The sequence below is a fragment of the Candidatus Nebulibacter yamunensis genome (genome assembly GCF_024208055.1).
GTDB classification, from domain to species: Bacteria; Pseudomonadota; Gammaproteobacteria; order Francisellales; family Francisellaceae; genus Caedibacter; species Caedibacter lacustris.
In genome coordinates this window covers 1-57,671 of the sequence record NZ_JAMBMW010000009.1, presented here as the reverse complement: position 1 = coordinate 57,671, position 57,671 = coordinate 1, and the positions used below count along the sequence as shown (strand labels likewise).

49 protein-coding genes and 2 pseudogenes (1 of these 51 running past the window's edge) are annotated in these 57,671 nt (G+C 36.1%); 36 read left to right on the top strand and 15 right to left on the bottom strand.

Going from position 1 to position 57,671, the window contains the following annotated elements; translation table 11 throughout:
• Positions 1–1,681 carry the 3' portion of a leucine-rich repeat domain-containing protein gene (locus tag M1V25_RS05440; RefSeq protein ID WP_498842666.1) on the top strand. It extends 302 nt beyond the left edge of the window, so only the last 1,681 of its 1,983 coding nucleotides appear in the window; the start codon falls outside the window, past its left edge; the stop codon is at positions 1,679–1,681.
• A 133-nt stretch (positions 1,682–1,814) separates the two neighbouring features.
• A complete protein-coding gene (glyS, locus tag M1V25_RS05435) occupies positions 1,815–3,884 on the top strand; it encodes a glycine--tRNA ligase subunit beta (protein ID WP_116964481.1) in 2,070 nt (689 codons plus the stop codon).
• Here glyS and M1V25_RS05430 read toward each other — a convergent pair.
• Positions 3,881–5,572, bottom strand: a complete 1,692-nt coding sequence (locus tag M1V25_RS05430; RefSeq protein WP_116964480.1) for a long-chain-fatty-acid--CoA ligase — start codon at positions 5,570–5,572, stop codon at positions 3,881–3,883. The genes glyS and M1V25_RS05430 overlap by 4 nt on opposite strands.
• Positions 5,573–5,899: 327 nt before the next feature.
• Here M1V25_RS05430 and M1V25_RS05425 point away from each other — a divergent pair, with 327 nt between their 5' ends.
• The 12 genes from M1V25_RS05425 to M1V25_RS05370 all read left to right on the top strand — a co-directional run bounded on the left by M1V25_RS05425 (position 5,900) and on the right by M1V25_RS05370 (position 20,121).
• On the top strand, positions 5,900–8,206 hold the full coding sequence (locus M1V25_RS05425) for an acyl-CoA dehydrogenase (RefSeq protein ID WP_116964479.1): 2,307 nt from the start codon (positions 5,900–5,902) through the stop codon (positions 8,204–8,206).
• A gap of 16 nt (positions 8,207–8,222) precedes the next feature.
• A complete protein-coding gene (locus M1V25_RS05420) occupies positions 8,223–10,916 on the top strand; it encodes an acyl-CoA-binding protein (RefSeq protein WP_498842665.1) in 2,694 nt (897 codons plus the stop codon).
• 133 nt (positions 10,917–11,049) lie between these two features.
• Positions 11,050–12,240: an acetyl-CoA C-acyltransferase gene (locus tag M1V25_RS05415; RefSeq protein ID WP_498842664.1), complete on the top strand. Its 1,191-nt coding sequence runs from the start codon at positions 11,050–11,052 to the stop codon at positions 12,238–12,240.
• 490 nt (positions 12,241–12,730) lie between these two features.
• Positions 12,731–13,255, top strand: a complete 525-nt coding sequence (locus tag M1V25_RS05410; protein ID WP_498842663.1) for a HugZ family pyridoxamine 5'-phosphate oxidase — start codon at positions 12,731–12,733, stop codon at positions 13,253–13,255.
• Entirely contained in the window at positions 13,252–13,539 is a 288-nt protein-coding gene (locus M1V25_RS05405; RefSeq protein WP_498842662.1) for a DUF2470 domain-containing protein, read from the top strand. The genes M1V25_RS05410 and M1V25_RS05405 overlap by 4 nt, the downstream gene beginning before the upstream one ends.
• Positions 13,540–13,544: 5 nt before the next feature.
• Positions 13,545–14,204, top strand: a complete 660-nt coding sequence (locus tag M1V25_RS05400; protein ID WP_116964476.1) for a MotA/TolQ/ExbB proton channel family protein — start codon at positions 13,545–13,547, stop codon at positions 14,202–14,204.
• Positions 14,201–14,617, top strand: coding sequence for an ExbD/TolR family protein (locus M1V25_RS05395; RefSeq protein ID WP_116964475.1), 417 nt, complete (start codon positions 14,201–14,203; stop codon positions 14,615–14,617). Before M1V25_RS05400 ends, M1V25_RS05395 begins: the two co-directional genes overlap by 4 nt.
• A gap of 62 nt (positions 14,618–14,679) precedes the next feature.
• On the top strand, positions 14,680–16,758 hold the full coding sequence (locus tag M1V25_RS05390; protein ID WP_498842661.1) for a TonB-dependent receptor domain-containing protein: 2,079 nt from the start codon (positions 14,680–14,682) through the stop codon (positions 16,756–16,758).
• 8 nt (positions 16,759–16,766) lie between these two features.
• On the top strand, positions 16,767–17,447 hold the full coding sequence (locus M1V25_RS05385) for an energy transducer TonB (protein WP_498842660.1): 681 nt from the start codon (positions 16,767–16,769) through the stop codon (positions 17,445–17,447).
• The gene (locus M1V25_RS05380) at positions 17,440–18,285 is read left to right on the top strand and encodes a heme/hemin ABC transporter substrate-binding protein (RefSeq protein ID WP_498842659.1); all 846 of its coding nucleotides are present in this window, start codon (positions 17,440–17,442) and stop codon (positions 18,283–18,285) included. The genes M1V25_RS05385 and M1V25_RS05380 overlap by 8 nt, the downstream gene beginning before the upstream one ends.
• Positions 18,282–19,337: a FecCD family ABC transporter permease gene (locus M1V25_RS05375; RefSeq protein WP_116964471.1), complete on the top strand. Its 1,056-nt coding sequence runs from the start codon at positions 18,282–18,284 to the stop codon at positions 19,335–19,337. Before M1V25_RS05380 ends, M1V25_RS05375 begins: the two co-directional genes overlap by 4 nt.
• 1 nt (position 19,338) lies before the next feature.
• Positions 19,339–20,121 carry an ABC transporter ATP-binding protein gene (locus M1V25_RS05370; RefSeq protein ID WP_116964470.1) on the top strand — a complete coding sequence of 261 codons (783 nt, stop codon included), beginning with the start codon at positions 19,339–19,341 and terminating at the stop codon, positions 20,119–20,121.
• Between the two features lie 78 nt (positions 20,122–20,199).
• Here M1V25_RS05370 and M1V25_RS05365 read toward each other — a convergent pair whose 3' ends face one another.
• Both M1V25_RS05365 and M1V25_RS05360 read right to left on the bottom strand, forming a co-directional pair.
• Entirely contained in the window at positions 20,200–21,414 is a 1,215-nt protein-coding gene (locus M1V25_RS05365; protein ID WP_498842658.1) for an MFS transporter, read from the bottom strand.
• On the bottom strand, positions 21,415–21,717 hold the full coding sequence (locus M1V25_RS05360; RefSeq protein WP_498842657.1) for a hypothetical protein: 303 nt from the start codon (positions 21,715–21,717) through the stop codon (positions 21,415–21,417).
• A gap of 272 nt (positions 21,718–21,989) precedes the next feature.
• On the opposite strand from M1V25_RS05360, the gene M1V25_RS05355 reads away from it, so the two are divergent.
• Positions 21,990–23,000 (top strand): agmatine deiminase family protein, encoded by a 1,011-nt coding sequence (locus M1V25_RS05355; protein WP_498842656.1) that lies wholly within the window; start codon positions 21,990–21,992, stop codon positions 22,998–23,000.
• On the opposite strand, the gene tilS is transcribed toward M1V25_RS05355, so the two are convergent.
• From tilS to M1V25_RS05325, 6 genes are all read right to left on the bottom strand, one after another.
• Entirely contained in the window at positions 22,954–24,189 is a 1,236-nt protein-coding gene (gene tilS, locus M1V25_RS05350; RefSeq protein WP_498842655.1) for a tRNA lysidine(34) synthetase TilS, read from the bottom strand. The two genes, M1V25_RS05355 and tilS, sit on opposite strands and share 47 nt — an antisense overlap.
• A gap of 3 nt (positions 24,190–24,192) precedes the next feature.
• On the bottom strand, positions 24,193–25,434 hold the full coding sequence (gene serA, locus M1V25_RS05345; RefSeq protein ID WP_498842654.1) for a phosphoglycerate dehydrogenase: 1,242 nt from the start codon (positions 25,432–25,434) through the stop codon (positions 24,193–24,195).
• Positions 25,434–26,267: a thymidylate synthase gene (locus M1V25_RS05340; RefSeq protein ID WP_116964464.1), complete on the bottom strand. Its 834-nt coding sequence runs from the start codon at positions 26,265–26,267 to the stop codon at positions 25,434–25,436. The genes serA and M1V25_RS05340 overlap by 1 nt, the downstream gene beginning before the upstream one ends.
• Positions 26,268–26,269: 2 nt before the next feature.
• Positions 26,270–27,076 (bottom strand): prolipoprotein diacylglyceryl transferase, encoded by an 807-nt coding sequence (gene lgt, locus M1V25_RS05335; protein WP_116964463.1) that lies wholly within the window; start codon positions 27,074–27,076, stop codon positions 26,270–26,272.
• 107 nt (positions 27,077–27,183) lie between these two features.
• A complete protein-coding gene (locus M1V25_RS05330; protein ID WP_498842653.1) occupies positions 27,184–28,245 on the bottom strand; it encodes a DNA repair protein RecN in 1,062 nt (353 codons plus the stop codon).
• Between the two features lie 30 nt (positions 28,246–28,275).
• The gene (locus M1V25_RS05325; protein WP_498842652.1) at positions 28,276–28,866 is read right to left on the bottom strand and encodes an AAA family ATPase; all 591 of its coding nucleotides are present in this window, start codon (positions 28,864–28,866) and stop codon (positions 28,276–28,278) included.
• Between the two features lie 191 nt (positions 28,867–29,057).
• Between M1V25_RS05325 and M1V25_RS05320 the strand changes: the two genes are divergently transcribed.
• A complete protein-coding gene (locus M1V25_RS05320; RefSeq protein ID WP_498842651.1) occupies positions 29,058–29,348 on the top strand; it encodes a hypothetical protein in 291 nt (96 codons plus the stop codon).
• 51 nt (positions 29,349–29,399) lie between these two features.
• On the opposite strand, the gene M1V25_RS05315 is transcribed toward M1V25_RS05320, so the two are convergent.
• Both M1V25_RS05315 and M1V25_RS05310 read right to left on the bottom strand, forming a co-directional pair.
• Positions 29,400–30,137: an RES family NAD+ phosphorylase gene (locus M1V25_RS05315; protein WP_498842650.1), complete on the bottom strand. Its 738-nt coding sequence runs from the start codon at positions 30,135–30,137 to the stop codon at positions 29,400–29,402.
• Positions 30,124–30,498, bottom strand: a complete 375-nt coding sequence (locus M1V25_RS05310; protein WP_498842649.1) for an antitoxin Xre/MbcA/ParS toxin-binding domain-containing protein — start codon at positions 30,496–30,498, stop codon at positions 30,124–30,126. The genes M1V25_RS05315 and M1V25_RS05310 overlap by 14 nt, the downstream gene beginning before the upstream one ends.
• A gap of 157 nt (positions 30,499–30,655) precedes the next feature.
• Between M1V25_RS05310 and M1V25_RS05305 the strand changes: the two genes are divergently transcribed.
• The 6 genes from M1V25_RS05305 (at position 30,656) to lipA (ending at position 35,653) form a co-directional block, all read left to right on the top strand.
• A complete protein-coding gene (locus tag M1V25_RS05305; protein WP_498842648.1) occupies positions 30,656–30,895 on the top strand; it encodes a hypothetical protein in 240 nt (79 codons plus the stop codon).
• Positions 30,896–30,958: 63 nt separating this feature from the next.
• The gene (locus M1V25_RS05300) at positions 30,959–32,212 is read left to right on the top strand and encodes an ATP-grasp domain-containing protein (protein ID WP_498842647.1); all 1,254 of its coding nucleotides are present in this window, start codon (positions 30,959–30,961) and stop codon (positions 32,210–32,212) included.
• On the top strand, positions 32,205–33,044 hold the full coding sequence (locus tag M1V25_RS05295; RefSeq protein WP_498842646.1) for an ATP-grasp domain-containing protein: 840 nt from the start codon (positions 32,205–32,207) through the stop codon (positions 33,042–33,044). The genes M1V25_RS05300 and M1V25_RS05295 overlap by 8 nt, the downstream gene beginning before the upstream one ends.
• Positions 33,045–33,059: 15 nt before the next feature.
• Positions 33,060–33,377 carry a hypothetical protein gene (locus tag M1V25_RS05290; protein ID WP_498842645.1) on the top strand — a complete coding sequence of 106 codons (318 nt, stop codon included), beginning with the start codon at positions 33,060–33,062 and terminating at the stop codon, positions 33,375–33,377.
• Between the two features lie 180 nt (positions 33,378–33,557).
• A complete protein-coding gene (locus tag M1V25_RS05285; RefSeq protein WP_498842644.1) occupies positions 33,558–34,607 on the top strand; it encodes an MFS transporter in 1,050 nt (349 codons plus the stop codon).
• 59 nt (positions 34,608–34,666) lie between these two features.
• Positions 34,667–35,653 carry a lipoyl synthase gene (lipA, locus tag M1V25_RS05280; protein ID WP_498842643.1) on the top strand — a complete coding sequence of 329 codons (987 nt, stop codon included), beginning with the start codon at positions 34,667–34,669 and terminating at the stop codon, positions 35,651–35,653.
• 94 nt (positions 35,654–35,747) lie between these two features.
• On the opposite strand, the gene M1V25_RS05275 is transcribed toward lipA, so the two are convergent.
• Genes M1V25_RS05275 through M1V25_RS05265 form a run of 3 tightly spaced genes read right to left on the bottom strand, consistent with a single transcriptional unit; the run spans position 35,748 to position 38,593 of the window.
• Positions 35,748–36,563 (bottom strand): ABC transporter permease, encoded by an 816-nt coding sequence (locus M1V25_RS05275; RefSeq protein ID WP_116964454.1) that lies wholly within the window; start codon positions 36,561–36,563, stop codon positions 35,748–35,750.
• Positions 36,564–37,448: an ABC transporter permease gene (locus tag M1V25_RS05270; RefSeq protein WP_420810633.1), complete on the bottom strand. Its 885-nt coding sequence runs from the start codon at positions 37,446–37,448 to the stop codon at positions 36,564–36,566.
• A gap of 23 nt (positions 37,449–37,471) precedes the next feature.
• Positions 37,472–38,593 (bottom strand): ABC transporter ATP-binding protein, encoded by a 1,122-nt coding sequence (locus tag M1V25_RS05265; protein WP_498842642.1) that lies wholly within the window; start codon positions 38,591–38,593, stop codon positions 37,472–37,474.
• Positions 38,594–38,851: 258 nt separating this feature from the next.
• Between M1V25_RS05265 and M1V25_RS05260 the strand changes: the two genes are divergently transcribed.
• The 14 genes and pseudogenes from M1V25_RS05260 (at position 38,852) to aguB (ending at position 56,055) form a co-directional block, all read left to right on the top strand.
• Positions 38,852–39,148, top strand: coding sequence for an IS1-like element transposase (locus M1V25_RS05260; RefSeq protein WP_498842641.1), 297 nt, complete (start codon positions 38,852–38,854; stop codon positions 39,146–39,148).
• Positions 39,149–39,399: 251 nt separating this feature from the next.
• Positions 39,400–39,561: pseudogene (locus M1V25_RS05255) on the top strand (IS1 family transposase); the annotation flags it as partial.
• 162 nt (positions 39,562–39,723) lie between these two features.
• Entirely contained in the window at positions 39,724–41,526 is a 1,803-nt protein-coding gene (locus M1V25_RS05250; protein ID WP_116964634.1) for an ABC transporter permease, read from the top strand.
• Between the two features lie 50 nt (positions 41,527–41,576).
• Entirely contained in the window at positions 41,577–42,926 is a 1,350-nt protein-coding gene (locus tag M1V25_RS05245; RefSeq protein ID WP_116964635.1) for an ABC transporter ATP-binding protein, read from the top strand.
• Between the two features lie 326 nt (positions 42,927–43,252).
• Positions 43,253–45,301, top strand: coding sequence for an ATP-dependent DNA helicase DinG (gene dinG / locus M1V25_RS05240; RefSeq protein ID WP_498842640.1), 2,049 nt, complete (start codon positions 43,253–43,255; stop codon positions 45,299–45,301).
• Positions 45,302–45,511: 210 nt separating this feature from the next.
• Positions 45,512–45,876: pseudogene (locus M1V25_RS05235) on the top strand (transposase); the annotation flags it as partial.
• Positions 45,877–46,247: 371 nt separating this feature from the next.
• Positions 46,248–46,682, top strand: a complete 435-nt coding sequence (locus M1V25_RS05230) for an SUF system Fe-S cluster assembly regulator (protein WP_498842639.1) — start codon at positions 46,248–46,250, stop codon at positions 46,680–46,682.
• Entirely contained in the window at positions 46,675–48,117 is a 1,443-nt protein-coding gene (gene sufB / locus M1V25_RS05225; RefSeq protein ID WP_498842638.1) for a Fe-S cluster assembly protein SufB, read from the top strand. Before M1V25_RS05230 ends, sufB begins: the two co-directional genes overlap by 8 nt.
• 70 nt (positions 48,118–48,187) lie before the next feature.
• Positions 48,188–48,940: a Fe-S cluster assembly ATPase SufC gene (sufC, locus tag M1V25_RS05220; RefSeq protein ID WP_498842637.1), complete on the top strand. Its 753-nt coding sequence runs from the start codon at positions 48,188–48,190 to the stop codon at positions 48,938–48,940.
• 2 nt (positions 48,941–48,942) lie between these two features.
• Complete coding sequence (locus M1V25_RS05215) at positions 48,943–50,202, top strand: SufB/SufD family protein (protein WP_498842636.1); 1,260 nt, start codon at positions 48,943–48,945, stop codon at positions 50,200–50,202.
• Between the two features lie 553 nt (positions 50,203–50,755).
• Positions 50,756–52,135, top strand: a complete 1,380-nt coding sequence (locus tag M1V25_RS05210) for an amino acid permease (RefSeq protein ID WP_498842635.1) — start codon at positions 50,756–50,758, stop codon at positions 52,133–52,135.
• 321 nt (positions 52,136–52,456) lie between these two features.
• Positions 52,457–54,142 carry a type III PLP-dependent enzyme domain-containing protein gene (locus tag M1V25_RS05205; protein ID WP_498842634.1) on the top strand — a complete coding sequence of 562 codons (1,686 nt, stop codon included), beginning with the start codon at positions 52,457–52,459 and terminating at the stop codon, positions 54,140–54,142.
• Positions 54,120–55,103 (top strand): agmatine deiminase family protein, encoded by a 984-nt coding sequence (locus M1V25_RS05200; protein WP_498842633.1) that lies wholly within the window; start codon positions 54,120–54,122, stop codon positions 55,101–55,103. Before M1V25_RS05205 ends, M1V25_RS05200 begins: the two co-directional genes overlap by 23 nt.
• Positions 55,104–55,197: 94 nt before the next feature.
• Positions 55,198–56,055: an N-carbamoylputrescine amidase gene (gene aguB, locus M1V25_RS05195; protein ID WP_116964646.1), complete on the top strand. Its 858-nt coding sequence runs from the start codon at positions 55,198–55,200 to the stop codon at positions 56,053–56,055.
• A 63-nt stretch (positions 56,056–56,118) separates the two neighbouring features.
• Here the strand turns inward: aguB and M1V25_RS05190 are convergent, their stop codons facing one another.
• On the bottom strand, positions 56,119–57,381 hold the full coding sequence (locus tag M1V25_RS05190; RefSeq protein WP_498842632.1) for an MFS transporter: 1,263 nt from the start codon (positions 57,379–57,381) through the stop codon (positions 56,119–56,121).
• Positions 57,382–57,671: the final 290 nt, after the last annotated feature.

Here is a 57,671-nt window from a genome sequence, read left to right as displayed (position 1 = left end):
AAACGATCAAGACATAACGATTCCCTATGTTATTTCTGCTACAGCCACAGATAAAGAACTTAAAAGTACGGGTGAATTAAAGCTTCAAGGTTTAAGTTTTGATAACCTTGTATTCAAGCAAGGTTCAGTGCAAAAAGTTTACTTAACCAATACCACTGATCACGATATTGATCTTACTGGATATACAGTTAATGTCGTCGATCAAACCATTGCAGATAATAATACTTTGCCATTTATTGAGGATAATACGTGTGCAAATATTACACTTGCAACAGGTAAAAGTTGTTATGTAACGCTTAACTCAAAAGATGCAACTGTTGGTAATGAAGATATTCAATATAAAGTGACTGATAAAAACGGTAACCAGGTTTTAAAGTTCGATATTAAGATTGATGATCCTATATTACAGAAAGTCAGTGCAGTAGACGAAAGCACAAGTGCAATTGTTATGCACAATAAGATTATTGTGAATAAAGATGACACTAAATCAATCGTATTCAAAAATGTATCAGGACGTGATTTAGAGAACCTTACATTCACAATAGGTGAATCTGAACTTACTGGCGTGAACTGTCAATCATTACTTGATCAAGAGCCATGCAGTATCAGTTTTAAGGATTCTTCAATGCGTTCATTAGCATCAAACAACATTGCTGATTTTACGATTAAGAGTAATGGCGAAGTAGTATACAAAGACGTTGTCTATTATTATGACACAATCGATAATACAAAAGGCAGATCAGTAGATGTAAACAAGCTTGATAAACTAGCAACGATTAAGCTGTATACCCAGTTTTCTGATAATACCGAGATTACAGTAACGGATGAAACTCAAAACGATTCTGATGGGATCACACTTGAGAGTGCTCAAAATCAAAACTATATAACAGTAAAACTTAAACCAACGGCAAATACTAAGCTGGGTGAACATAAAATTAGAATAGACGTTAAAGATAAAAATGGCACAGTAGAGCGCTTCTATACTTCTATCCAAGTTCACAATACAAATGGTATGACTATTAATAATAATAACGTCCTAACAAGTTATACAGGGTCACTAACCGATGTTGTGATTCCCTATGGTGTAACAGAAATTGCTAATTTTACTTTTGATAACTATCCAGTAAGGCCTTCTGGTGGTCTAACCTCTGTTGTGATCCCTGATGGTGTGAGAACAATTGGTATTAGAGCTTTTGCCAGTAACGATAAGCTATCCACAGTAGTGATACCTAATGGGGTGACAACTATTGGACTTCATGCTTTTTCCTATAGTACACAGCTAACTTCAGCTGTCTTACCTGAGGGTATTACAATTATCAGCAGCAATCTATTTTCTAACACAAAACTAACTTCAGTTAAGATTCCTGATAGTGTTATAAGTATTAAATATGGAGCTTTTTGGCAGAGTACATTCACTTCAATTAAAATACCTAAGAATGTTACAACTATTGAGGATAAGGCTTTTGAGCTCGTTCCGTTATCTTCTGTAGTTATTCCCAAAAGTGTTATAAAGATTGGTAGCGAAGCTTTTTATCAGGGTCATCCTACTAAACTTCAGTCTGTGATTATTTGTCGTAATAAGGAACCCTCGTCAGCATATGATTTTGCTCATGATGCCTTTAAGAATTTTGATAATAATAAAATTATATGGGATCCAAATCACCAAGAGTGTCAAAAATAATCTAAGGTGACAGCTATTCTATATTGAAGCGAGCGAGATAAATTTTGGCAGTAAAAGCGCTATAGTTTTTACTGCTTTTAATTGCTATTCTCGCTAGAATAGCGAGCCATTGATGGAATTAAAATAAAAATGTATGTTAAATAAAGCTGATTTATTATTTGAACTTGGCACAGAAGAGTTGCCTCCTAAGTCACTTAAGAGCATGGCGCAAACACTTGTCAACCATGTTGGTCAAGCATTGGATCAACTTGAGATTGGGTATAGTGCAAAAAACTTCTATGCTTCTCCTAGGCGCTTAGCCTTTCTCATCAAAGATTTACAAGCTATACAAAAAGATAAGCTAATCGATAAAGAAGGACCATTTGTCGATAAAGCCTATGATCAAAATGGACAACCCACACAGGCAGCGTTAGGCTTTGCTGATGCTTGTGGCGTTAGATTTGACGAGCTTAGCGTGATTGACCATAAAAAAGGCAAGCGGCTTTTTTATCAAGTCAAACAACTTGGCAGTAAAATACAAGATCTGCTTCCAGGTATCATTGAAGATGCGTTAAAAAAGCTACCTATTCCTAAAACCATGCGTTGGGGGAATGAGAGTCATCAATTTGTGCGTCCTGTTCATTGGGCAGTTTTAATGCTTGGAAATGAAGTGATTCCTGCTCAATTTTATGGTTGTAAAACAGCAAATATAAGTTATGGACATAGGTTTCATAACCCACAAGCATTGGTAATTACACATGCAACAGCATACGTTGAGTTGCTCAAGCAAGCTTATGTCTTAGTCGATTGGCAAAAGCGCAAAGCAAAAATTATTGAGCAAGCACATACAATTGCTAACAGACTCAATGCCAAAGCTGTATTGAATGATGATTTAATTGAGGAAGTGACTGCAATTGTTGAATGGCCACATGCGCTTTGCTGTGATTTTGATATGCACTTTTTACGTGTGCCACAAGAAGCACTGATTTCAGCAATGGAAGAACATCAAAAGTGTTTTGCGATCGTTGATCAAAATGGTAAGTTACTTAATCATTTTATTACAATAAGCAATATCGATAGCAGTCATCCTCAAACAGTTATTAAAGGCAATAATAAAGTTATGGCTGCACGCTTATCTGATGCAGCATTTTTTTATGATACTGACGTTAAAAGACCTCTTGAGTCATATGTTGAAAAGCTTAAAGTCGTGACTTTTCAACAACAGTTAGGTTCGGTTTATGATCGTACGCTACGCATATCAAATTTAGCTTATGAAATAGCCAAGCTTATTGGAGCAGATGCTTTACTTGCTAAGCGTGCAGGTATGTTAAGTAAGGCAGATTTAATGACCGACATGGTTTATGAGTTTACTAATCTACAAGGTGTGATTGGTAAGTATTATGCAAATGCTCATGGTGAACACAATGATGTATGTCAGGCTATAGAGCAACAATACTGGCCAAAATATGCAGGAGACAAACTGCCAGAAAATAAAGTCGCTCAAGCTGTGGCATTGGCCGAAAAACTCGATACTTTAGTGGGCATCTTTGGTATAGGTCAAAAACCGACAGGGGATAAAGATCCGTTTGCATTAAGACGAGCAGCAATTGGAGTACTTCGTATATTAAAGGAACATCAATTATCAATTTCGCTTTTAAGCTTGATTAAACTTTCGATTGCAACGTTCAACCCTAAACTGAATACACAAAATGATTTAGAAAACTTACTGTTGCAGTTTTTTGTTGATCGCTTAAAAGTGATTTATAAAGACGAGGGTGTTACAAGTGAAATCTTTGAGTCTGTCCTTGCTGTTGAGTATAGTAATATTGCGGATTTCGATGCACGTATTCAAGCACTGATAAGTTTCAAAATGCACCCAGTGTGCGAACGGTTGGCACAAAGCAATAAGCGTGTGGTTAACATATTAGAAAAAAACAACATCAAAACTCAGCTGAACATCAATGAAAATTTATTTATCGAGACTCAAGAGAAAGTATTGTTCCAAGGGCTTTTATCGGTGGAAGATAAGCTTAATAAAGCAATTTTCAAGCAAGCTTACTACGATAGCCTGATTGCTTTATCTGCTTTAGATGAGTCACTTGCTTTGTTTTTTGAGCATGTGATGGTAATGGACAAAGATGAGTCGTTAAAAAACAATCGCATTGCGCTATTACAAAGGTTGCATGCGATGTTTAGGAAGGTTGCGGACTTAAGCGTGCTTTAGTTTTTTACATTAAGAATATATTTTTCTTTTAGCTCTTGTTTCATCACTTTTCCAACGGTGTTTTTAGGGAGCTCTGGTAAAAACATAATATCTTTTGGCGTTTTGTAATGTGCTAATTGGGTATAACAAAACTCAGTGATTTCTTTGGCAGTGATAGATTTGCCTGTTTCCAACACGACAAAAGCAAAAGGTTTTTCGCCACTGGAATGTGAAGGGGCTCCAACAACAGCTACTTCTTTAACTTCAGGGATAGTTAGAATGGTGTTTTCAATTTCTTTAGGAAAAACGTTAAAGCCAGAAACAATCAGCATATCTTTAGAACGTCCCGATATTGTTAAGCGTCCCATTTCATCTAAATAGCCAATATCACCTGTTTTAAGCCAACCATCATCTGTAAAATGCTCTTTAGTGATTGCATCTAAATGCCAAAATCCTGGCGATTGTTGAGGACCTTTAACCCATATTTCACCATTTTCATTTGTAGCTAACTCATTACCGTTATCATCTTTAATAGAAACGTCTGTACTAGGTAAAGGGTAACCAACTGTGCCGTTGAATTCATCATCATTGTCAAAAAGGTTAATAGTCACAGCTGGTGACATTTCTGACAAGCCATAGGCTTCTTTTATGGTAACTCCAGTTACTGCTTTCCAATCATCTGCTACCCGCTTAATCGTTGACATGCCGCCACTTAACGTATAGCGAAAATGTGGAAAAGTAGATTGACGGAAGGCATCATTGTGTAAAAGTGCGGCGTATAGTGTATTGATACTATTAAAAATCGTAAAAGGCGTTTTTTGCATAGTTTTAACAAGTGACTTAATATCGCGTGGATTAGGGATAAGTACTTGTTTTGATCCCGCTAGGTAGAAGGTAAATAAGTTGGCTGTAAGTGCAAAAATATGATAAAGCGGTAGTGCACCAATAATTACTTGTTTATCTAATTCGACTGAGCTGCCAATCCAGCTCCATACTTGATCGATATTAGCAACAATATTTTTGTGTAATAAAATAGTACCTTTTGGTTTGCCTGTTGTACCACTTGAGTATTGAAGACAAGCCATATCATCACAAGAGACTTTTACACTTATTTCATCAAATGTTTTAGAGTAATTCAAAGCTGAGCTTAAAGTATGAAATTGCGTTTTATCATAATGACATTTCATGCCTTTAATGTAAGTTGCAATAAAATGAATGATTTGTTTTTTGGGGAAGGAGTAAAGATCGACTAAGTCAGTCACAATCATGTGTTTTAATTGAGGTAAATATTTTTTTGCTTCTTGTGCTAAATGTGCAAATGTACTAAGTACGATAATTCCCTGAGCGCCAGAGTCTTCCATAATTTCCTTGACTTCATGGGCAGTATAAAGTGGGTTAATGTTTACGAAAATGCCACCAATTTTTAAAATACCAAACAATACTACGGGAAATTGGAGTAAGTTTGGCAACATAATCGCAATTTTATCGCCTTTTTTAAATCCAAGTTCATGATATAAGAATGCAGCAAAACGATTGGCATAATCATCGATTTGTTTAAAACTTAAATCATGGTCATGACATGATAAGGCGATGTTTTGAGGATATTTTTGTACGACTTTTTTTAGCATTGAATTTAACGTTTCAGTCGAAGGTGGGATTTCAGTAGGAACGTTATTAGGGTAATTTTTAATCCATGACTTATCTGACATATATTAATTTCTCCTTTCCATTAATAACAAACTAAGAAGTTGATATTTTAGACATAGCATTAGCTGGTTGTAAATAAATTCACTGTGCTTTCGTTTGAATATGCTGCCTTGCAATGTAAATTTATGATTTTTCATAATATTTTAGCTGCTGGTGCTTAATTTTTTACAAAATCGCTGTTATATTGCTTGGGTATTTAAATGGATAATACTCCAGTCAATGTGCGTATAGCTAGTATGGGGTTTTAATTAAGTCTTGTACGAGGAAGTGAAAGGGTTTTGCCAGTGCTTAATTTAAAATTTAAAAACTTAAGATAAGGAAGTATGCTCATGATAAAAAAAATTTATAAATCAAGCAAAAAGTCCATGCCACCGATTTCAGCAACAGAACAAGTTGCACTTGATGCCGGAGATTGTTGGTATGAAAAAGAAGTTTTTCAGGGGAGACCTGATTTTGAAAAATTACATAGTGCAAAAAAGTTTGAGTTAAATGAGGAAGAGCGAGCATTTTTAGACAAAGAAACAAATGCACTTTGTGCCATGCTTGATGATTGGAAGATCACTCATATAGATCGAGACTTACCAGTTGAAGTTTGGGATTACTTGCGAAGGAATGGCTTTTTTGGTCTTGTTATTCGTAAAGAGTATGGAGGAAAAGGGTTCTCAGCAGCAGCGCATTCAGAAATTGTGATGAGGATTGCTACAAAGAGTGTTTCAGCTGCAGTGACAGTGATGGTGCCCAATTCTTTGGGTCCAGGTGAGCTTTTACATCATTATGGGACTGATGAACAAAAACAAATGTTTTTGCCCAAACTTGCTAAAGGAATTGATATTCCTTGTTTTGCATTAACTGGACCCACAGCAGGCTCTGATGCTACTTCACTTCCAGATAAAGGAGTGGTATGTAAAGCTAATTATAATGGTCGTGAAGTATTGGGCATTCAATTAGAAAACATTAATAAACGTTATATTACCTTGGCGCCGATTGCAACAGTAGTGGGGCTTGCATTTCAACTGTATGATCCGGATAAATTATTAGCAGATGTTGGTAGAGAAGGAATTACCTGCGCGCTTTTGCCACATGATCACCCAGGTCTTGAAATTGGTAATCGGGCGTATCCTTTGTCACAGGCATTTATGAATGGCACGATTCGAAGTAAAAATTTATTTATTCCGATTGATTGGATCATTGGTGGGCAGAAAATGGCTGGCGAAGGCTGGCGAATGTTAGTGGAGTGCTTATCCATTGGGCGAGCGATTTCTCTACCTGCTTGTGGCACAGCCAATGCACTTTTATCAACGGTTATGACCTCAGCTTACAGTATGGTACGCGAGCAATTTAAATCACCTATTGGTTACTTTGAAGGTGTAGAAGAGAAACTAGCGCAAATGGGAGGGCTTGCCTATATTGCCAATGCAACAAGGCAATTTACCGTTGCGGCTGTAGATGCGAATGTGAAGCCTTCTGTTGCATCAGCAATCTCTAAATACCACTTAACTGAAATTGGACGTAATGTTTTAAATCATGCTATGGATATCCACGCAGGACGTGCCATTATTATGGGACCCAATAATTATTTAGCACGAGGTTATCAGGCTACACCTGTTGGTATTACCGTTGAAGGTGCAAACATCATGACACGTAACTTAATGATATTTGGACAAGGTGCAATGCGTTGTCACCCTTACGTGCGTGATGAATCTGAGAGTTTAATGAATCAAGATGAAAAAAAGGGCTATGAAACTTTTTCACGATTGATGAAAAAACACATTGGTTATTTGACTAAGAATAAGCTACGAACTTTTTGGTATGGGTTAAGTTGTGGGATAACTGCTAAAGGATACGACTCTAAATTTAATCTTTATTACAAGCGTATTACCAGGTTAAGCTCAGCTTATGCCTTTATTAATGACGTTGCTTTGATCACATTAGGTGGTGAGTTAAAGCGTAAAGAACGTTTATCAGCACGTCTTGGTGATGTGATGAGTTATTTGTATATGGGGTGTGCGGTTTTAAAATATTATAAAGATAATGGGGAGCAGAAAGCTGATGATGTTTTTGTTAGTTGGAGCTTGCAGCATTGTTTATACGAAGCACAAAATGCGCTTATTGAAACCTTGAGCAATTTCCCAAATAAAGCTTTAGGTAGTGCGTTACGTTTTATTGCATTTCCATATGGTAAGCCTTATAAAAAGCCAAATGATAAACTTGATCATAAACTTGCTCAGGCATTGCTAAAAGATGAAAATACGCGTAAGCGCATGAAGGATATGTGCTTTGTGCCAAAAGATGATAAAGATCCCGTTGGGCGTATGGAGCTTGCTTATCAAGCAGTTCTTCAAGCCATGCCTGTGCAAAAGAAGATTAAAGATGCGATAAAATCAGGCACTTTACCGAAAAACTCATGGATGAGCTTAATTGAAAAAGCTAAACAACATAATGTGATTAATGATGAAGAAGTTGTGTTACTTAAAGATGTTATAAAGCGCGTTAATGATGTAATTCAAACAGATGAATTTGCACCTTATGCTTTAGGACCTAAAAATGCCCACCCAGAGTGGCAACAAGCGTATGAAGCAAGGTATAAATCAAAGGATGAAGCCAAATCAACTAAAAAAGCGTATGCAGATGCGTAATTACAGGAGACCCTTAATGAGTGAGTTGGAGCAAAAGTTTAATGAAATGGTAAAAGCAGTACGCAATGCGACCATTGAGTTCAAACCAGATAACACTGAGAAATTAAAACTATACGCCTTTTATAAACAGGCAACAGTGGGTGATGTTGATGGCAAATGCCCGTCGGTGTTAAAAATGGTTGAGCGCGCAAAGTGGATGGCTTGGAATTCGATCAAGGGGCAAAGCAAAGAAGAGGCAATGAAAGGCTATTTATCTGTTTTTGGTGATAAAGTAGAAATTGCACCAAAAATGTCGGTATCAGCTAAACAAGAAAATAGTCATACTCAAAATCAACCCTTATTAAGTGAGATGCAAGCTCAGCGTTGTATTCAGAAGGTTGCGGTTTTAGGAGCAGGTGTCATGGGGGCTCAAATTGCAGCACACTTTGGTAATGCTAGGATTCCAGTTGTTTTATTTGACTTAAAAGCAAAGCAAGGCTCAGCCAATGTTTTAGTTGAAGCATCACTTGAGAAACTCAAGAAACTCAATCCTAAACCATTTAGTTCATCTAAAGCGATACACTATATCACCGCGGCGAATTACGATGACGACTTAGAGAAATTGAAAGATTGTGGATTAATTATCGAGGCAATTGCTGAGAGGATGGATTGGAAGCAGGATTTATATCACAAAATAGCACCATATGTCTCAAGTAAAGCGATTCTTGCGTCTAATACTTCAGGATTAAGTATTAAGGCATTAACTAAAAGCTTGCCAGAACAACTGCATGCACGTTTTTGTGGGGTACACTTTTTTAATCCGCCACGCTATATGCCATTGGTTGAACTTATTCCTCATCATACAACCAAGCCAGAAGTATTAGATGAGCTCGAAACCTTTTTGGTGCAAAAATTAGGTAAGAGCATTATTCGTGCCAAAGACACTCCAAATTTTATTGCAAACCGTTTAGGCGTCTTTTCTATGTTGGCAACTTGCTATTACACGGAAAAATTTAATATTCCATTGGAAGTTGTTGATGGTTTAACGGGTAAAAAGCTAGGGCGTGCTAAAAGTGCAACTTATCGAACAGCAGATGTTGTTGGGCTTGATACCTTTGGTCACGTGGTCGATACAATGGCAAACAATCTTAAAGATGGTTGGGAGAAGGTATATAAACTGCCAGACTGGATTCATTTGCTACTGGCGCAAGGTGCTTTTGGTCAGAAAACTAAAAAAGGGTTCTATGTTAAAGAAAAAGATGGCTTAAAAGTATTGGATTTACAAACCAAAACCTATCGTTTATCTGATCAAAAGCCAGATAAAGAAGTAATAGAAATTTTGGCTGAAAAAAACTGGTCAGTAAAACTTGAGAAATTAAAAAATCTAAATCACCCACAAGCACAATTTTTATGGTCATGTTTTAGAGATAACTTTCATTACGCAGCTTGTCTTGTAGGTGAAATTTCAAATTATCCTAAAGATATGGACTTGGCGATTCGTTGGGGCTTTGGTTGGAAAGAGGGAATTTTTGAAATTTGGCAGCAAGCAGGTTGGCACAAAGTCATCCATTGGATAGAGGAAGATATTAGGTTAGGTAAGACTTTGTCAGCGCGAGCATTACCAGATTGGGTGCACGAGTTAAAAGAGGGGGTTTATGGTGACAATCAATCCTTTAGCTTTGCAAATAATGCTTTGATAACACGCAAGCAACTACCGGTATATGATCGACAATTGATTCAAGATTATGTGTTTAACGAGCATAGCGATATTCTAGCAGAGACACTTTATGAGAATGAAGGCGTACGTTTATGGACAATTGATGGTGAGGTGGGCATTTTAAGCTTTAAAAGTAAAATGTGTGCAATTGGTTCGGATGTATTAGATGGCATTTCACAAGCCATCAAGATTGTCGAGCAAAAATTAAAAGCAATGGTCATTTGGCAAGAACAAGATATTTTTTCAGCAGGTGCAAACCTTGAGGAATTTGGCTTTAAGTTCATGATGAATGGTAAAGATGCTGTGTATGAGGTTATTCAAAAGGGGCATCAAATCATCACTCAAGAGTTGCGTTATAGTAAAATCCCAGTGGTAGCAGCGGTAAAAGGCTTTGCCTTTGGTGGTGGGTGCGAGATTCTTTTACACTGCGATGCAGTTGTGGCTGCTCATGAAAGCTATATTGGTTTAGTGGAAGCAGGTGTTGGCATTATTCCTGGCTGGGGTGGTTCAAAAGAGATGGCAAAACGTGCATCAGTTGCTCAAGATCCTTGGAAAGAATTTGAAAAACGTTATAAGAATTTAGCAATGGCGCAAGTAGCAACAAGTGCTTATGAAGCAATTGAAATGGGCTTTTTGTGTGAAAGCGATACAGTTGTAATGAATAGCAAAGAAATTTTAAGTGTTGCAATTGAAAAAGCTAAATACCTTGCCTATTGTGGATATCAACCACCATTGAAACTGCCTGTCAAAGTCTTTGGTGAAGCGGGGATTGCAACAGTGAAAGGTCTTTTAGTGAATATGCGTGATGGTAATCAGATCTCAGCACATGACTATAAGATTGCAACAAATCTTGCTGATGCGATGTGTGGTGGTGAAATTGAAAAAGATACATTAGTGTCTGAGGATTGGTTACTGAAACGCGAGCTTGAAAACTTTGTTGAACTTGCTTTGTCTGAGAAGAGTGCTGCGAGGATGCAGTATATGTTAGAAACTGGGAAGCCATTGAGAAATTAGGTTTGACTGGATTAAAATTAATCAAGTTGATGTAAATAACTGGAGTGACTCACGTTGTTACTTTTAACGATAAAAAATTGCAAAAGCATAAGTCACTCCAGTTAAAGAAAATTAAAATTGGGAGTGTGTTCTGATGAGTGAACAAAATGTATATATCGTTGCTGCTAAAAGGTCGGCTGTCACAAAAGGTAAGCGTGGCGGTTTTGCTAAGAAGCGACCAGATGATTTATTAGCAGATATATTAAGAGTAACGGTAAAAGAGTCAGGAATTAATCCTGAAGATATTGGTGATGTTGTCATAGGATGTGCGATGCCAGAAGGTGAGCAAGGGATGAATGTGGCACGTATTTCAACGCTTTTAGCAGGATTGCCAGATTCAGTGCCTGCTTTTACGATTAACCGTTATTGTAGCTCAGGGCTTCAATCGATTGCGATTGCTGCTAATGAAATTGCCAGGGGTAATATGGAGGTTGCTATTGCAGGTGGGATTGAATCAATGAGCATGATTCCATTTGGTGGACATAATATTTCGTTTAGTAGTGAAATATTCACAAAAGATGAGAATGTAGCTATTGCTTATGGAATGGGGATTACCGCAGAAAATGTTGCAAAAGATTGGAATATCTCTCGTGAACAACAAGATGAGTTTGCATTAAAAAGTCATCAAAAAGCATTGAGTGCAATTGAAAATGGTTATTTAAAAGATGAAATTGTTCCTGTTGAAGTGCATCATAGAAAGCCAGATGAAGCAAAAGATAAAATCATCGATCACAAGAAAGTTATTCAACAAGATGAAGGTGCGCGTGCTGATACCTCCCTTGAAGCACTTGCAAAGCTAAAACCTGTATTTGCAGAAGGCGGTTCTGTTACAGCAGGTAATAGCTCACAAGTTTCAGATGGTGCTGCTGCTGTAGTGCTTGTCAGTGAATCATATCTTAAAAAACATAACTTGAAGCCACTAGGAAAGTTTTTAGGTTTTGCTGTGGCTGGTGTCCCAGCACGTATTATGGGAATTGGACCAATCAAAGCGATTCCAAAGGTGCTAGAACAAACCAATCTTACATTGGAAAATATTGACTGGATTGAGTTAAATGAAGCCTTTGCAGCGCAGTCATTAGCAGTTATGAATGAGTTAAAACTTGATGAGGCTAAAGTGAATCCTTGTGGTGGGGCAATTGCATTAGGTCACCCATTGGGTGCAACTGGTGCTGTTTTGACGGTGAAAGCATTACATGGCTTAAGGCGCACTGGTAAAAAATATGGCATGATTACAATGTGTATTGGTACTGGTATGGGGGCAGCTGGTATTATTGAAGCATGTTAGCTTGTTTTATGGACTTATGCGTCCTTTATATGAGTTAGAAACTGATATAGATAAAAATCAAATTTTAAACTCAGTATTCTTTAGAAACTGTATAGAGATAATTCCCATGTAAATTGGAAATTCTGTCACAGTTTCAACATTCAGTTGAAAATCTATATGAAGCACTATTCTCTAGGTGTTCAGTAAGTTTAATGTTTATGGCATATGTTAAAATTGCAAATAATCATCACTCTTCCCTTTTTTTGCTAGCCGCTTATAGCAGTTATGTTGCACAGGGGATCGGAACATTGTTCTTTCATTACCGAAGTCTTGATTAGAAGCATACCAAATGGTTTTGTCTCTTAAAAGGTTTTTAATGATAGAAAATATAGATAGCTACACAATTTAAAAATTTTAAAAAATTACTTCATTTTTTATTGATTTAAAAATAATAACCATTATCATTTATCAACTATTTGATAGTGGTTATCATTCTTATTAGGAGACATTTATGACGCAGGAACAATTATCAGTTCATGGAGTATCAGATACAAGTGAACGTAAAAAACAACAAATTGCAATACGGGCAAGACAATTGGCGAAACAAAAGCTTTATGGTGTATTAGCAACTCAATCTATTGCTATGCCAGGCTACCCATTTGGTTCTTTAGTGCAGTATGCTTTTGATGAACAAGGAGATTTGATTTTATATATCAGTAAGTTAGCTCAGCATACACGTAACATTGCTAAAGATGATAAGGTGTCTTTAACAGTGATTGAGGATGATAAACAAGATATTCAACAAGCCGGACGTGTGACAATAATGGGACGTTTAGTGCCTTCTCAAGATGAAGAAAAGGCAGCTAAAATTTATGTGCAGTTTTTCCCTGATTCAGCACATTATCAAGATAAAATGCACGATTTTCATTTTTATAGACTAACAATTGAAAAAGTTCGCTTTATTGGTGGGTTTGGCGATATTAACTGGGTAGTTAAAGAGGATTTTGCCTGTTACAAACGTTTAATCTACAAATGATCAATAGTGCGGTTGAGCATATGAATCAAGATCACCAAGCAGCACTTCATCTTTATTGTGATTTATTTGCCATTAAAAAAGAAGATAAAGATACGGACATTAAAATGATTTACTTTGATCAGGAAGGAATGTGGCTACAAAGCACACACAAGAATCATTACATTTCTTTTGATCATGTTGTTACCAATATGTCGATGTTAAGAGCCGTTTTGGTTGCAATGACAAAAAAAGCAAAGCAGCAACAGGCGATGAATGAACAAACGTTTTTAGAAAAGGTTGTATAACAGTCATGAATCATCTTTTTACTCAATTTGGTGTAATCGGATATACCATGTTGGTGGTAAGTTTTATTATTGTGGCACTTTGCATCGAAAGAGCATTAACTTTTTTGAGCTTGCCAAAGCTAAATTTAAAACGAGTTTCTGATATGATTTTAGCAATCAATCAAGACAATAAGAAAGAACTTAATGCATGCTTAGGTCAGCTTAAAAAACCGTTGTTAAAATACATAAAACCACTCTTTATCGAATCAAAACACATTGCTGAGAGTGAGCTTTGTCTTTTGCTTAGGAAACAGCGTCAACGTATGCAACGACCACTTATTTGGTTAAACCTATTTGCAGTTATTTCACCTATGCTCGGGCTTTTAGGAACAATTTGGAGCATGAGTCATTCTTTTGCAGCTTTAGCACAATCGCTAGATGGTAATGGGTTACATAACATGATCACGTATTTATCTCAAGCAATGTATGCCACTGCCTTTGGTATCGCTTTAGCATTGATGAGTTTGCTCGCTTTTTATAGCTTCCGTCAATATAGTGAGCGCTACCTTGCTAATTGCGAGGAAGCACTGAATTACTTGCTGCTTAGCTTAGATCGTCAACATGAGCGGAAGCTTAAGCAAAAAGAAAGCAATATGGTTAATCTAAAAACACAAGTCGCCTTATGATTATTAGTCACAGTCATTATGAACATGCAAGTCTTGAGGTAGATGAGCCAAACTTAATTCCCCTTTTAGACTTTATTTTGGTTTTATTGGTGATGTTTGTTTTATTAGCAGGACCTATCCAGCATGTAATCAAGTTACCATTGCCAGAAATCAAGGGCAATGTGACAGAACAAACTAAGACTGAATTAGTAACAATTTATTTACAAGCAAATGATGATTATAGGGTTGATGGTATGCATTTTAATACGCTTGATTCATTGAAAGCTTATTTACAAACCAAGCAGCAGACACAAAAATTAAATAGTATAAGCCTTGCTGCTAACAAAGATTTGCCATTACAAACAATATTGCAGGTATTTGCACTTGTGAAAGCACTCGGCTTAAAAACAGCAGATATACAAGTTAATAAATAATCTGAGTTTTATCACTATCTTTGAATTTTAATAAAACCTTCAAATTTAAACAGGAAATAGCGATGAAGAAAAAATTGTTGGTAAGTTTTATTGTGCTGATAATAGCTAACGCCACACATGCAGTACAGCAAAACAATGAACAACAGCGAGTGTTAGATCTAGATGAAATTCAAGTGCTTGCAATTAAAAAAGCTTTGCCAGAAGAGTTAAAAGACAAAGCAATATCCCTACCACTAGCATCTGATAATGATAGGGTATTACCTAATCTATCAGTACAAACACCTAGTAATCCTGTAGGATCAACTATTCATGCTTTAAATGAAATGGCAGGTGTACAAACTATAGGTGGTAATCGACCAATCTCACAGTCTGTTAGTATTGGAGGACTCACAGATGATCGTGTGTTTGTAGGTATTGATGGTGTGAATAATAATCTGGCTTCTTTTGGACATAATCAGACAAGACTATTACCTAATCAGAGCTTATATAAACAAGTTTCAGCTAGTCAATCTGGTGGTGATATTACTTATGGAAATGGTAACCTGGGGGGAGCTGTTAATTTTGTGACATTAGAGCCAAGTGATATTTTAAATGATCAAAATTTTGGTGGTAAAGTGGCAATAGAAGGGGCAACGGGTGATAAAAGCGGTAATGCTAATCTTGGTCTTGCTTTGAGAACAAAAGATGTAAGCTATTTATTTGACATCGTAGGTGTGCGAAATAATAACGTTCGTTTAAGTAATGGTCAAACCCTATCTGATTCAGCAAGTAATCAACTGCAATATTTAGCAAAAACCGTTTGGAATATCTCGCAAGCACAAACGTTAAAGCTTTCTTTTTTATCGATGCAAAATGTAGGACTTTACCCTGCAACGGTAAATAAACAAACTTCAGTTACCAATCCAAGCTCTAACTTTAATTATTTCCAAACTCAAAGTATGCTGAATTATCGATTTAACCCTAATAATCCTTATGTTGATTTGAATTTCAAAGCCTATTATAACGAGAATCATTTTAGTTCTTCCCCCATTACAAATGGTAATGGTTATGCCTTGCCTCAAGATATAAATGTCAACACTACAGGCGTGATGTTTTCGAATAATACAAAAGTTATTCAGCAGAGGCTTTTATATGGTGGTGAATATAACTTTATTAATGGTTATGATGGTTATAACAGTAATACAAGTGCAAATTTTCCAACCGCAACCCAACAGCTTTATAGTTTCTATTTGCAAGATAGTTGGGATATTATTCCAAGCCTAAATGTAACGATTGGTGGTCGATTTAATGGTTATCAAAGTCAAAGTAGTAATTTGAGTAGCGATGGCTCATTTTTCACTAAACAAGCCAGTATCAGCTATCAGGTTATTACGCCACTTAAGGTCTACATTGGTTATACAGAAGGTTATCGAATTCCATCGATTCAAGACTTATATTTAGGTGGAAATCATCCTTATAGTAGTTATGTATTTTTACGCTTTATCCCAAGTCCCAACCTTAATCCTGAAATTGGGCATAATAAAACAATTGGTTTTGTGTATGCTCAAGACTTAACCGATACACAAAAAATAAGTGTTTCAGGCAACGTGTTTTTAAATGACATTGATGACTATATTCTAAATAGTAACGTTAGTCTTATTATTAACCCACCACTACCACCAACAGCAGTTAATCAAAACATTAATATTTCCAAAGTGCAGATCTATGGATTTAACTTATCAGCGGGCTATCAAACCAACTGGTTTGATGTAATGACTAATTTCACGTATACGCGTGGGAAAACCAAATCAGCATATACTAATGATCGAGGCAAGATCATTCCTTCAGGCAGTGCCTTACCTATTCCACAAGCTAAGGGAATGGTTGCATTGGCTGTGCCGATTAAGATGATCGATAGCACTGTGCAGACACGTTTTGATTATGCCTTAGCGCAAAACTATGTGCCTAATAATACACCTAAAGTACCAGGTTATGCACTGTTGGGCTTAAGTTATCAATGGCAACCGCGTTTTGCTAAAGGTCTTACTTTATCGGCGGGTGTAGACAATATTTTTGATCAATACTATCAAGATTATGATGGCAGTACTTTGGTGCCAGCAATCGGTAGAAGTATTTATGCTCAGCTTAGCTATCGTTTTTAGGTAAATACATGTTTGAAGGTTATTTAAAACTTATTGTGGCAGCTCTAGGTTCATTTGCAGTGAATTTAGCGATATTGGGCGTTTTAAGCTCAAATTCCCTTACAAAGTGGCAACTTGGCGAAAGCCAATTACAGTCACAGCAACTTAAGCAAATATTACAAAGCATCACGCTTTCACAAGAGCCTCAAGCAAAAGTACAAAAAAACTTATCACAACCACCACAAGAGCTAAAGCTTGCAAATACGTCAATAGATAAGCAGAAATTAGATGAAAAGATTATAGCTACGACAAAAACAAAAAAAGAAACTAAGCTCCATCATAGTGATTATAAAAAAATGAAAGAACATGCACTCAAACAACATGAAGAGTCAGTAAAAACTCAGCAAGCAGTGGTTGAAATTACACGACAGCCTAAGCTTGCTTATACCCCACCTAAATTAAATTACCCAATTACTGCAATTAACAATAATGAACAAGGAAAGGTAAAAATTGAGGCCAACATTACAATAACAGGTGCAGTTGGAGAGTTGAAAATTATTCAATCAAGTGGTTTTCAAGCATTAGATCAAGCAGCAATTAAGTGGTTTAAAAAGTTAAAATTTACCCCTGCATTAAGTCAAGGCAAAGTGGTATCTACAAAAGTGGTGCAGGTAGTTTCATTTAACTTACAGGAGCAAATAGGTGGATAAGAAATTCTGGTTAATTATGATTGGTCTTTGGTTGAGTACATTTAGTGCGTATGCCAGTAAAGTGGTTACAATTGGTCCAAGTGCAAGTTCAATTGCAGTGGCATTAGGCGAAAAAAGTATAGTTGGTGCTGATAGCGAAAGTATTGAGTTTATAGGTAATAAACAATCAAGAAATTCTGAGCTTATGGAAAATGTAGGAAAGGTAAAAGATATTGGTTATATGCGTGCTTTAACGATTGAGGGTATTGTCAGCTTACAGCCAAATTTAGTTATTGCAGATGCAGCAGCTTCTCCTATTTCAGTTATTAAGCGTTTGAGTAACTTTAACATAGAGGTTATTAGTCTTAAGGAAGTTAAGGGTTTATCAGATGTAAAAGCAAATATTACTATGGTTGCAAAGGCATTAGCCAAACAGACAGAAGCTAGGCTTCTAATAGAAGAAATGGATCAAAAACTACAGTCAGCAATTAAAATTATTGATCAATATAAGCCAAAAAAGGTGCTCGTTTTATTACAAATAGCCGCAAGTAATGTCTACATGTTGGGCACAGATACACAAAGTAATCGTTGGCTAAGTTTAATTGGTGCACAAAACATACTGTCATTTAAAGGGATGCGTCCAGCATCTAAAGAGGGGTTAATGATATTAAAACCAGACGTTGTTATTGTTGCTCAAGCTATAAATAACATGCCGTTGCCATATGCTGAAATACTAGAATATTTACATAAACAAAATCAAACAAAAATCACTACTATTCATGCTGCAAGCTTAGATAATTTTGGTGCATCTTTTGGGGATACAGTTTTACAACTTGCCAAGAAGGTATATGAGGCATGAATCAAGTAAGTCACCAGTCAATAATAAATGCACAAAAGCTTTTTCAAGTACAGCGAAATAAATACCGATTATGGATAATAGCTTTGTTATTGTTACTCGCTATGTCTGCATTTTTATCCATTCAATTTGGTGCTTTTCATATCAGTTGGATACAAGTATTTGACACAAATAGTCTGATGCAGAAAGTTATCGTTGAGCTACGATTACCGCGTTTGTTAGCAACAATGGTAATCGGTGCGGCGTTAGCATTATCAGGTGTAACCATGCAGGGGTTATTTCGTAATCCTTTAGCTGACCCAGCACTATTAGGAATGACCAGTGGTGCATCGTTATTTGCAATTTTATTTTTGCTATTGGCTTCAAGTATCACTCAAACAGTTTTTTTAGTGACATGGGGATTAGGCTTGAGTGCCTTTGCTGGAAGCTTAGTTGTGACTTTTTTAACATATTTACTATCTGTGACAAAGGGACAAAGTAATCTTGGTCTTTTGGTATTGGCAGGAGTGGCAATTAATGCTTTATGTGGCGCATTAATTGGTGTGATGATTTATTTGTCAGATGATAGCATTTTACGTAGCATTACTTTTTGGAGTATGGGGAGTTTGGCTAATATTGACTGGGGACAGGTCATGTTCTTAGTTCCTTGTGTGATTATGAGTGTTTTCCTACTTTCCAATACGGCTAAATATCTTAATGCAATGATTGCTGGAGAAAGCTTTGCACGTATGTTAGGCGTAAATATTCAAAAGCAGAAATTTAAAAGTATTATTGCCATTGCACTATTGGTAGGCAGTAGCACTGCTGTTGCAGGTCCGATTGCTTTTGTAGGTCTGGTTGTGCCTCATATCGTACGGTTTTTAATCGGAGTTGAACACAAGCATTTAATGCTATTAGCTAGCATTTTTGGTGCATTATTATTGACTGTTGCCGATGTTTTATCACGTACGGTTTTGGCGCCTGCAGAGTTACCGATTGGATTGATGACAGCTTTAATTGGTGCACCTTATTTTATTTATCTGTTGTTTAGTCAGAAAGTACAAAGAGGTAGTTAACATGTTGGTACTAAATGAGGTTAGCCTTAAGCTTGGGAATAAAGTGATATTACATGATATTTCAATGACAGTGGCAAAAGGACAGATTACAGGTATTTTAGGTGCAAATGGTGCAGGAAAATCAACTTTACTAAAAGTAATCACAGGAGAGTATCCCCATTACCTTGGTCAGATTATGATAGATGGCGAATGTCTGTCTCAAATGCCAAGAATAACACTTAGCCAGAAAATGGCGTTTGTCAGTCAACATGAGCAGGTACTAGGAGACATTAAGGTTATTGATTATGTGTTATTGGGTAGATTAGCTTATTGTAATGGTGATTTCAAAGAAAAAGACTATGCCAAGGCAATGAAAGCCTTGTCATTACTAGACAGTAGCTGTTTTTGCACTAAAAATTATATGCAATTATCTGGAGGTGAGCGTCAGCGTGTACAGCTTGCTCGTGCACTGGTACAACTTAGTCAAGAGAATTCTGAGTATGAAGGTTATTTGCTTTTAGATGAATACAGTGCGCACATGGATATTTATTATCAACGTCAAACCTTAAATATTCTGTCAAATCTTGCTAAAAAATATGAACTTGGTGTACTTGTTATAGGGCATGACTTAAATATTGCTCTTCAATACTATCAGGAAAGTGTGCTACTAAAAAATGGGCAGATGCTGGGTTTTAATAAAACGGAGAATTTATTAGTATCAAATTATATTTATCAAGCATTCCAAACACAGGCTGAGCTTATTGAATTAAAGAACAAAAATAGTAAAGTGATTGTGTTGTCTTAAAACCATAAGCGCTCTTCTCTCTTTAAGTAGTTCAAGGTGTACTTTAATCCATCAAAAAGGTTGCTTATACTTGAAATCTCATGTGGTTTCCACCACTTGAAATTTGGAGATTTTGAATTTAGTAAAGACCATATACATTAACAGCAAAACAAGTAATGCGATAAAAGAAAATAACGCAATTGCAATGTTTGGTGTCACCAGCAAAAATAGTCCCCCAAATAAGGCGTAGCCTAGAGAAGTCAACGTTATCTCAAGCATCCAAATTACGGAGGTTACGGTTGCTCTAATCTCATTTGGTAAAGAATGTTGGATGTAATCAGCAAATAGAATAATTGCTATTTCTGGAATAACCATTGCCATAATAAAAAGACATATAGCCAAGCTCAGCGATGGCACAATATTTAAAAGCAAGACTACCCATAAAAGTATGACTGTAACATAACTAACTGTAGAGAAAGAAAACAGGTGCGTAATCCTATGCGCGACAACTACTGCAACACCTGATGTGGCTGTGATGATAGCAAATAGCGTACCAATACCCGCAACAGACATGCCATACCAGTTAAACAGTTCCTGAGCAAAAACAAAGTAAGGGGTTATGACGCCTTGCAGACAAGCAAAAGCAAATGCAAGAATAGCGAGCGGCGTATTAGATTTTTCACATAGAAAAGTTTTAAACTGTTGAGCGTTTTTAAGGATACTCATCTCAGAAGTAATTTCTTGTGCTATATTCTCTTCTTTTTTTATATCGCTTACTAAACCTAGGCATATGGCACCTAGAACCATGAATACAGCATAGCTTAAATAAACCGCTTCCCAAGAAATAGACTGCAAGAATCCGCCAATAAATATGGCGACTGCTAAAGAAATGTACTCAATTGCCCTCACTTGCCCTAAAAGTTTGATATGTAAATGGGTTTGATTAAGAGATTTTAATTTAGCAAAAAAGAAGGATTGTGGAACACTTACCATAATTGCAAACATCGCTCCCTTTAATGCGAAAATGACAGCAAAAATCATAAAGCCGCCAAGCATAATTTGTAATACAGCATCTAATGACATCATGAAAAGCGCCAATAACATGACCTTGCGATAACCAAATCTATCCGCAAGCAATCCCATCGGTATACTTATGAGTATATTACCCACATAGAATATAATTTGTAATATCCCAATTTGAGCGGTGTCAAAGTCCTTATAGAGCAAGAACAATACGAAAATCCCTCGATCAAAGCTCGCAGTAGAAAATGCTCGAGATAGGTAATATGGCACAATCCAGTTTAAATTCTTCATTCATCTACCCTTGTGTAAGTATTTAGCAAAATAATGCATGTTGTCTGGCACTGGCATAACGTATGAGATTATTGTTGTTGATTCACTGTCAACAACCTTTAAAAAATGATTAGCTGCTAGTTTTAGAATAAGATTAATATCTCGTTTCTCTGCGGTTATATTGGCTATCTGGCATAAGAAGCTAATATAATTTAGCTCTTTTTGGATATAGACGTTCTCTGCTACTTGCAAGAATTTCTGTTTTTTAGCATATGAAAGTTGATTGAAGTAATTTATAACCTCACTTTCACTATAGTGATGCATTTAAATTACCTCCATCCACCTGATAGCTGTCGTAATTCTTAATAATATTTGATGGCGTCATAAATTCTATTATCATCTCCTTTTTGAGGCAGCAAACTATAACATTTATGCGCAAGACTCTGCTCATTTGTTTTTAACACAAGGCATTTGGAATGTAAAATACTTATGTAGTTTTTTTGGTTCACAGAACCTAGATAAAAGGTGAAAATTTTAAAGTGAGAAGATCTGTATTCTGGGTGGTGAGAGTTATACTATTTATAGGGAGTTCTATTATGTTAATGAATGCTGCTAATGCTGAACTAATTGTGCTTGCATCACCACCTGAGTATGATGATTATTATAGAAAAGTTGAAAAAGACATCATTGCGTTTCAGATTAACTATGCGCAGAAGATTATTGCCAATGGTGATCAGGTATTAATTTTGAGTTCCGATAGACTTTATCAGGTTTATATAGATACATTAGGTAAAAATCATGTGTTAAATTATCCTATGCAAGATATATGGATGAGGGATTTTACACTTACTAACCCTATTCAACCTGTTATGTTTCGTTATAGCGCAGCAGGACAAGGGGGTGGGAAATTAGGTCAAAAGTTAGCAGATTCGGTACAAGCAGGCTTTTATCGGTTGGTTGAGTCTATAGGCGTTGCTTTTAAAAAGACAGATTTAATTAATGATGGGGGTAATTTTGTCGATGATTACGCAGGTAATGTAGTGTTAAGTGATAAATTTTTACGTGATAATAAACTTTCAGCACAAGAAGCAAAAGATAAATTAAGAGTATTAACAGATGCTAAAAATATTGCATTTATTGAAGCAGATGAACAAGGGGGTTTAGAACATGCTGATGGTATTGTTAGTTTTATTGATGAAAATACCTTAGTGATCAATAGTTACCCACAAGATCAGGCTTATGCAGAACAATTAAAGCAAGCTCTAAAGCAGTCTTTGCCAAATGTTAAGCTCTATGAGATAATCACGGCTTATAATTACTCAAATATCTATGATAAGCACTTTGGTTCAGCTTGTGGTTTGTATACGAATATGTTAGTAACTAAACAGCATATCTACTTTCCACAGTTTGGAATTCCTGAGGATAAAATTGCTTTAAAGCAAATACTTGCGATTACAACCAAAAAAGTTATTCCAGTTGACTCTTATGAAATTTGTAAAATGGGAGGAAGTGTGCGTTGCATGTCTTTGCAACTCAGAGGGGACAGTGCAGAGAAGTTAATTACGTTTGCCCAGAACGACAAACAAAAAAAGGATAAACTGCAATAATGTTATTTGGATCATGCTTAAGGCAAATGATTAAAGCCTGTTTACGTTTAACAGCACTAATTCCTTTTTCTTGAAAAATAATTTTTAATTTTTGACTGTGATTGCGCCCTATCGGTTGGCAGCGATCATGAGGTTCGCGGTTACGTATAAGGAGTACTTCTTTTGGCATATTAAAACTTGGGTTTTGGAGTTTAAGCCAGCTAAATATTTCATCTCTACTTGACTTGTGATTGAGGTTGATATCATTCATCTTAGCTGTAATAAACAATCGCTTATTTTCAATGTGAAGCATATGATCACTGAGTTCAAAGTGCCAATTACTACAGGCTTTGCTGATTCCAAGGCAAACTTGCTCAAGTTGTTCAAATGAAACGTGGCAATTTAATTCATCAAGCCAGAGTTTAACCATATGCTTTTGTTGTAATATAGGGTAAGTGTGCAGATGATTAAGGTTAATATGATTTTTATCAACACGCACAGTATCTAAAAGAGGATATAAGAAACTTTGTATTAATTGATGTGCCTCAGCACAAAGCTTTGCACTCCTAGTCAACGTTATCGTTGCACTTTCTGTAATGTTACAAAGCTTAGGCATAATTATATGACGAATGGCATTTCGTCTTAAATTTATATTGTCATTGCTTTCATCATTAATCCATTTTAGACCATGCTTTATACAGAATTTATGTAGAACATGCTTAGTCAAATGTAAAAAAGGACGAATTAAATGTCCATTAGCAAAAGCTTGTTGTGGTGCAATCGATGCTAAACCTTTAACACCACTACCACGAAGTGCATTTAGTAAAAATGTTTCGGCTTGATCTTCAATATGGTGACCAGTGACAAGCAAGCTATTAGGGTTAAGAGATAAAACTTCTTGAAAGAAAGTATAACGCTTATTACGAGCCCAGCTTTCGATATTGCTTTTATTATTAGGAGGAGTAAGTTTGTGACTGATGAAATCAATATTTAAAGCATAAGCTTGATTTTGGCAATGTATAAACCAGTTATCAGCATTAGGGCTTAAACCATGATGGATATGAATGGCATGTACAGAAACTTCTGACGCTAATTGTGAGCATAGGTATAAAAGTGCACTAGAATCTATCCCACCACTATAAGCAACATATAGGTGTTGGCTATCATATTGAGTAATGTAAGTTCGAATATTAGTAAGTGCGGTATTCATGTTTTAAAATAAGACACGTGAGCGAATAGTACCGTCAATCGCTTTTAATTGTTGCACGAGTACACGTGAAGTATCCTCAATACTATTAATATCTATAACCACATAACCAATATTATTAAGTGTTCTTAAAAATTGTCCTTCAACGTTAATGTCATGGTCAGAAAAAACACGGTTGATTGCACGCATCGTGCCTGGTTTATTCTCATGGATATGCAAGATTCTATGGACGTTTGCTTGTGTGGGTAAAGAAAGCTCAGGGAAATTCACTGCTGAAATAGTTGAGCCGTTGTCACTATATTTAATAAGCTTATCAGCAACTTCAAGACCTATGTTTTGTTGGGCTTCCAGTGTGCTACCTCCAATATGAGGTGTTAAAAATACGTTATTTAACCCAATAAGTTCACTTTCAAATAATTCTCCATTCTTAGAAGGCTCTTTAGGAAAAACATCGATTCCAGCACCTTTTAAATGTGCTGACTTAAGTGCATCAGAAAGTGCTTTAATATCCACAACGTTACCACGTGAAGCATTAATAAGAACACTTCCTTCCTTCATCAAGCTTAGCTCTTTTTGACCAATCATGTTTTGTGTGCTAGGTGTATCAGGCACATGAAGTGTGACGATATCAGATTGTTTTAATAAGTCAAAAATGCTAGCACATGCTTTGGCATTGCCTAATGGGAGCTTGTTTTCAATATCATAAAAAAGGATATTCAATCCTAAATTTTCAGCGAGTACGCTTACTTGAGATCCAATGTGCCCATAACCGATAATACCAAGTGTTTTCCCACGCACCTCATGTGCACCAGCTGTTGATTTTAGCCAATTTTGACGGTGCATTTGGATGTTTTTATCTATAGCGTTACGATAAAGTAAAATCATTTGACCGATTACAAGCTCAGCGACACTACGTGTATTTGAGAAAGGAGCATTGAAAACTGGAATGCCTAAAATTTGTGCAGCATCTAAATCTACTTGGTTAGTGCCAATACAAAAACAACCAATAGCGATCAGGTGAGAACATGCTTTAAGTACTTTTTCGCTTAATTGTGTACGTGATCGTATTCCCACAACTTTAATATCTTGTAAAGCGATAATGAGTGCATCGTCATCTAGTGCATGTGGGAGCGTTTGTACGTTGTTGTAACCTGCTTGAATAAAAGCGTTTTGCGCTTGTTCATGGATGCCTTCAAGTAGAAGAACTTTAATAGCAGCTTTATTTAAAGAGGTCATTTGTTGTGTCATTATACGGCAACCTGAGCTTTTATTGTGGGATGGAATTGATAGTTTACGACCTCAAAATCATTAAACTCATAGCTAAAAATAGACTCAGGTTTACGATTGATAGAAAGCGTTGGTAATCGAAAAGGGTTACGTGAAAGTTGTTCTTGTATTTGTTCATGATGATTACTGTAAATATGGCAATCACCACCTGACCAGATAAACTCGCCAATTTCTAAATTACATTGTTGTGCAACCATATATGTTAATAAGGCATATGAAGCAATATTAAATGGCACACCTAAAAACGCATCAGCCGAGCGTTGAGTGAGCATACACGAAAGTTTATTATTTGCGACATAAAATTGAAACAAAGTGTGACAAGGTGGCAATGCTGCTTTTCCCTTTTTAACGTTTTGTTGAGGCGAGAGGGATTCGTCTGGTAAAACCGCAGGATTCCAACTATTTACAATAATACGCCTTGAGTCTGGACGAAATTTGATTAGATCAATGGCTTGTTGAATTTGATCTATTGTCTCTCCTGTAGGCGTTTGCCAGCTACGCCATTGTTTGCCATAAATAGGACCAAGGTCTCCGGTTTCCAGCGCCCACTCATTCCAAATGCGTACGCCGTGCTCAAGAAGGTAATTGTTGTTGGTATCGCCTTTTAAAAACCATAAAAGCTCATAAACTACACTTTTAAAATGGACTTTTTTGGTGGTGACAAGCGGAAAACCTTTTGTTAAATCAAAGCGCATCTGATAGCCAAAAATGCTTTTAGTACCTGTGCCTGTGCGATCTGTTTTAACTATGCCATGGCTATTTATATAACGTAGAAAGTCAAGGTATTGTTGCATCGTCACTCCTTATGGATTTGAGTAGATTTCTTATTTTGCATCGAAAGATATAGTAAGATTAAAAGCCCAGAAATAATCATAGGCGAAGATAATAATTGTCCCATCGTCATCCAGTCAAATAGCATATAACCCATTTGTGAATCAGGTTGACGGAAAAACTCAGCAATGAATCTAAAGAGTCCATACCATACCAAGAAATTTGCTGAGATAAACAAACGAGGTCGTCTCTTACGTGATAAAAACCATAAAATAACAAACAATACCACTCCTTCTAATGCAAACTCCAATAACTGGGAAGGATAACGTGGCAAAGGACCGCCATTTGGAAAAATCATTCCAATCGGGGAATCTGTTACACGTCCCCAAAGCTCACCATTTATAAAATTACCCAATCGTCCAGCACCTAGTCCAATCGGCACCATAGGAGCAATAAAATCAAGAATATCAAAAACATTACATTTATGTTTGCGGCAAAATAAGGAGATTGCAAGAATCACTCCGATTAAACCACCATGAAATGCCATGCCACCATCCCAGACTTTAAAAATAACCCAAGGTGCACTGATGAAATTAGATAAATCATAAAAAACCATATAGCCAAGGCGTCCGCCTACGATAACGCCCAAAGCTGCATAAAAAATCATATCAGAAACTTGGTCTTTATTAATCGGACTATATGGTTTTTTGCAACGGATAAGTGAAAGAGCCCACGCCCCAGCAAAGCCCACAAGATACATAATGCCATACCAGTGTACTTTAATTGGACCAAGTGAAAATGCAACGGGGTCAATTTGTGGATAAATCAACATTTAGAAATTTTTTTATACTTTGAGTGAAGTGGCATTATTATATACCTATCACAAACCATTTTACAGATTTTATCACTTTGAATTATGCACTTTGGTTTTTGTTATGGTTATTGCAAATGATAAAGTTCGTACATCTCTTTTGCATGCTGTAAGGTTTTATCGGTCATCTCAACACCACCAATGATGCGAGCAGTTTCGTGAATTCGCTGATTTTTATCAAGCTCAATGATTTCAGAAACCGTATGATCTTTGAGGTGTTTTTTAACAATATGAAGTTGTTGATCGCCTTGAATGGACACCTGTGCTTGATGAGTGATACAGAGAATTTGGGCATTTTGTGAAACCTGTTTTAATAGTTTGCCGACGATCTCAGCAGTGCCACCACTAATTCCTACATCTACTTCATCAAAAATAATAGTAGGAGGTGCTATTTTTTTAGAAGAAACGACGTGAATAGCTAAACCAATACGACTTAATTCTCCACCTGAAGCGACTTTGTCAATTACAGCAGCTTGTTGTCCTGTGTTAAAGTTAATCAAAAATTCGCAGTGGTCTATCCCTGTCGCCTGCTGTGTTTTGCTTGGTGTGAGTTTGACATAAAATTCGCCTTTAGGAATATTAAGCTTATGAATATGTGTTTCAATCTCTTTAGCAAATGCTTTAGCTGCTATTTGACGCTTGTTACTTAAGTCTTTGGCCAGGTTAAGATAACTTTGTTGCAGCACATCTTTTTGTGCGATTAATTCTTTTAGCTTTTGTTCACTTTGATCGTGAAGGGATAAGCTTTGTTCAAGTTCTGCGATATGTTGATACAATAATTTCGGTTCGACTTTATGTTTACGAGCAAGCTTATAAATATGATCGAGTCTTTGCTCAACCTCATAGAGCTTCTCAGGATTGACTTCCAACTGATTAAGAATTGATTTTGCTTCTTGATCACATTCTTGGAGATAGACTTTAGCTTGTGTAAGTAGTTCTAATATGTTTTTGAACTGTGGCTGTTCACTATAAGAATATAGGCTATTTAATAGGTGATCTATCATACTTAATAAACTTTGTTCACTGTCATTTACAATATCGCTTATCTGCGCAATAGCTTGAATTTGTCCTTTAGCATTAGCTAGTTGCTTGTGATCACTATCTAATTGCTGAAGTTCATCTTCTTTCAATTCAAGTTGTTTAAGTTCATCATATTGATACTACATCAAGACCAAAGCTATTTTTTCCTTAGCAATTTTCTCTTCTTCGTCAGTGATAGCATGAGTAAGCTCAGTTAGAGTTTTATAAGTTTGTGAAAGTGACTCAATTTCATTGATAAGACCTGCATAAGTGTCTAAACGTAAGAGTTGATTAGTTGATTCAAGTAAACTGTGATGCGCATTTTGACCATAAATACTAATAAGGTACGGGCTTAATGTTTTGAGTTGGTTTAACGTGACTGGAGCACCATTAATAAAAGCACGGTTTTTACCATCATGATGGATAATGCGCCGTAAAATACATTCACTGCCTTCATTGAGTTCCAATTCTTCTAGAAAACGTATTGCTTCAGGAATATCTTTAATAATAAAAATAGCGGAGATTTCACAAGGTTCACTCTGAGGATAATTCGATTTGTCAACTCTTGCACCTAGCACAATATTAAGTGCATCTAACAAGATTGACTTTCCAGCACCAGTTTCTCCGGTAATAGTGGTCATGCCTTGTTTAAAATGGATTTCAGTGCTTTTGATGATGGCAAAATTTTTAATACTCAAAAAACTTAGCATAGGCTCTTTCGTATCAAACACAGTGTACCAAAAATTTAACATATCTTAAGGCAAAAATCTTTTAAAATATCATTGAGGGGTGTGGGTTTGATAATTCTAAATTATTATAAGAGGTATGATAAAAACTGTGCTGCAAGTTGCATTGCACTCTAGTGCAATGTGGGAAGTGTCATGTAAACTAAAGCAACATAAATATGTAAGAATTTATTATAATGCCTAACATCACTCTTTTTGATTTTGACCATACTCTTATTTCTGTTGACTGCTCTAATGAGTGGACAAAATATCTCTGTCAACAAAACTTTGTGAATAACCCAAAAGCTTATATGGCAACTAAAAATGCCTATGCCCGCGCTTATCTTGAAGGTCAAGTTGATATGCTTGGCTTTTCTCGTTTTATACTCAATGGTTCTATATTAGTGTCTATATTTATTACCTGCTCCTGGCCCTATCTGAAGTGGCGGCTCAGCGCACGTACCTTAACACTGGTCCAGATAGGGTGAAAGAGGATGTTTCGGTTTGTGTGGCTGGTTCAACCATAGAAGTATCCTTGCTCATTTTGGTATCTCAGGCAGGCTAAAGTCATCATAGAAATCATCAACGGTATAAGCATACACCTCATCGTGATGTATGGTTGATTTATATGTAATTACTTTTGGCGTAAAAACACCGATATATGTTGGCATAATTTTTAATGAGTTCTTTTTGAAAACATTTGGCGTATAAGCTGCAAAATTTTTGTTCCCTGCATGACGTGCAGATTCATATAAAAATGCTTCGATGTTATTTTTTCTCATGGATTTGGATAGTTGCTGTGTATAGGCATAACTATCTTTTGATGTCAGCAGTTTATGATCTAGGCGATCAATTTTAGTGAGATCAAGAAAATTCTGGATATTGCATTGTATGGAAAAAACAATTCTCTCAAAGTAAAGTATGTCGTCTATGTTTGCTTTTCGATTGAAGTTAAATAAATAAAAGGCTGACTCAGCTAATGCGGTTTTTTTGTTTGTTGATCCATACCACAATGATTTTTCGTAGATAGAACCGAATCGAGATCCATACTCTAATGGTGGGTATCTAAATGGCGTATAGATTAAGTAATGGTGACCTGTATAGTCAATTTCAGGTTTTGCTTTTTCCTCAAGCAATTGTTCAAGCCGCTCTTGTTCTTGAACGTTCCCGTCAGTAAGTTTAAGAGTTGATGCAGTATTTTGGTTTTCAACGCTTCGATATACGGTTAATCGTTCGCATTTTTGTATATATTTGCTGACAAAATTAAACTCGTCCACGGTAATAGTCCAAGTAATTCATCACCAACACCAAGCCTTTTACTGATTTCATTAAGTCTAGTGGTTTGTTACCGTCAAAGTCATCATTACTGTTAGTTAACCACTTTTTACATATAGGCTCATTTCCGCCGTATATTGCATCAAGAGATCTGATGATTTTAATGAAATAAAGTGCCAGTTCACCCGTTGTCGTTTCAGGCGAAAAAGTGTTTGAATTTTGTTTTTTTGCTTTACTGAAAGCTGAATTACTCATGTGCAGCACCCTTGCAATCTCAGATTGTGGAATACTATATAGCTTTGAGGTATTCTCTAATGACTTTGCAATGATTGAGCTATCATTTGTTATGCTTAGTGCTGTCATATTCATCACTTTATATTTTGTTTCTTTGGGAAATTCTAACAAATAGAGTTGAAAAAGTAAAATTTATATTGCAACCGCTGATTGGTTATAGCAGTGATGACTTGCAAAAAATATTTAATAATTTTGCCGAATATATTGTCAATCTCCGGCTATTACAATGGGATTTGATAAAATCAAAATTAGAGTGGCATATTCGTCAGTTGGGCTGAAAAAAACATATTTGGCTCAACAGAAAACTGAGTTCCAACTTAGCAAAAGAATTCTAAATGGGACAGACTTGATCGAACACCATACTTATTCAGGCAAACTTGACTTAAGTGGTTTTCATGAAGGAAGAAAGCTATTAACAAGAGCCTTTGAGAATGAGCTAACAGTCTGCTTAAAGAGTTTAATTTAATCACCACTTTTAAAGTTATATAGTGTAACTTGATTTTAAAAAGCTAACTAGAAGGAGAAAAAAATGTCATGTATTTACCTATTGGAGAGCAATATGGCAGGGAATGCAGCTATAGCAACTAGTGAAGCGAAAAAGCTTGGTTACAAAGTGAAATTCATCTGTATTAACATGACAGAATATGCTGATGCAGTTATTAATCCATGCACTTTTGCTGATGAGGTTCATGAAGTTAATACCTATGATATTACAAAGCTGCTTCATTTTTTTGAGGATGAAAAGGAATCTGAAAAGATAGAGGTTATTGTTGCTTTTGATGATTTTCGGATTGTTCAGGCAGCTATTTTAAATGCTAAATATACTCATAAAGGTGCTACTTTGGAGTCAATACTTGCCTGCCGTTTTAAAGATATAATGCGAAAAGCTGTTAGCCACCTTAAACAATCAGTGGCATATGAGGTCATTGACTTTAAACAAAAATACGACTCTAGTCCAATTGGTTATCCTTGTGTCGTTAAGCCAAATGATGAAAGTGGAAGTGTTGGGGTGAAAATTTGTCACAGCAATGAAGAGTTTATCGAGGCTGTCAATAATATTTATCAGCTCACTTCACCAAATTGTAGAGGGTATCAGATTGCGACAAAAATCCTCGTTGAAGAGTATATTCCAGGTGATGAGTATAGTGCAGAAATGGTTTGGAATCCTGATTTAAATGAGTGGTTATTATTGGGAGTGACAAAGAAATTTGTTTCTCCTCCTCCATATTGCGTTGAAGTTGGGCATATTTTCCCATTTGGAGATGCTCAATTTGAAAAAGAGGTTGAATTGCAGCTAAAAGAAGTGCTTGCAACAATAGGTTTTAAAAATAGCTTTGCCCATGTAGAGTTTAAAGTTATAGGTGGTGTTCTAAAATTAATAGAAATCAATCCTCGAGTTGGTGGGGATCAGATTCCTGAGCTGATGAAACTCGCCAAACACATAGATCCTATCGCATTATATCTACGCGCATCCCTTGGAATTAGGTTTGAAGCATTGGAGTTAGACAAAAAGCAACAGCAAAGTGAAGGAAAAACTTATGCCGCCATTTGCTTTTTATTTTCAACTAAAGAAGGAGAGGTGAGTCAACTTAAAATTGGCAGCAACTTTGAGCACAGTCATAAAACTCACCTTGCCCAACTTCCAAAGAAAATAAAAGGGTTAACCAGTACAGAAGATCGTTTGGGTTTTGTAATACAAACTTTTAGCTCCACATCACAGGCGATTAATTTTATTGAAAGCACATCACAAAAAATTGCAGTAGAGGTGTATGCAGATGAATAAAATTGCATTTATTGGCAGTAATGAGCTGTTACTGGATCGAGCGAAACAATTAAAGCTTTCAGTTGTTTTGATTCATAAAGCACAAGAAGTTACTGATAGATCACGTGCTTTGGCTGATCAGTGTTTGTTACTTGACTATGGAGACCATAATAATCTTGATTGCATGGTTTCCTTTCTGAAACATCATAAAGTTCAAGCCATTGTTACCTTAAGGGAAGATGCCCTTATTAGTGCTGCTTTGCTTAATAAAGAGTTGGGATTAGGTTGGGAAAACGAGTTAGTGATTACTCAAAAATTAAAAGATAAAGTTGCTATGCGCGAGTTTATAGCAGCAAAATCCTATAGCGTTCCATTTTTTTCCATCACCCACCGTAAGGAGTTGATTGATCTTTATAACCAAATCAAAGCCCCGATTATTACCAAGCCTAAGAGTGGTGTGGGTAGTCAGAATGTTTCTAAAGTTGAATCTTGGAGTGACATAGCACAAATTGATTGTTCATCGCCTTTGATTGCGGAAAAATTTATTCATGGAATTGAATATTCCGTTGAGAGTTTCTCATGTAATACCCAGCATAATATTCTAGCAATTACTAAAAAGATGCTTTACCAAACTGCTGATAGTAAGTTTGTCGAGCAAAGGCATATTATTGGAGAGGAAATTCCTGCAAACGTTAATGCGCTAATTCATGACACAGTTATTCAGTTTTTGTGTGATATGAACGTAGAAAATGGAGCATATCATACAGAAGTTATCGTTGATGGTGGTAGTTGCTTTATCATCGAATCTCATAACCGCGTTGGTGGGGATAGCATCCCTGATCTTGTATATTGAAAGACAGGAATAGACTTGTATGAGTTAACTATCAGACAGCGTATGCGCTTAAGCTTGCCTTCATTAAAAGTTTCACCAAACACTATAGTGTGTTCTACAAACTTTTTTAACCCAACTTTGCATAAGGTCAAATGTGTTATTGGTCAAGAGCGTATGAGAATAAACCCACATGTTGCAAGTTATGAAATACGAGCAGCTATTTTTGAGACTCCGCAACTTGGGAGCTCATCTTATGATAGACCTGGTTTTTTTATTGCCTTTGCAAATAATCCTAAGACACATAACGATGTGGTTGATGGTATTTATCAGAACGTAAAATTTGAGTATGAATAAAATGAGGCAGATTTCTTTGAGGCAATCATTAAGGCGGTTAAATCCTAATTTTTCAAAAAATAACTATTTATTACTTATTGTTATGATGCTTTCATGTGTTGGGATGTTCGCTTTTTTTCCATATGTTGTTGTTGAACTTCCTATTTTTAGCGGAATATCCGTTAATGATATTGGTTTTTAATGCTTATTGGGATGATTGTTGGGAATTTTTCCGCCTACATTCTGGTAAATTTATTGCCAAGCAAGGCGTCAAAAAAAGGATTTTTTCTGACAATTATTCTTTTGGGCGTTGCCATTGTATTTTGTTATCTTAGCTCTTTATTTTTACAGGTAGCATATATTTTAATTCTTCTATGCTTACTGCTTTATCGTTTCAGTCTCGGCATATACTTTACTTATTCCAGAGTATTACAACTTGAGTACTTAGTGAATCAAAGCGATACAACTAAGCTTTTTGCCTATATTAAAATGGTTAATAGTTTAGGTGGAGCCATGGGACCTCTTATTGGTGCGTTAATGCTAAAATTAGCAGGCTTTCAAGGAGTTCTATTTTTTTCCTTGTTATGTTTTTTGATTTCAGCATGCTTGGTGGTAAGAGTTATTTCAACACCTACTACAACCAAAAAAACTGAACGCCAACCAATGCTTTTGTCATTTAGAGTCAATAAAAAGACTTTATTGATTGGCATTGCAAGTTTCTTTCATTTTATCTTTGAAGCACAAATATATACTTATTTTACGCTGATGATTAAGCAAAATTATCACGAATATACAGCTGTTATTTCGAGTATTTTTACTTTGAATTCTATCTTGCTTATTTTTATGACAATCAAGGTTATTAACCTTGTTGCAAGAATTAAAAATTATAGCTTTCAATATACTTTAGGTATCGGAGCCTCTTGTGTCGCATTAGTTTTATTTACTTTTCAAGCTGAATCATTACCTTGGCTTTATTTTTGCATTTTACTCTTTACGCTTGGTGAGATTATCGCGCCACAAGTTTCTGTTATTGCTATCTCGAATGAAAAAGACCCTACAAAACTCAAAGCCAATATGTCTTTCTACAATTTGTGTACTAGCTCGCTTGGCTTGGGTGTGGGTAGTTATTTAGGTGTTTATATCTTTGGGCTTGGAGTGGGCTCAATTGCGATCTTTACATGGTTTTTAATTTTTGTGTTGTCTGCTGTTTTCTTTGCATGGGCAATGCGTTATTACTCACATAACACTTGAAACTAGGAATAAGTTTTGTCATGATGAGCCACAGTTTTAAGTGTTAGTTGATATCTCTAATGACTAAATTAATTGATATCCCAGTTAAAGTGGAAAGCGGTAAGAAATACCAAACTGAGCTGGGCTTTAGTGCAGTAAAAGATGGCATTAAAAATAGTAAGGTCAATCCAGTTCGCATTCAAAAACCAGATTGGTTAAAAGTAGCTAAGCAGGACTCAAGCGAAACCTACCGTAAAGTGAAATCCATTACTAAAACACATCGCTTGTCAACGGTATGTGAAGAAGCAAAATGCCCTAATATTAACGAATGTTGGTCGCACGGTACAGCAACGATTATGTTAATGGGAAGTGTGTGTACGAGAGCGTGTAAGTTTTGTTCAGTGGATACAGGTAATCCCAAAGGGTGGCTGGATCGTGATGAGCCAAAAAATGCAGCAGAAAGTGTTAAGCTTATGGGCTTGGAATATGTGGTGTTAACCTCAGTCGATCGAGATGATTTAGAAGATGGTGGTGCAGGTCATTATGCGCAGGCGATTAATGAAATCAAAGCGCTTAGCCCTACGATTAAGGTCGAAGCGTTAACACCAGATTTCCAGGGGAAACATGAGCATATCAATAAACTGCTTAAGACGGACATGGATGTTTTCGCCCAAAACGTTGAAACAGTTGAACGCTTAACATATGTTGTGCGTGATCCTCGTGCGGGTTATTGGCAAACAATTAACGTCTTGAAATATGTCAAGCAGCAAAATCCAAAGGTATTAACTAAAACGAGTCTAATGTTAGGATTGGGCGAGACAAAAGAAGAAGTGCTTAAAACAATGGATGACTTACGCTTAGCACGAGTCGATATTTTAACGCTAGGTCAATATATGCAGCCGACTAAGCATCACTTGGTGATTGAGCGTTTTGTCACTCCAAAAGAATTTGAGGAATATCGCCAGATTGGTCTTGAAAAAGGATTTTTAGAAGTAGCTTCAGGACCTATGGTGCGTTCAAGTTATCGTGCTGATCGTGTATTTAAGCGTAATAATTTAGACTTATAACGCCGTGAAAAGTAATTGTTAAACTTGCAGATTTTTTTATTGATGGTGCCTTAGTTGAGATTTCTAGTAGCAAGGTTTTATCTTTCCTGTTGTATTATTTTCTGCTTTTCTTTTTCTTGGCTTCCATTTTAAAGGCAATATAGGCACCGATTACCACACAGGTTGAAATAATTGCAATCATAATGGTAGCAAGAGCATTAATTTCAGGTGTAGGACCATTTTTAACCGTTGAATAGATATACATAGGTAAGGTTGGATCGCTGCTACCAGCAACGAATTCAGTGATAACTAAATCATCTATTGAAAGTGTGAATGCCAATAAAAATGAGGCAATTAGGGAAGGAATAATTTGTGGCAGGGTGATTTGAAAAAAGATTCTTGCAGGCTTCGCACCTAAGTCCATTGCTGCTTCTTCAATCGAACGATCAACGCTAGCAATTCGAGCTTGCATGACAATTGTGACATAGGCCGTACAAAAGGTGATATGTGCAATAATAATGGTCATCATGCCACGACCATGTGGCCAACCAATTAAATTTTGTAATGAAGTAAACATTAATAAAAGTGATACTCCTAATACAATATCAGGTAAGACAAGCGGGGTGATCACCATACCATAGAGAAAGCTTTTACTACGGAAATATTCAAAGCGTGTCATTATATAAGCGATTATTGTGCCTAACGTAGTGGCACAAAGTGAGGCAATAAGCGCAATTTGCAAACTGATTAAGGCGGCACTAATGATGTCGCTATCATTAAACAGTGCTTTATACCAATCTAATGTAAATCCGCCCCAAAGGTTGATGATTTGGGAATTACTAAATGAAAACAATATAAGGATAAAAAGTGGGATATATAAGAAGATCAATCCAAGAATGAGCATTACTTTACTGTAAGAAAAGGTACGCATTTATAAACTTCCTGAGGCTTTAGCTTGACGTTGCTGGATTTTTTGCATCCAAATAACAGGTAATACAAGAATGATCAATAAGATAACCGACATTGCAGCTGACATCCCCCAGTTATTTGCAGTAAAGAACTGCTCCCAGATTATACTCCCAATCATAACGCTATTTAACCCACCCATGATCTGAGGTACAACAACTTCTCCAACGGCAGGGATAAAAACCAGTAGACTACCAGCGATTAATCCAGGCATGGATAAGGGTAGTGTTACTTTAAAAAATGTTTTAATTGGGGTGGCACCTAAGTCAGCTGCAGCGTCATTTAGAATTGGATCAAGCTTGATTAATATAGCATAGAGCGGTAAGACCAAAAAGGGTAAGTAGCAATAAACCATGCCTAAATACATTGAAAAATTATTATATAATAATGCCATGCTTGGCAAGCCAAACTCCATTAGAAAAACATTGAGTTTATGGTTACCAAGTAATGTCACCCAAGCATACGTTCGTAATAAAAACGATGTCCAATAGGGAATGATAATCATGATCAAAAATATAAGCTGAGTGTGCTTGCTTTTTATGCGCGAAAGCGCTAAAGCCATTGGATAGCCAATTAAAATACATAGAATAGTTGTTATAAGAGCAATACTTGCTGAGTCATAAAGGGCAATGAATACCAAATTTGAGCTTAGCGTTTGCATGTAGTTAGTTAAATGTAAAATAATATGAAGTGTGTGATCAGTGTATTGTGAAATAGCGCTAAAAGGGGGTGTTCCATCCGCAGGCACAGTAAAGCTTATAGCTAAAACAAATAAAAATGGGATAAGTAAAAACACCATAAACCATAACATAGGAACCAATATGACAAAGCGTTTTTGCCATTTGTGGATCAAGACTGAATCAATTATAAACCTCATGAATATAACACCATGATGTTTTCAGGTTCCCACGTTAAGTATACGGTATCTTCCCAGGTGGGGTGATCTGCATTGCGCTCGACGTTGAAATCTGTTGCTGTAATAAGTTTACCTGTTGCGCTTTCTACATAATAAGTCGATAAGCCTCCCATGTAAGCAATGTCTTTCACCTTGCCAACGATGGTGTTAATTGGTCGTTCTAGATTGTAATCTATTGGTGCAGTCTTAGAAATGGATATTTTTTCAGGACGAAGTCCAATCCATATTTGTTGTCCTTCAACACCTTCGATTTTGCGATCAAGTTTAAATACACTTTTTGTCTCATTAGAATCAATCGTACTAGAGTCATCATTTATTTCAGCAATTATTCCCTCGAAAATAGCACTTTTACCGATAAAACTAGCAACAAAGCGGGTTTTAGGAAACTCATACACTTCTTGTGGAGGACTGACTTGTTCAAGCCAGCCTTCAGACATAATACCAATGCGAGATGCCATTGTCATCGCTTCTTCTTGGTCATGTGTTACCATGATAAAGGTGCTACCAGTTTGTTCTTGAATGTCAACTAACTCAAATTTCATTTGATCACGCAAGTTTTTATCTAAAGCAGACAGGGGTTCATCTAGTAGTATTAGCTTGGGGCGTTTGGCTAAGCAGCGTGCTAAGGCTGCACGTTGTCTCTGACCACCTGATAATTGATGTGGCTTACGTTTTGCTAAATGTTCCATTTTAATAATTTTAAGTGCAGCTGCTGTGCGTGCAAGGATTTCATTTTTTGGTAGTTTATCCTGTTTCAAGCCAAACATGATGTTTTGCTCAATTGTCATATGTGGAAATAAGGCATAGGACTGAAACATCATATTAATTGGGCGTTTATAAGGTGGAACATTTGTCATGTCCACACTATCGATTAAAATTCGACCATCAGTTGGTTGCTCAAATCCTGCTAATAAGCGTAAAAGCGTACTTTTGCCACTACCTGAGCTACCAAGTAAAGCAAAAAACTCTTTTGGATAAATGTTTAAAGAAATGCCATCTACGGCAGTATGTCCATCATCAAAACGCTTAGTGAGATTGCGAATACTAATCAATGGTTTTTTATTGGTTATTCTCTCCATCGAGCATAAATCCCCCATAAGTTAGCGGTGTTGAAAATCAGGCTATAGGATAAAGAGGTTTTGATAAAATAGAAAGGAGATTAATGATCAAATTATTTTAAATTTTTATAGTTGCTTAACCTTATTATTCTTCTTTGATGAATATCAGTAAAACATGACCTACCATAAACCCTTATGAGAAAGTACTTTACGTGATAATTTTTTCGGTATTGTTATCATCTGGCACATTTGTTTTTATAATCAAAAATCAAATCAAAAATGGCGAAAATTGATGTACGCTGCAGGAATTGCAACTCAATAAAGACAGTTAAAGCAGGTAATAACCAATTGAAATCTAGTCCAAGTGGTGCGCAAAGGTACCGTTGCCTAGATTGTGGCGAATACTTTCAACTTGAATATAAAGCACTAGGTCGGCTACCCAAGATAAAAGAAAGAATTATTGAGATGTGTAGCAATGGTAGTGGTATACGAGATACAGTACGTGTTTTAAAAGTTAGCACAAAAACCGTGATTAATACGATAAAAAAAGCCTGTAGATTGTTGAAATGTAACTGAAACTTATTGATGAATATAAGCCCAGTTGTTGTGATGCCACTTATGCTTGAGCTTGATGAGTAATGGTCATATATTGGAAACGAAAAGAACCAACGATAGCTTTAGTTAGAGCTATCTGCCATAAGATAAGTCAAATTATTGCCTATTATTTTGGTAAGCGTACGCATGAAAGCTTTGAATTACTTTTCAAAACGCTACAATGTTTCAAGGTTGAATTATTCTACAGTGATGACTGAAATAGCTATTTCAAATATATTCCCGATGAATATCATGACATACGGAAACGTAATACACAGAAGATTGAGCGTAAGTTTTTGACATTTAGGACCAGAATAAAGCGACTTGCCAGGAAAAGTATCTGCTTTTCAAAAAGCAGAGTTAATGCACAATACCGTTATCGGGCTTTACATTAACCGTATTGAATGGGGACGGAGTATATGAATGACACAGTAAAACACTACCTTGAAAAGTTATTTAAGTTTTGGTTGGTGTAATTCTCTTAATCCGTTATTTCATTTGCAACTTCTATGAGGTAGAATCCCCCAATATGAAGATAGGCAGTATTGTTAAACTATATGAAAAAAACGTTCTATAATATTCCAGCGACACGTTTATTGCCTAGCAAATGGGATTTGTTTTCACTCTTTTTTGTATTGTCTATGATTTTTATTATTGCTTGGGTGTGTAGTAGCTTGGGTGGTAGTGTTGACTATCGTAATATTGATACTTTAGCTAAATATGAGCATGTTTCTATGAATTTGTGGAATTTGCCAAAGTATGCGGCAAATACAACTGTTCGAATGTTTATCGCACTTTTTTGTTCATTCGTTTTTAGCTTTGTAATTGGGGCGTGGGCTGCTAAGAGTAAACGTGCTGAGGGCATTATTATTCCTATTATTGATATTTTACAATCCATTCCTATTTTGGGTTTTTTAGCGATCACGATTACAGGATTTTTAGCTATCTTTCCCTATTCTTTGTGGGGTGCTCAACTTGCTGTTATCTTTGGGTTATTCACTGCTCAAGCTTGGAATATGATGCTAAGTTTCTATCAATCGTTAAAGACAATACCAAAGGAATTAAGAGAAGCTGCTGATATGTATCAGCTATCTGGATGGCAGCGTTTTTGGAAATTGGAAGTACCTTTTTCTATGCCTGGTCTGATATGGAATACGATGATGTCAATGTCAGCCAGTTGGTTTATGATTGTAGCGTCTGAGAGCATCGTTGTTAATTTTTCTCAAACGACTTCTGCTACCATTAATCTTCCAGGAATCGGCACTTTTATTGATCAAGCTAATAATGAACGTGATTTTAGTGCGGTTTTTTTAGCTATTATTGTAATGCTTGTGGTGATCATTTTATATGATCAACTGATTTTTAGACCAATTGTTAAATGGTCAGAAAAGTTTGTTGTTACAGAAATACAGCAAGAAATAGGATCCAATTCATGGTTTTTAAAACTATTGCAACGTTCAACAATTTTGCAAGGCTTTAGCCATTTTATGGCGTTACAAGCAAATCGCATCGTCAATATTTCGTGGTTTAAAAAGGACTTAAATAAGAACTACAATCAGCTTAAGCATCAAAAAGATGATGGGAGTAATTCGCGTCTACAGGCGGCAATTTGGCAGTTGTGTGTCGCTGTTAGCATTGGTCTGTTCATTTATCTTGCATGGCAGTTTATCTATGGCAACAAGGAGGCACCCATTACATTTGCTGAAACTTTAAAAGTATTTGGATATGGGCTATTGACAGGGTTACGTGTATTTATATTAATAATCATTGCTTCAATTATCTGGGTGCCTATTGGTATTTGGATTGGTTTGCGCCCAACTGTCGCTGAGAAAGTGCAGCCTTACGCTCAAATTTTTGCAGCTTTTCCAGTAAATGTGTTATACGGATTGTTTGGCACGGTGGTGATTGCATTTAATCTGAATTTTAATATTTGGTGTATATTGCTGATGGCATTAGGTACTCAATGGTATATTTTGTTTAACGTGATTGCTGGTGCTTCTGCTATTCCACATGAACTTAAAATGGCTGCTAAAAATATGCAATTAAAAGGAACTGTAAAATGGTTTAAGTTCTTGTTTCCTGCTGTTATGCCTTTTTATGTAACAGGTGCAATTACTGCTGCAGGTGGTGCCTGGAATGCAAGTATCGTTTGCGAATATATCAATTGGGGTAAAGATTCAGTGATTATGGCTTCAGGGATTGGTGCTTATATTTCTGAGCAATATAATGCACCAGGCGATCATACGGCAAATATTGCGCTAGGTGTGGTAGTAATGTGTGTTTTGGTAGTGCTTACAAATAAATTGTTCTGGCGCAAACTTTATAATTACGCTGAAAAGCGTTTTAGTATGAATATGTAATTTGGCGTGAGAAAGAAAAAACGACTCTACTTAATAAATAAAGGATAATCATGATTAATAACGATAGTATAGTATCGAAAGCTCACAATGTGAGCTCAAAGGAAATACAGCGTATATTATGTGTTGACAAGGTATCCAAAGCCTTTAAAAAACCTGATAAGCAAGATTTAATGGTACTTGAAGATGTCGATTTTACAATGAAAGAAGGTGAAATAATTGCTCTTCTAGGAAAGTCTGGCTCTGGTAAATCTACTTTGCTAAGAATCATTGCAGGACTGACTGCACCTACTACAGGGGAAGTAATTTATCGCGACAAAAAGGTATCAGGACCTGTTCCTAATGTGTCAATGGTTTTTCAAAGCTTTGCTTTGATGCCGTGGTTGACCGTATTGCAAAATGTAGAGTTAGGTCTAGAAGCACGTAATATCAGTGCCAGTGAGCGTAAAGAAAAAGCATTAAAAGCGATTGATATGATTGGTTTGGATGGTTTTGAAAACGCATATCCCAAAGAGCTATCAGGCGGGATGCGTCAGCGTGTGGGTTTTGCACGTGCGCTTGTATTGCAGCCAGACTTGTTGTTAATGGATGAGCCCTTCTCAGCACTTGATGTGTTAACGGCAGAAAATTTGCGTGAAGATTTATTGGAGTTATGGGAAAAAAATGATGCGATGAAGGGAATCTTATATGTTACTCATAATATTGAAGAGGCAGTGCTCACAGCGGATAGAATCATTATTTTTGGTAGTAATCCTGGCTTTATTCGAGGAGAACTTAAAGTTGACTTACCTCATCCAAGAAACTCTCAAGATGAGGCTGTCACCGATTTAATTGATGAAGTATACCGAATGATGACAACAGCAGAAACAAGAGAGCTAACTGAGCGCATGAATAAGCGTAAAGCACTTAATATTGGTTATCGATTGCCAGATGCTGAAGTTTCTGAGTTAACTGGATTATTGACTGAGATGGATGATTTACAAGCTAAAGGCTCAATCGACTTACCTGATTTGGCAGATCATGTGCGCTTAGATATTGATGATTTGTTTCCAATTATTGAAACTTTATCCGTACTTCATTTAGCTAGTGTATCAGATGGGGATATTACAATGACTACCTTGGGTAAACACTTTATGTCCGCAGATATTGAGGAGCGTAAAGTGATCTTTTCTAAGCTTTTAGTGCAGCATATTCCATTGGCGCGTCATGTGATAAAAGTTTTAAAGGAACGCCCAAATAAAAAAGCGCCAGAATCACGTTTCTTATCTGAGCTTGAAGATTATTTAAGCGATGATGAAGCTGTACGTGTGTTTAATACCTTTATTAATTGGGCGCGTTATGCTGAGATTGTTGAATACGACGCCGCAATAGGTATATTAAGCTTAGATGAAACCAATACCTAATAGGTATAAATGAATATAGAGTAATTAAGATGCTAGTGTGTACTTATTTAAGTGGCTTTTGATACTAAAATTAAACAATAATCACTAACCATATCAATTGTCATACTGGATTATCACTCATGATGTATTTAAGGAATGGGGCACTGAAAAGTGGTCAAATCGTATGTTCAAGTTGAATGCAATGTGAAATTATCGTGCCTTGGATAGAAAATGGAACATTCAAAGCGGTATTAGATATGGGTTTTGACAATTTAGTGACATTTGATCATATAGGTCAATTTTATTTAGAACAATTGTTGGCTTCGTTATAATGTTGGGTAGTAATTTTGACAGAGTATTATAGCATTGATATTAAAAAACTATTTTCAGACGCTGGTTTGCACATGCGTGAAGCACAACTTCAGATGATTGAAGCTGTTAAAATAGCACTGGTTAATGATGAAAAAATTATAATTGAAGCCCCGACGGCAACAGGTAAGAGTTTTGCATATTTATTCGGTGCTCTGCTAGCTAACAAAATGCGATGTGAGCAAGGACATGAAAAACTTACCATTGTTCTATCAACAGCAACCGTGGCATTGCAAGAGCAATTAATGGATAAAGACTTACCGTTTATTCACAAGCTACTACAAGCACATGATTTAGCTTTTAGCTATCAGCTAGCAAAAGGGCGTTCACGTTATTTGTGTCCGCGGAAATTGCATAGCCATAGCTTAATAGAAACTGATTTAATTACCGAAGCAGAAAGTTTAGATAAGCGATTTCAAAAAGATTGGGATGGCGATTTTGATTTATTAGAGGAACCCCTTTCAAAAACACTGATGCAAGAGATATATAATACCAGTAGCTCATGCTCATTTACTCGTTGTGAATATTATCGCGAATGCCCGTTTTTGATAGCACGTCAAGGCTTAAAAAAAGTAGACATAATTGTTACTAACCACAGTTTACTACTATCTCATTTAGATTTAGGAGATGGTTCGATTTTACCTAAATTTGAAAAGAGTATATACATAGTTGATGAATGCCATCATTTACCAGATCGAGCGTTAAAGTCTTTGTCAGGTTTTGCATCATTATTGGGTTCTCACACTTGGATTAACGATGTTGATAAGTTATTAAATGCTTTACCAGCAGAACTTGCGGATAAAACTCGGCGTGAAAATTGGAAGCTTGTATGTACAAACCTCATTCAGCAACTCACCTATATGCAACAACTTATAGATCCACTTTATCGGCAAGCACAAAAAGAAGAAACGGTGTGGCGTATCAAACATTTGGACGATGAAATGCTTAAGCTTGCAACAGAAATTAAAACTTCTGCGAGTTTCTATGTTATACAATGTCAAAAACTTAAAGATGAGCTCGATAATTTTATTGAAAAAAATGAAATATATTCAGTAAGTAGTTTGGAAAAACAATTTACCCAAATGGGTTTTTTATTGGAGCGTGCTCAAAATTTGCAGATGGTATGGTCATTGATGATAAACTCAGCCACTTCCCCACCGATTGCAAAGTGGGTTATTCCACATGATAAAAAAATCAAGCAGGAAGAAATCCAAACGGATATATTGGCAACCAGTTTTCAAGATTATGATATTCATGCTTCACCAATTGAAGCAGCATCATTGCTGAAACAAGCATTCTGGCAACACGTTCAACACGGGGTGGTATTGTGTTCTGCGACTGTACGCTCATTGGGGAAATTTGATCGATTTTTAAATGCTATAGCGCTTAAAAAAGAAGCAAAAACGCTGCTCTTGCCCTCACCATTAAATTATGAAAAATCAAAGATGATTATTCCTAATATGAAAAATGAACCAGTACAGCAAGAAAATCATATTGATGAAACAGCAAAACTACTTAATGAACTCTATTTAAAGGATTTGCATGAAGGTGCTTTGGTATTGTTTACGAGTATCTATGCAATGGAAAAAGTCTATATGCGTCTTAGTGCTCAACTGAAAAAAATTACCTTAGTTCAAGGAGATCGCTCAAAGCAAGCAATGATTGCTATCCATAAAAAACGCATAGATGCTTTTAAACCTTCAGTTATTTTTGGTGTAGATAGTTTTTCAGAAGGAGTTGATTTGCCTGGTGCATATTTAACACGCTTAATTATTCATAAACTGCCATTTTCTGTGCCAACAAATCCGATTGATAAAACGCGCGCTGAGTGGTTAGAATCTATCAATCGCAAGCCATTTATGGATATATCCTTGCCGCAAGCTTCTTTAAAGCTTACTCAAATGGTTGGTCGCTTAGTCCGCACTGAGTCGGATGTTGGTGAAGTGATTATTTTGGATAGGCGCTTAAAAACAAAATTTTATGGTAAAGCATTATTAGATAATTTGCCACCTTTTCAAATTATTTAGAAAAAGGATCGTTTGGGTCAGTCTACTCATCCAAGAGCCATTTTTGTCTATTTCATAAAGCACCTCTTTTATTTAATTAGGATGTTTAATAGTCTAGTTTAGACCGGACAATTCATGTGTTCTTACTTAGGACATTTTATTTATTCTCTACAACTATTAAGACAGTTTGAGGTAGAGTAATAATTAGTTGTGACCTGCTTCACATAACTTGTTGCTGTGGATACACAAGGCTTGCCGCATGCTATCTATATTACATAACTGATCGTAAGGGTGCTATTATCATGGTAACAAATTCAAAAGAGCACTTATCTGAAGTTAAGAATTTATTAGATGGGAGTTATACGGGTGATCCATTCACAACGGCAATAAAAGCAACGCTTGGTGCGAGGGTAGAAATAGCTAAACGAAGTGAACTGCATAAGTTTGCTGTGATCCCAAAGAGTTGGGTGGTTGAACGCTCTTTTGCTTGATTAGAAAAATGTCGGCGTTTATGGAAAAACTGTGAAAGAAAAATTAATGCAAGTTTGCAAATGGTTGTACTCGCTTTCATTAGGCTAATAGCACAGAAACTTTGAACAGGTTGTTAGAAACAAAGACCAAAAGAATGTGCATTAAGAAAGTACAATGCCTTCTGCTTCACTGCAGTGAGTATAGATGTTGGTATTGCAAAATTTGCCAGTTGTGCAACGGTAAATAGCAACTGTATCTATGAACCTAAAAACAGCTTTCGTTATATTGAAAGCAGATTAGAAAAAGAGCAGTGTAAACTCAAACATAAGAATGGGAAAGCGTGAGTAAGTACCAACCTGCTTAATTAGAACATATCCCCTTCCTTTAGAGAGGGAGGGATGTCAATTGAGTGCACTTTATTCGATCTTAATTTATTGACACAAACGTTAAAACTGATTACCCTGGGTGCAAATGATACTAAGTTAGTCCTATTTTGATGTTAAAGGTCAGTAAACTTGCTGATTATGCGGTGATGACTGTGTTGAAAATTGCACAATCCCCACAGGCTTTACATAGCGCAACCGATCTTGTGGCAGTGACGAGGCTTAACCTGCCAACCTTACGTAAGATTCTAAAAATATTAAGCAACAAGGGGATTTTACATGCCAAACGCGGTTCAGAAGGTGGTTATGAGTTAGCAAAAGATATCAAAACGTTATCCGTATTGGATGTGGTAGAAGCGATTGATGGGCAACTTGCTTTTACCGAATGCTGTGAGAAAGGATTTAAGTATTGTGCTGTGACTAATTGTCAAATGAGTAGTTACTGGCATGTGATTAATAAGAAAGTGCGTGAAACATTGAATGTATTTTCGATACAAGAACTCATGAATAGAGAAATCAATAGCAAAGAGATTAAGCATTATGACTGATGACAAGATAAACAAAATAATCAATCAAGAATATAAGCATGGCTTTGTGACAAATATCGAACAAGAAACTTTTCGAGCAGGTCTTGACGAAGGTATTATTAGTCAAATTTCTGCACGTAAAAATGAGCCTGAATTTATGTTGCAATGGCGCTTGCAAGCATATCGTAAGTGGTTAAAAATGAAGGAGCCAACTTGGGCACACGTTAACTATGAACCCATTGATTATCAGTTAATTAGCTATTACTCAGCACCAAAATTCAATAAAGATCAACCCAAAAGCTTGGATGAGGTGGATCCTGAGTTAATCGAAACTTATAACAAGCTAGGAATCCCTTTGCATGAGCAAGAAATGTTAGCAGGTGTTGCAGTGGATGCTGTTTTCGATTCGGTATCTGTTGTCACAACATTTAAAGAAAAGCTTGCTGAAGCAGGAGTGATATTTTGCCCTATTTCAGAAGCGCTAAAGAAGTATCCAGAAGTGGTGCAAAAATACATCGGTAGCGTTGTGCCACAAACTGATAATTATTTTGCTGCTTTAAATTCAGCTGTATTTAGTGATGGTTCCTTTGTTTATATTCCCAAAGGTGTACGCTGTCCGATGGAACTATCAACATATTTTAGAATCAATGCTTCTAATACGGGGCAATTTGAGCGTACGCTCATTATTGCGGATGAAGGCAGCTATGTCAGTTATTTAGAAGGCTGTACAGCACCTATGCGTGATGAGAATCAACTACATGCAGCAGTTGTTGAACTCATTGCACTTAAAGATGCAGAGATTAAATATTCTACAGTACAAAATTGGTATCCTGGTGATAAAGAAGGTAAGGGAGGCATTTACAATTTTGTAACAAAACGTGGTCTATGCAAAGGGGAGAATGCAAAAATTTCATGGACACAAGTCGAAACTGGTTCATCAATCACTTGGAAATACCCATCGGTTATTTTAAGAGGTGATAATAGTATCGGTGAGTTTTACTCAGTTGCGTTAACGCGTCATGCTCAGCAAGCCGATACGGGAACAAAAATGATTCATATGGGTAAAAATACCAAAAGCACGATTATCTCAAAAGGTATCTCAGCAGGATGCGCACAAAATACATATCGCGGGTTGGTGCGTACCTTGCCTGTTGCTGAAAATGCGCGAAATTTTTCACAATGTGATTCTCTTTTAATTGGTCATCAGTGTAGTGCGCATACTTATCCTTACATTGAAAATAAAAGCGAAACAGCACAAATCGAGCATGAAGCAACGACTTCAAAAATCTCAGATGAACAGTTGTTTTACTGTCAACAGCGCGGCATAAGTAACGAAGATGCGGTGGCGATGATCGTTAATGGTTTTTGTAAAGATGTGTTTAAGAAGTTACCACTGGAATTTGCGGTAGAAGCACAAAAATTAATGGCAGTTAGTCTAGAAGGGGCGATTGGCTAGTAGTGCTAATATGCTAATAGTACTTGAAGTACTAAAGAGTTAAAAGAATAAGGTAGAACTGGTAAAAAAGATGTTGTTAGAAATTAAAAACTTACATACAAAAGTTGAAGGTAAAGCTATTTTAAAAGGTATTGACCTTAGGATCAATCCAGGTGAAGTACATGCGATTATGGGACCAAATGGTGCTGGTAAAAGTACGCTAGGTAATATACTAGCAGGAAAACCTGGTTATAAAGTAACAGAGGGAGAAGTGCTATTAGAGGGTAAGAACCTTTTGGAACTTGACGCATCTGAGCGTGCGCATGCAGGTGTATTTTTAAGTTTCCAGTATCCTGTTGAAATCCCAGGGGTAAGTAATACGCAATTTTTAAAGACAGCGGTTAATAGTATGCGTAAGGCACAAAACCAGTCTGAGCTTGATGCAATGAGTTTTATGAAAAAGCTGCGTGCAAATATGGAAATTCTAGAAATGGATCAAAAGTATATGAAACGTGGTGTTAATGATGGGTTTTCAGGTGGTGAAAAAAAGCGTAATGAGATGTTACAAATGATGATGTTAGAGCCAAAAATTTGTATTCTTGATGAGACGGATTCAGGACTTGACATTGACGCTTTGCAGGTTGTATCAAAGGGTGCTAACCATATGCGTGATCAAAAGCGAGGATTTATTGTCATCACTCATTACCAGCGCTTATTAAACTATATAGCTCCAGATTTTGTTCATGTGCTCGCAGATGGCAAGATTGTAAAATCAGGCAATCGTTCGTTGGCATTAGAGCTTGAAGATAAAGGCTATGCTTGGATTAGTGAACAAGGAGTTTAAAAATGTTAGTTTTAGAGAAGGCTTTAGAAGAGTTACCGTTTGTAGATAAAAATACAATTGCAAAGCGACAAAGTGCTTGGCAAGCTTTTAATGCGGCAGGTTTCCCAAGTAAAAAAAGTGAAGCGTGGCGCTATACCGATTTAAATGCCTTATATCAAAAATACAACATTAAAACCATCAAGTTAAGTCATAATAAAAATACAGCTGAGTTTATGTCTTTGCTTAACCTGTACCCAGGTACTTATTATAATATTGTTTTTATTGATGGCACTTTAATTTACTTTGATCAAGTTGAAGGGCTTGTTATTGAAAATATACTTACAAAAGAAAGTAAGTTGAACCTAGATGCAGAAGATGCTATAAATGCAATAGATTTACTTAATATGTCGTCAACGATTGCAGGTGTTTACATTGAAGTTAAACAAGACATTAAATTAATTAAACCTATCCTTATTACTTATGCTCATAGTGATGGCAGTGAGGGGATGTTGTTAAACTATCATAATCACATCAAAGTGGGTAAATCGGCACAATGCTTTATTCGTGAACATTACATTACATTTAGTCATGTTTTAACTGCAATCAACGTTAAAACACAGCTTGACCTTGCAGAAGACGCGCATTATACATATGACGTATTGGCAAACATAACCATGCAAAGACTTTTGATCACAAATAGTATTTTTGTGAAGCTATATAAAAATTCTTACTATGAAACCTTTCAATTGTCATCACAATCGGCACTCAATCGTGTTGACTTTAATGTTGATTTGCTAGAAGAAGGCGCTGTTTTTAATGCAAAAGGTATTTATACTTTAGCGCAATCTGCACGAGCGGACTATCACTTTTATGTTAATCACCTGGCATCAAATACTCAAAGTGATGTATCATTTCGAGGTGTTGTTGGAGGTAAGGCATCCGCAACCTTTAATGCGAAGGCTTACGTGAATAAAGGATTGCATGGCATTAAAGCTTTTCAAAATAACCGTAATATTCAACTAAGCAATAGTGCTGAAATAAATACCAAACCCGAACTTGAAATTTATTCGGATGATGTTATTTGTTCACATGGTGCAACGATTGGTTATTTAGATAATCAAGCGTTATTTTATTTAAAATCTCGTGGGATTCCAAACAATGACGCAATGACGCTTCTAATAGAGGGGTTTGCTAAAGAGCTAATTACCCTTTTAGATCGAGATGAAGCTACACTGCAAGATTATATTGATAATTTTGATGGTCATATCAAAAATTTGTTGTAGAAGTTTATCTTTTAAGAACTACTTGCAAAATTCAGTATTGATTGAATTTTAGCTTAATCAAAACCTTTAATTTATATTAAGCTTATGCAGCCTTTAAATTTATTTTATTACCTTGCAGTATAGATTATGAGAAGGGAGGGAGAAAGTATACTGCAAGGCAATTTGCTTGGTCTCAAGGGTTTATATCATAGGTCATACTGAAAGAGAAGGGAGAGAGAAGTACTGCCCTATAATCGAATGCCCTTGAGTGAAGTCAGTATCACAAGCAAAAATTAAAATAAGCTTAAGGTAACCATAAATGTTGATAAAATTTTATAAAAAATGAATTTTCTTTTTTGATGTGATATCACATTCATCTATCTGTAAAGCTAGACAAGTTAAGTTTCGTTGTTTTTGTTTAGTATTATTTACGTTGTGATTGAGTCGTAAATTAGATATTAGATTTTGTTATATAAAATTTTTGTTTTAGTCATCTAATATTTTGATTGACCATAAAAAAAATTGGTTCTAATATTCGCACTTTCTGTCACTCTAACTTAAGGCATGATCAACTATGACGGAAGTAAAAACATTAAGAAAAGACCTTAAACTGCGCCACCTTGAACTTATTTCTTTAGGAGGAATTATTGGATCGGCCTTTTTCCTTGGAACAGGTTATATTGTTGCTCAAGCTGGACCTGCCGTTTTAATTTCGTACGCTTTGGGTGGATTAATCGTTTTTCTTGTGATGTTATGTTTGTGTGAACTAACGGTTGCAATGCCAAGTTCCAGTTCATTTATTCAATACGCCAGTGACTACATTTCACCAACTTGGGCATGTGGGACAGGTTGGTCGTATTGGTTAAACTGGATTGCATATATTCCAGCAGAATGCACGGCTGCAGGAATCATAATGCACTATATTATTCCAAGTGTGCCAGCGTTTAGTTGGGCTATGTTATTTGGGTTTGTCATTACCATTATCAATTTGTCCAAAGTACGCATATTTGGTGAGATGGAGTTTTGGCTAGCAATTGTAAAAATTGCTGCAATTATCATGTTTTGTATATTAGCCTTGTTTATATTTTTTGGTTTATATAAAAGTGGTGGCAAAATGCCAACGATTGGCACTGAGTATTTGCTTGGAGATGGTGGTTTCTTCCCTAAAGGAAAGCTTGTTTTAATTAGTTTGATGGTCATGTTATTGGTTAATTTTCAAGGCTCGGAAATCGTTTGTTTGGCAGCAGCTGAATCTAAAGATACCGATGTTGCGATTCCACGCGCTTCACGCAATATTGCTATTCGCATCGTGCTATTATATTTAGTACCAGTTTTTCTGTTAGTACTTATTTTTCCCTGGAGTAAAATGGACAGTGACACTTCTGTTTTTATATTAGTTTTGCAACAATATGGCTTTCATTGGATAGCAGGCATATTTACATTTGTTGTACTAACGGCGGCATTTTCTTGTGCTAATAGTGGCATGTATGCAACTGTAAGGGCTTTATATGGACTTTCTCAACAAAAAATGGCACCAAAAATTTTCTCGCGCTTGAATCGCCATCAAGTTCCGATGATAGCTGCAATTTTTACTTTGGTTTGTATTTGGATCTTTCTAATATTGTCATACTTTTTTTCGTCAACAACTGCATTTTCATATTTGTTAAGTATCTCTGGGTTCACTGGTGCAATTTGTTGGATTTCAATTTGTTGGGCGCAGTATAACTTTAGAAAGCATTGTAAACGGAATAACATCGAATTAAAGGGAAAGTTTAAAACACCTTTTTATCCTGTGGTTCCACTTTTGGGGATTTGGCTACAAATTGCTTGTTTAGTGTTGTTGTTATGGAATGAAGAGTTGCGTCCTGCGTTTTACTTTGGTGCTCCTGCTGTTTTTTTGCCGATGATTATTTATTGGGGTTATAAAAAATATGCTAAAAGGTCAAGTGTTTAGGTGTTTTATAGATCATAAAATCTTGATGTTTATTTGCTAATTATTTTTTTTATTTCTTTTTAATAAAATTTTTATTTACAGCAGCTTATGTTGTTGTTAATTTATGTAAGATTTTTAAGAGCTTTGTCTCTAGTTGTGGTACAACTAGATGACAAGGTGAGTTTAAGGGGCGCTTTGAGTGTGAATGTGGTATTAAAATGCGTTATTATACACCATTGGTGCATATTGACGTGTTTGCTTTGCCACAGTATGTCGTAGAGGTATTACGCTAGCTAAACGTGATGCAATTCCATTAACAATTTTCATAGAAGGAGGATTTCTATGGAAAACCATTTATTTTCGTTAAAGGCATTTCAAACTTTTGAACCCTATTTTAGCTATGATCAGAATAATCAGCTATGCGTTCATTATGGACAGAATTTTGAGCAATTTATGCCTCTTGTTGACATTGTTAATAATGCACTTGAGCAAGGTGCCAAAAAGCCTTGTGTGCTTACTTTTAGACATATTACAGAAGATAGAATGCTTAAGCTCTATCAAAGTTTTAATAAAGTGATGAGAAATTATCGTTATCAAGGACATTATCAATTAGCCTACCCAATTAAAGTCAATCCAAATGCTAATGTTATGCAAACATTAAAGAATTGTGCACATAAGCACGATTTACCGTTTAGTTTTGAAGTCGGTAGTAAATCTGAGCTTTTGAGTGTTTTGGCGATCAGTTCAAAACAAAATAGTATTATTTGTAATGGATTTAAGGACCTTGAGTTTTATCGGTTGGGGAATTTGGCAGCAAAACTTGGATTTAAAGTGGTGATGGTGCTTGAGCATGTTAGCGAAGTAACTTTGGTCAAAGCTTTAGCTCAAGAAGATCATGTTTACGTTGATTTAGGGTTTAGAACTAAACCTTTTATTGATGATTTACATAGTATAAAGTTTGGTTTGAGTCTTGTAGACATATTAAGTGCAAAAAATGAAATTAAGGCACTAAATCTTGCGCATAAGGTCGTACTTTTACACGGTCATATTGGTTCACAACTTAAGAATCTAAAACAAGTAGAAAAACATATCAATATGATGGTTTGCTTATATGCAGAATTGCTTAAAGAGTGTGTTAACTTAAACTTAATCGACTTAGGTGGTGGTTTGGGTATTGATTATTTAAATACTCAAAAACCACACTTTGAATTTGACTATTATGCGCAGACAGTTGTTAGAACATTTAGCTATTATGTTGATTTATTCGACTTACCTCATCCAAACCTGATTACAGAATCTGGGCGTGCAATGACAGCGATGTCTAGTGTGTTAATTGTGTCCCCACTTTATCAAACCTTGTGTTTTGATTCTGTTGCACAAACAAGTTATGATAAAGCGACACAAGATCAATGGTTAAGAGGTGACATTGATTTAAACACTCTTCTAGGGAGTAGTAACTTAAGTTATATCGATCAGACAAATCAATACAAGTTATGGTTAAATTTTTCGTTATTCCAATCGCTACCAGATCACTGGGGAATTAATCAGCATTTTCCTTTGCTACCCGTAAGACATTATTCAGCAACGGAAACTATAGATTGTCAGATATTTGATATTTCTTGTGATGCAGATGGTGTCATCAAGGGCAAAGATGGCATGGATTATATTTCCTTACCTATGACTGAAATTGGGGATCTTGCCTTTATGTTTGTTGGTAGTTATCAAGACATGTTAAGTAGTAAGCATAACATCATTGGCAAGACTAGTAGGGTCGAGATAAACTTTAATATGTATGATGAATGTGTAATATCGGTTGAAGCGGCAGAAGACTATCATGCTTTATTATGTCAATATGGGCATAATCCTCTATCTCTCTTATCTAAATTTCAGCGGCTTAGCCAATACAATGCACAAACTGAGCTTACCACTAATGATTTAACATTATTGGATAATATGTTAAATGGGTTTCCTTATTTACAATTCACTACATATGAGGAGTCTGTGAATGCAAAAATATTTGCCAGCTGAGTGGCAAAAACATAGTGCAACATGGATGATTTGGCCTATTCGTTATCAAATTTGGCCAAATTTTGAAAAGGCTTGCCAAGTATATGCAAATGTTGCTAATAAAGTCAGTGAATATGAGACAGTAAAGGTGATTGTGGCACCAGAACAAATGAAGCTTGCACGTCAATATTTGTCTCAACATATTCATTTAATTCAATATCAGGCTGATGATTCTTGGGCTCGCGATAGTGCACCAATTTTTATGAATAATAATGGTAGCTTATTGGCTTTGAACTGGCGATTTAACGCTTGGGGTGAGAAATTCTTACCCTATGATCAAGATCAAAAACTAAAGCTTATGCTTGCACAAATTGAATCTTGGGATACGCTTGAAATTGATATGGTGTTAGAAGGAGGGGCTATTCATAGCAATGGTCAGGGAACGTTGTTAACTACTGCAGAATGCTTGCTTAACTCTAATCGCAATAAAAACCTCTCTAAAAAAGAAATTGAACAAAACTTATCAACGTATTTAAACGTTTCTCGTCAACTATGGTTACCGTTTGGAATAGACGGGGATGTAGATACTGATGGCCATGTCGATAATGTGGCATGTTTTAGTAATGAAAAAACAATTTGTATTCAAGCTTGTTATGATCAATTAGATGAAAACTATGTGCGCCATAATCACAATATGAGTTATTTACAACAGATCGCACCAGATCTTGATGTAGTTGAAATTCCTCAGCCTCAAAAACGGAGTTTTCAAGGTGAGCGCTTAGCATTATCTTATTTAAATTTTTATATTTGTAATGGTGCCTTGATTATGCCAAAGTTTGATCAGGAAAAAGAAGATCAAAATGCAAAGACCATCCTTCAAGAACAGTTTCCAACTTATGATATTCATCAAATTAATGTACAGGATTTAGTTGTAGGAGGCGGTGGTATTCATTGCATTACCATGCAACAGCCAAAGTGTTAAAAATCTCTATAAGCTTCTGTGGCATCAAAACCTTGACTTAAATTGCATAAAATAGAAATGAATAAGAGTTTAATAAAAGAAAAAGGAAAATAAAATGACTGTTAAAGTAGCGGTTATTCAATCAAAATTCAGTAATGACGTTGATAGTAATATCATACACTTAAATCAAAGAGTTGTTGAGGCAGCAGTAAGAGGTGCACAAATTATTTTGATGCCTGAATTGCCGTCATATTGGTATTTTTGTAAACGCCAAGATCCAGCGTATTTTGCTATGGCGGAAACTTTAGAGGAGTGTAAACTTATTGGTTTAATGCGAAAAATTGCTAAGGAATATCAAGTAGTATTGCCAACAAGCTTCTTTGAAAAAGTTGGAAACACATGTTTTAACTCTGTGGCGATGATTGATGCAGATGGAAGTATTTTAGGTATATATCGTAAATCTCATATTCCTGATGGTGCAGGTTATCAAGAGAAATATTATTTCTCACCAGGAAAATCAGGTTTTAAAGTATGGCAGACGAGATATGCTAAAGTAGGCTGCGCAATTTGTTGGGATCAATGGTTTCCAGAAGCAGCAAGGATTATGGCGCTTAAAGGTGCGGATTTGCTTTTATATCCAACTGCAATTGGTAGTGAGCCACATTTACCAGACTATGATTCAAAAGATCACTGGCAGCGAACAATGCAAGGACACGCAGCAGCAAACATGGTTCCTGTTCTTGCTGCAAATCGCTATGGGGAAGAAAGTGATAGTAGCATCCAGACAACTTTTTATGGCAGTTCATTTATTACAGATGGCTTTGGACAGAAAATAGCAGAATCACCGCGCCAAGGTGACGATATTCTCTATGCGAGCTTCAATTTGAAAAAGCTTCAAGAAAACCGCTTTGCATGGGGTCTATTCCGTGATAGGAGACCTGAGCTATATCATGATATTACGGCGGAAGCATAAGGATATATGCCAATAAAATCGGCTCACTGTTATACGTTGCCTAAGTTTCAGCTTCTGAGATTACTAGTCCGCCAACGATAGCAAAAATCTTTTGTTTGAATACTTCTCTAGCGCTAACAGCAACATCCCAATGATTCCTAACACAGTTGATCCACTTATTAGCCAAAAAGGCAGCATCGTAAAACCATATTTATCTAAAATAACTACGGACAATGCGGGTATTGGGGCACTGAAAATAGAATAACTAATATTGTACGATAGCCCAATGCTACGACATCTAAAACCAATGTGAGTCATTTCGGCAATAATGACAGTATATGTTGATGCCATCATACCAAATAAAGCAAAGATAAGCATCAAGGTAAACGCGCTAATAAAACCATTAATTAGGTTACTATAAAATAAATGACCAAGTATAGATGTTGCTATAGTTAGACAGCAGAAAAAGAGTTTCTTATTTACATAGTCGCTGATAATTCCTCCAAGAAAACAGCTGAAAATCATAACGCAAGAGCCATAAAAAATAAGATCTGATACAAGTTTTTTATCGATAGTTAAATAAGTTTCTGCGTAGCTAGGCAGAAACAAAAATAATTGCGTTGTAAGCATTGCTGCAGGAGCAACCAAGAGTATTCCGATAACGATATTTTTAGTGTGTTTTATCTTATTATTTTTAATTGCATATTCCTTCTTGAATGCTAGAAATTCAGGAGTTTCATACAAGCCTTTTCTTAAGAAATAAATCAAAATAGAGAGTGCTGCACCAAATAGAAACGCGATTCTCCAACCATACTCATATAAGGGATTTGACACTGGAATATAACTAATGACCATAAAAACAAATGTACTTAGCATAATTCCTAAACCAAGACATGAGAAAATAACGCTAATAGCCATTCCTTTTTTCTTAGGGAAGTGTTCAATGCTATATGATATTGCAGTTGGGATTTCTCCGCCTATGGCTAGTCCTTGTATTATTCTGAGTAGAGCGAAAATGATAGCTGTAGATATACCAATAATTTCAGTGCTGGGTAAAATTGCCATTAAAAGGGTTGATAAAGCTAGGGTTAGCATAGTAAAAAAGAAACTCGTTTTCCTGCCGTATTTATCACCTATAAAGCCAAAAATCAATCCTCCAATAGGTCGAATAAAATAACCAAGAGCAAGTATTAGAAAAGCATATATAATACCTAAAGCAACTGACTCTTCAGGGAAAAATGACTTTGCAATTACAGGTGCAAAATATGCAAATATTGCAAAATCATAATATTCAATTCCTGCACCACAGCCAGAAATAGCAAGAGTTTTTAATTGATTAAGTTTCATTGTTGTAGCCTCCCCTAATTTCTTAGTTAAAATATAAGGTTTTATGCATCTTATAACAACTTAATTTTTGCATGGCAATTGAATGCTATAACGTCCAATTTTATTTGAGATTCCTAACTCTTTATTTTGTTTTTGACTGAATCTGTTATTAAAGGCATCACTTAATCAACACAGGCTTAAATACTTTAGCGTTGCCATCGTTTTCGACTTTACGAAACGGTAAGGTAAACGAAAAGCTTGGTCCTTCAAATAATGAATCATTCAATTCTTCACCGTCACAGAGCAACTCA

What these genes read in the sequence shown, in the direction of transcription:
- glyS (WP_116964481.1), top strand. Translation starts at nt 1,815, where the DNA reads ATGTTAAATAAAGCTGATTTATTATTTGAACTTGGCACAGAAGAGTTG.
- M1V25_RS05430 (WP_116964480.1), bottom strand. Translation starts at nt 5,572, where the DNA reads ATGTCAGATAAGTCATGGATTAAAAATTACCCTAATAACGTTCCTACT.
- M1V25_RS05425 (WP_116964479.1), top strand. Translation starts at nt 5,900, where the DNA reads ATGATAAAAAAAATTTATAAATCAAGCAAAAAGTCCATGCCACCGATT.
- M1V25_RS05420 (WP_498842665.1), top strand. Translation starts at nt 8,223, where the DNA reads ATGAGTGAGTTGGAGCAAAAGTTTAATGAAATGGTAAAAGCAGTACGC.
- M1V25_RS05415 (WP_498842664.1), top strand. Translation starts at nt 11,050, where the DNA reads ATGAGTGAACAAAATGTATATATCGTTGCTGCTAAAAGGTCGGCTGTC.
- M1V25_RS05410 (WP_498842663.1), top strand. Translation starts at nt 12,731, where the DNA reads ATGACGCAGGAACAATTATCAGTTCATGGAGTATCAGATACAAGTGAA.
- M1V25_RS05405 (WP_498842662.1), top strand. Translation starts at nt 13,252, where the DNA reads ATGATCAATAGTGCGGTTGAGCATATGAATCAAGATCACCAAGCAGCA.
- M1V25_RS05400 (WP_116964476.1), top strand. Translation starts at nt 13,545, where the DNA reads ATGAATCATCTTTTTACTCAATTTGGTGTAATCGGATATACCATGTTG.
- M1V25_RS05395 (WP_116964475.1), top strand. Translation starts at nt 14,201, where the DNA reads ATGATTATTAGTCACAGTCATTATGAACATGCAAGTCTTGAGGTAGAT.
- M1V25_RS05390 (WP_498842661.1), top strand. Translation starts at nt 14,680, where the DNA reads ATGAAGAAAAAATTGTTGGTAAGTTTTATTGTGCTGATAATAGCTAAC.
- M1V25_RS05385 (WP_498842660.1), top strand. Translation starts at nt 16,767, where the DNA reads ATGTTTGAAGGTTATTTAAAACTTATTGTGGCAGCTCTAGGTTCATTT.
- M1V25_RS05375 (WP_116964471.1), top strand. Translation starts at nt 18,282, where the DNA reads ATGAATCAAGTAAGTCACCAGTCAATAATAAATGCACAAAAGCTTTTT.
- M1V25_RS05370 (WP_116964470.1), top strand. Translation starts at nt 19,339, where the DNA reads ATGTTGGTACTAAATGAGGTTAGCCTTAAGCTTGGGAATAAAGTGATA.
- M1V25_RS05365 (WP_498842658.1), bottom strand. Translation starts at nt 21,414, where the DNA reads ATGAAGAATTTAAACTGGATTGTGCCATATTACCTATCTCGAGCATTT.
- M1V25_RS05360 (WP_498842657.1), bottom strand. Translation starts at nt 21,717, where the DNA reads ATGCATCACTATAGTGAAAGTGAGGTTATAAATTACTTCAATCAACTT.
- M1V25_RS05355 (WP_498842656.1), top strand. Translation starts at nt 21,990, where the DNA reads ATGTTAATGAATGCTGCTAATGCTGAACTAATTGTGCTTGCATCACCA.
- tilS (WP_498842655.1), bottom strand. Translation starts at nt 24,189, where the DNA reads ATGAATACCGCACTTACTAATATTCGAACTTACATTACTCAATATGAT.
- serA (WP_498842654.1), bottom strand. Translation starts at nt 25,434, where the DNA reads ATGACACAACAAATGACCTCTTTAAATAAAGCTGCTATTAAAGTTCTT.
- M1V25_RS05340 (WP_116964464.1), bottom strand. Translation starts at nt 26,267, where the DNA reads ATGCAACAATACCTTGACTTTCTACGTTATATAAATAGCCATGGCATA.
- lgt (WP_116964463.1), bottom strand. Translation starts at nt 27,076, where the DNA reads ATGTTGATTTATCCACAAATTGACCCCGTTGCATTTTCACTTGGTCCA.
- M1V25_RS05320 (WP_498842651.1), top strand. Translation starts at nt 29,058, where the DNA reads ATGCCTAACATCACTCTTTTTGATTTTGACCATACTCTTATTTCTGTT.
- M1V25_RS05310 (WP_498842649.1), bottom strand. Translation starts at nt 30,498, where the DNA reads ATGACAGCACTAAGCATAACAAATGATAGCTCAATCATTGCAAAGTCA.
- M1V25_RS05305 (WP_498842648.1), top strand. Translation starts at nt 30,656, where the DNA reads ATGGGATTTGATAAAATCAAAATTAGAGTGGCATATTCGTCAGTTGGG.
- M1V25_RS05300 (WP_498842647.1), top strand. Translation starts at nt 30,959, where the DNA reads ATGTCATGTATTTACCTATTGGAGAGCAATATGGCAGGGAATGCAGCT.
- M1V25_RS05295 (WP_498842646.1), top strand. Translation starts at nt 32,205, where the DNA reads ATGAATAAAATTGCATTTATTGGCAGTAATGAGCTGTTACTGGATCGA.
- M1V25_RS05285 (WP_498842644.1), top strand. Translation starts at nt 33,558, where the DNA reads ATGCTTATTGGGATGATTGTTGGGAATTTTTCCGCCTACATTCTGGTA.
- lipA (WP_498842643.1), top strand. Translation starts at nt 34,667, where the DNA reads ATGACTAAATTAATTGATATCCCAGTTAAAGTGGAAAGCGGTAAGAAA.
- M1V25_RS05275 (WP_116964454.1), bottom strand. Translation starts at nt 36,563, where the DNA reads ATGCGTACCTTTTCTTACAGTAAAGTAATGCTCATTCTTGGATTGATC.
- M1V25_RS05265 (WP_498842642.1), bottom strand. Translation starts at nt 38,593, where the DNA reads ATGGAGAGAATAACCAATAAAAAACCATTGATTAGTATTCGCAATCTC.
- M1V25_RS05260 (WP_498842641.1), top strand. Translation starts at nt 38,852, where the DNA reads ATGGCGAAAATTGATGTACGCTGCAGGAATTGCAACTCAATAAAGACA.
- M1V25_RS05250 (WP_116964634.1), top strand. Translation starts at nt 39,724, where the DNA reads ATGAAAAAAACGTTCTATAATATTCCAGCGACACGTTTATTGCCTAGC.
- M1V25_RS05245 (WP_116964635.1), top strand. Translation starts at nt 41,577, where the DNA reads ATGATTAATAACGATAGTATAGTATCGAAAGCTCACAATGTGAGCTCA.
- M1V25_RS05230 (WP_498842639.1), top strand. Translation starts at nt 46,248, where the DNA reads ATGTTAAAGGTCAGTAAACTTGCTGATTATGCGGTGATGACTGTGTTG.
- sufB (WP_498842638.1), top strand. Translation starts at nt 46,675, where the DNA reads ATGACTGATGACAAGATAAACAAAATAATCAATCAAGAATATAAGCAT.
- sufC (WP_498842637.1), top strand. Translation starts at nt 48,188, where the DNA reads ATGTTGTTAGAAATTAAAAACTTACATACAAAAGTTGAAGGTAAAGCT.
- M1V25_RS05215 (WP_498842636.1), top strand. Translation starts at nt 48,943, where the DNA reads ATGTTAGTTTTAGAGAAGGCTTTAGAAGAGTTACCGTTTGTAGATAAA.
- M1V25_RS05210 (WP_498842635.1), top strand. Translation starts at nt 50,756, where the DNA reads ATGACGGAAGTAAAAACATTAAGAAAAGACCTTAAACTGCGCCACCTT.
- M1V25_RS05205 (WP_498842634.1), top strand. Translation starts at nt 52,457, where the DNA reads ATGGAAAACCATTTATTTTCGTTAAAGGCATTTCAAACTTTTGAACCC.
- M1V25_RS05200 (WP_498842633.1), top strand. Translation starts at nt 54,120, where the DNA reads ATGCAAAAATATTTGCCAGCTGAGTGGCAAAAACATAGTGCAACATGG.
- aguB (WP_116964646.1), top strand. Translation starts at nt 55,198, where the DNA reads ATGACTGTTAAAGTAGCGGTTATTCAATCAAAATTCAGTAATGACGTT.
- M1V25_RS05190 (WP_498842632.1), bottom strand. Translation starts at nt 57,381, where the DNA reads ATGAAACTTAATCAATTAAAAACTCTTGCTATTTCTGGCTGTGGTGCA.